The 57,007-nt window shown below is 64.9% G+C and carries 49 protein-coding genes, 1 tRNA gene and 2 pseudogenes (1 of these 52 cut by a window edge); 25 read left to right on the top strand and 27 right to left on the bottom strand.

All coding sequences use genetic code 11. From position 1 onward, the window contains the following. Positions 1-15: 15 nt before the first annotated feature. The gene (locus ALII_RS0100525) at positions 16-1,170 is read right to left on the bottom strand and encodes a cysteine desulfurase family protein (protein WP_024585390.1); all 1,155 of its coding nucleotides are present in this window, start codon (positions 1,168-1,170) and stop codon (positions 16-18) included. Positions 1,171-1,394: 224 nt separating this feature from the next. On the opposite strand from ALII_RS0100525, the gene ALII_RS0100520 reads away from it, so the two are divergent. Further along, positions 1,395-2,069, top strand: coding sequence for an alpha/beta hydrolase (locus ALII_RS0100520; RefSeq protein WP_024585389.1), 675 nt, complete (start codon positions 1,395-1,397; stop codon positions 2,067-2,069). Positions 2,070-2,152: 83 nt separating this feature from the next. After that, positions 2,153-2,326 (top strand): annotated as a pseudogene (locus tag ALII_RS23015) (YegP family protein); the annotation flags it as partial. 100 nt (positions 2,327-2,426) lie between these two features. Here the strand turns inward: ALII_RS23015 and ALII_RS0100510 are convergent. Further along, on the bottom strand, positions 2,427-3,533 hold the full coding sequence (locus ALII_RS0100510) for an anhydro-N-acetylmuramic acid kinase (RefSeq protein ID WP_024585387.1): 1,107 nt from the start codon (positions 3,531-3,533) through the stop codon (positions 2,427-2,429). A 104-nt stretch (positions 3,534-3,637) separates the two neighbouring features. Here ALII_RS0100510 and tyrS point away from each other — a divergent pair, with 104 nt between their 5' ends. Continuing rightward, entirely contained in the window at positions 3,638-4,891 is a 1,254-nt protein-coding gene (gene tyrS / locus ALII_RS0100505) for a tyrosine--tRNA ligase (protein ID WP_024585386.1), read from the top strand. Positions 4,892-4,896: 5 nt separating this feature from the next. Here the strand turns inward: tyrS and ALII_RS0100500 are convergent, their stop codons facing one another. After that, positions 4,897-8,253 (bottom strand): DUF3971 domain-containing protein, encoded by a 3,357-nt coding sequence (locus tag ALII_RS0100500; protein WP_024585385.1) that lies wholly within the window; start codon positions 8,251-8,253, stop codon positions 4,897-4,899. Between the two features lie 98 nt (positions 8,254-8,351). Here ALII_RS0100500 and ALII_RS0100495 point away from each other — a divergent pair, with 98 nt between their 5' ends. Continuing rightward, positions 8,352-8,819, top strand: coding sequence for a peroxiredoxin (locus ALII_RS0100495; RefSeq protein WP_024585384.1), 468 nt, complete (start codon positions 8,352-8,354; stop codon positions 8,817-8,819). Between the two features lie 283 nt (positions 8,820-9,102). Next, on the top strand, positions 9,103-10,419 hold the full coding sequence (locus ALII_RS0100485; RefSeq protein ID WP_024585383.1) for a M23 family metallopeptidase: 1,317 nt from the start codon (positions 9,103-9,105) through the stop codon (positions 10,417-10,419). 181 nt (positions 10,420-10,600) lie between these two features. Here ALII_RS0100485 and prfB read toward each other — a convergent pair. The 3 genes from prfB to ALII_RS0100465 form a co-directional block, all read right to left on the bottom strand. Beyond that, positions 10,601-11,732 (bottom strand): peptide chain release factor 2 gene (prfB, locus tag ALII_RS0100480; protein WP_152529492.1). Its coding sequence is split into 2 segments (ribosomal slippage): positions 10,601-11,665 and positions 11,667-11,732, totalling 1,131 coding nucleotides; the frame shifts between segments, so codons are not numbered across the junction. Positions 11,733-11,832: 100 nt separating this feature from the next. Further along, positions 11,833-14,283, bottom strand: a complete 2,451-nt coding sequence (locus tag ALII_RS0100470; protein WP_024585381.1) for a penicillin-binding protein 1A — start codon at positions 14,281-14,283, stop codon at positions 11,833-11,835. 182 nt (positions 14,284-14,465) lie between these two features. After that, the gene (locus ALII_RS0100465) at positions 14,466-15,680 is read right to left on the bottom strand and encodes an N-acetylmuramoyl-L-alanine amidase (protein WP_029660053.1); all 1,215 of its coding nucleotides are present in this window, start codon (positions 15,678-15,680) and stop codon (positions 14,466-14,468) included. A 589-nt stretch (positions 15,681-16,269) separates the two neighbouring features. On the opposite strand from ALII_RS0100465, the gene ALII_RS0100460 reads away from it, so the two are divergent. Then, a complete protein-coding gene (locus tag ALII_RS0100460) occupies positions 16,270-19,083 on the top strand; it encodes a ribonuclease E/G (protein ID WP_024585379.1) in 2,814 nt (937 codons plus the stop codon). 39 nt (positions 19,084-19,122) lie between these two features. Here ALII_RS0100460 and ALII_RS0100455 read toward each other — a convergent pair whose 3' ends face one another. Next, positions 19,123-20,223: an aminotransferase class I/II-fold pyridoxal phosphate-dependent enzyme gene (locus ALII_RS0100455; RefSeq protein WP_051375743.1), complete on the bottom strand. Its 1,101-nt coding sequence runs from the start codon at positions 20,221-20,223 to the stop codon at positions 19,123-19,125. Between the two features lie 194 nt (positions 20,224-20,417). Between ALII_RS0100455 and ALII_RS0100450 the strand changes: the two genes are divergently transcribed. From ALII_RS0100450 to aat, 6 genes are all read left to right on the top strand, one after another. Continuing rightward, the gene (locus tag ALII_RS0100450) at positions 20,418-21,791 is read left to right on the top strand and encodes a M48 family metalloprotease (RefSeq protein WP_029660051.1); all 1,374 of its coding nucleotides are present in this window, start codon (positions 20,418-20,420) and stop codon (positions 21,789-21,791) included. 22 nt (positions 21,792-21,813) lie between these two features. After that, a complete protein-coding gene (locus ALII_RS0100445) occupies positions 21,814-22,614 on the top strand; it encodes a DsbA family protein (protein WP_024585376.1) in 801 nt (266 codons plus the stop codon). A 124-nt stretch (positions 22,615-22,738) separates the two neighbouring features. Then, positions 22,739-23,173, top strand: a complete 435-nt coding sequence (aroQ, locus tag ALII_RS0100440) for a type II 3-dehydroquinate dehydratase (protein ID WP_024585375.1) — start codon at positions 22,739-22,741, stop codon at positions 23,171-23,173. 31 nt (positions 23,174-23,204) lie between these two features. After that, on the top strand, positions 23,205-23,678 hold the full coding sequence (gene accB, locus ALII_RS0100435) for an acetyl-CoA carboxylase biotin carboxyl carrier protein (RefSeq protein ID WP_024585374.1): 474 nt from the start codon (positions 23,205-23,207) through the stop codon (positions 23,676-23,678). 8 nt (positions 23,679-23,686) lie between these two features. Beyond that, on the top strand, positions 23,687-25,030 hold the full coding sequence (gene accC / locus ALII_RS0100430; RefSeq protein ID WP_024585373.1) for an acetyl-CoA carboxylase biotin carboxylase subunit: 1,344 nt from the start codon (positions 23,687-23,689) through the stop codon (positions 25,028-25,030). Positions 25,031-25,042: 12 nt separating this feature from the next. After that, complete coding sequence (gene aat, locus ALII_RS0100425) at positions 25,043-25,657, top strand: leucyl/phenylalanyl-tRNA--protein transferase (protein WP_024585372.1); 615 nt, start codon at positions 25,043-25,045, stop codon at positions 25,655-25,657. Positions 25,658-25,800: 143 nt separating this feature from the next. Here the strand turns inward: aat and ALII_RS0100420 are convergent, their stop codons facing one another. The 6 genes from ALII_RS0100420 to ALII_RS0100395 all read right to left on the bottom strand — a co-directional run bounded on the left by ALII_RS0100420 (position 25,801) and on the right by ALII_RS0100395 (position 30,223). Next, a complete protein-coding gene (locus ALII_RS0100420) occupies positions 25,801-26,337 on the bottom strand; it encodes a DUF2155 domain-containing protein (protein ID WP_024585371.1) in 537 nt (178 codons plus the stop codon). Positions 26,338-26,415: 78 nt separating this feature from the next. After that, positions 26,416-26,814 (bottom strand): NADH:ubiquinone oxidoreductase subunit NDUFA12, encoded by a 399-nt coding sequence (locus ALII_RS0100415; protein WP_024585370.1) that lies wholly within the window; start codon positions 26,812-26,814, stop codon positions 26,416-26,418. A 75-nt stretch (positions 26,815-26,889) separates the two neighbouring features. Beyond that, a complete protein-coding gene (locus ALII_RS0100410; protein ID WP_024585369.1) occupies positions 26,890-27,390 on the bottom strand; it encodes a GNAT family N-acetyltransferase in 501 nt (166 codons plus the stop codon). Next, complete coding sequence (gene gatB / locus ALII_RS0100405; RefSeq protein ID WP_024585368.1) at positions 27,390-28,889, bottom strand: Asp-tRNA(Asn)/Glu-tRNA(Gln) amidotransferase subunit GatB; 1,500 nt, start codon at positions 28,887-28,889, stop codon at positions 27,390-27,392. Before gatB ends, ALII_RS0100410 begins: the two co-directional genes overlap by 1 nt. 89 nt (positions 28,890-28,978) lie before the next feature. Further along, the gene (locus ALII_RS0100400; protein WP_024585367.1) at positions 28,979-29,410 is read right to left on the bottom strand and encodes a CBS domain-containing protein; all 432 of its coding nucleotides are present in this window, start codon (positions 29,408-29,410) and stop codon (positions 28,979-28,981) included. Positions 29,411-29,500: 90 nt separating this feature from the next. Beyond that, positions 29,501-30,223, bottom strand: coding sequence for a rhomboid family intramembrane serine protease (locus ALII_RS0100395; protein ID WP_024585366.1), 723 nt, complete (start codon positions 30,221-30,223; stop codon positions 29,501-29,503). Between the two features lie 353 nt (positions 30,224-30,576). Here ALII_RS0100395 and ALII_RS0100390 point away from each other — a divergent pair, with 353 nt between their 5' ends. The 3 genes from ALII_RS0100390 to ALII_RS0100380 all read left to right on the top strand — a co-directional run bounded on the left by ALII_RS0100390 (position 30,577) and on the right by ALII_RS0100380 (position 32,775). Continuing rightward, a complete protein-coding gene (locus ALII_RS0100390; protein ID WP_024585365.1) occupies positions 30,577-31,200 on the top strand; it encodes a PAS domain-containing protein in 624 nt (207 codons plus the stop codon). 131 nt (positions 31,201-31,331) lie between these two features. Continuing rightward, positions 31,332-31,943, top strand: a complete 612-nt coding sequence (locus ALII_RS0100385; protein WP_024585364.1) for a PilZ domain-containing protein — start codon at positions 31,332-31,334, stop codon at positions 31,941-31,943. A gap of 220 nt (positions 31,944-32,163) precedes the next feature. Beyond that, the gene (locus ALII_RS0100380) at positions 32,164-32,775 is read left to right on the top strand and encodes a transglutaminase-like cysteine peptidase (protein WP_024585363.1); all 612 of its coding nucleotides are present in this window, start codon (positions 32,164-32,166) and stop codon (positions 32,773-32,775) included. 87 nt (positions 32,776-32,862) lie between these two features. Here ALII_RS0100380 and ALII_RS0100375 read toward each other — a convergent pair whose 3' ends face one another. Beyond that, positions 32,863-33,387, bottom strand: coding sequence for a gamma carbonic anhydrase family protein (locus ALII_RS0100375; protein ID WP_024585362.1), 525 nt, complete (start codon positions 33,385-33,387; stop codon positions 32,863-32,865). Positions 33,388-33,484: 97 nt separating this feature from the next. Between ALII_RS0100375 and ALII_RS0100370 the strand changes: the two genes are divergently transcribed. Further along, positions 33,485-34,216 (top strand): hypothetical protein, encoded by a 732-nt coding sequence (locus ALII_RS0100370; protein ID WP_024585361.1) that lies wholly within the window; start codon positions 33,485-33,487, stop codon positions 34,214-34,216. Here ALII_RS0100370 and ALII_RS0100365 read toward each other — a convergent pair whose 3' ends face one another. After that, entirely contained in the window at positions 34,217-34,426 is a 210-nt protein-coding gene (locus ALII_RS0100365; protein ID WP_024585360.1) for a DUF3126 family protein, read from the bottom strand. A 98-nt stretch (positions 34,427-34,524) separates the two neighbouring features. Then, positions 34,525-35,355: a serine O-acetyltransferase gene (cysE, locus tag ALII_RS0100360; RefSeq protein ID WP_024585359.1), complete on the bottom strand. Its 831-nt coding sequence runs from the start codon at positions 35,353-35,355 to the stop codon at positions 34,525-34,527. Between the two features lie 100 nt (positions 35,356-35,455). On the opposite strand from cysE, the gene ALII_RS0100355 reads away from it, so the two are divergent. Together ALII_RS0100355 and ALII_RS0100350 are read left to right on the top strand one after the other, a co-directional pair. After that, a complete protein-coding gene (locus ALII_RS0100355; protein ID WP_244437236.1) occupies positions 35,456-36,256 on the top strand; it encodes an enoyl-CoA hydratase-related protein in 801 nt (266 codons plus the stop codon). 72 nt (positions 36,257-36,328) lie between these two features. Further along, positions 36,329-38,422 (top strand): bifunctional diguanylate cyclase/phosphodiesterase, encoded by a 2,094-nt coding sequence (locus ALII_RS0100350; RefSeq protein ID WP_244437235.1) that lies wholly within the window; start codon positions 36,329-36,331, stop codon positions 38,420-38,422. Between the two features lie 29 nt (positions 38,423-38,451). Here the strand turns inward: ALII_RS0100350 and ALII_RS0100345 are convergent, their stop codons facing one another. Next, complete coding sequence (locus ALII_RS0100345; RefSeq protein ID WP_024585357.1) at positions 38,452-39,267, bottom strand: IclR family transcriptional regulator; 816 nt, start codon at positions 39,265-39,267, stop codon at positions 38,452-38,454. A 121-nt stretch (positions 39,268-39,388) separates the two neighbouring features. Between ALII_RS0100345 and ALII_RS0100340 the strand changes: the two genes are divergently transcribed. The 7 genes from ALII_RS0100340 to ALII_RS0100310 all read left to right on the top strand — a co-directional run bounded on the left by ALII_RS0100340 (position 39,389) and on the right by ALII_RS0100310 (position 48,648). Continuing rightward, complete coding sequence (locus tag ALII_RS0100340) at positions 39,389-40,915, top strand: M81 family metallopeptidase (protein ID WP_024585356.1); 1,527 nt, start codon at positions 39,389-39,391, stop codon at positions 40,913-40,915. A 74-nt stretch (positions 40,916-40,989) separates the two neighbouring features. Further along, positions 40,990-42,615, top strand: coding sequence for an ABC transporter substrate-binding protein (locus ALII_RS0100335; protein WP_024585355.1), 1,626 nt, complete (start codon positions 40,990-40,992; stop codon positions 42,613-42,615). 78 nt (positions 42,616-42,693) lie between these two features. After that, positions 42,694-43,635: an ABC transporter permease gene (locus ALII_RS0100330; RefSeq protein ID WP_024585354.1), complete on the top strand. Its 942-nt coding sequence runs from the start codon at positions 42,694-42,696 to the stop codon at positions 43,633-43,635. Between the two features lie 29 nt (positions 43,636-43,664). After that, positions 43,665-44,519, top strand: coding sequence for an ABC transporter permease (locus tag ALII_RS0100325; protein ID WP_244437254.1), 855 nt, complete (start codon positions 43,665-43,667; stop codon positions 44,517-44,519). A gap of 3 nt (positions 44,520-44,522) precedes the next feature. Beyond that, positions 44,523-46,196 (top strand): ABC transporter ATP-binding protein, encoded by a 1,674-nt coding sequence (locus tag ALII_RS0100320; protein WP_024585352.1) that lies wholly within the window; start codon positions 44,523-44,525, stop codon positions 46,194-46,196. A gap of 28 nt (positions 46,197-46,224) precedes the next feature. Next, positions 46,225-47,385 carry a M20 aminoacylase family protein gene (locus tag ALII_RS0100315; RefSeq protein ID WP_024585351.1) on the top strand — a complete coding sequence of 387 codons (1,161 nt, stop codon included), beginning with the start codon at positions 46,225-46,227 and terminating at the stop codon, positions 47,383-47,385. 132 nt (positions 47,386-47,517) lie between these two features. Continuing rightward, positions 47,518-48,648 carry a M20/M25/M40 family metallo-hydrolase gene (locus tag ALII_RS0100310; RefSeq protein ID WP_024585350.1) on the top strand — a complete coding sequence of 377 codons (1,131 nt, stop codon included), beginning with the start codon at positions 47,518-47,520 and terminating at the stop codon, positions 48,646-48,648. Between the two features lie 33 nt (positions 48,649-48,681). On the opposite strand, the gene ALII_RS0100305 is transcribed toward ALII_RS0100310, so the two are convergent. The 10 genes and pseudogenes from ALII_RS0100305 to fdnG all read right to left on the bottom strand — a co-directional run. Beyond that, positions 48,682-49,068, bottom strand: coding sequence for a hypothetical protein (locus ALII_RS0100305; protein ID WP_024585349.1), 387 nt, complete (start codon positions 49,066-49,068; stop codon positions 48,682-48,684). Further along, complete coding sequence (locus ALII_RS0100300; RefSeq protein WP_024585348.1) at positions 49,055-49,525, bottom strand: hypothetical protein; 471 nt, start codon at positions 49,523-49,525, stop codon at positions 49,055-49,057. The genes ALII_RS0100305 and ALII_RS0100300 overlap by 14 nt, the downstream gene beginning before the upstream one ends. Before the next feature lie 17 nt (positions 49,526-49,542). Next, positions 49,543-49,638, bottom strand: a tRNA-Sec gene (locus ALII_RS22200). Positions 49,639-49,749: 111 nt separating this feature from the next. After that, a pseudogene (gene selB, locus ALII_RS0100295) lies at positions 49,750-51,576 on the bottom strand (selenocysteine-specific translation elongation factor); the annotation flags it as partial. Next, entirely contained in the window at positions 51,573-52,346 is a 774-nt protein-coding gene (locus ALII_RS0100290; protein ID WP_024585346.1) for a tetratricopeptide repeat protein, read from the bottom strand. The pseudogene selB and the gene ALII_RS0100290, both read right to left, overlap by 4 nt. Beyond that, entirely contained in the window at positions 52,333-53,733 is a 1,401-nt protein-coding gene (gene selA, locus ALII_RS0100285) for an L-seryl-tRNA(Sec) selenium transferase (protein ID WP_024585345.1), read from the bottom strand. The genes ALII_RS0100290 and selA overlap by 14 nt, the downstream gene beginning before the upstream one ends. 7 nt (positions 53,734-53,740) lie before the next feature. Then, a complete protein-coding gene (fdhE, locus tag ALII_RS0100280) occupies positions 53,741-54,658 on the bottom strand; it encodes a formate dehydrogenase accessory protein FdhE (protein ID WP_024585344.1) in 918 nt (305 codons plus the stop codon). 86 nt (positions 54,659-54,744) lie between these two features. Next, complete coding sequence (locus ALII_RS0100275; RefSeq protein WP_024585343.1) at positions 54,745-55,452, bottom strand: formate dehydrogenase subunit gamma; 708 nt, start codon at positions 55,450-55,452, stop codon at positions 54,745-54,747. A 35-nt stretch (positions 55,453-55,487) separates the two neighbouring features. Next, positions 55,488-56,465, bottom strand: coding sequence for a formate dehydrogenase subunit beta (fdxH, locus tag ALII_RS0100270; RefSeq protein WP_024585342.1), 978 nt, complete (start codon positions 56,463-56,465; stop codon positions 55,488-55,490). 13 nt (positions 56,466-56,478) lie between these two features. Next, positions 56,479-57,007: the 3' end of a formate dehydrogenase-N subunit alpha gene (gene fdnG, locus ALII_RS0100265; RefSeq protein WP_152529491.1), read on the bottom strand. The gene runs 2,552 nt beyond the window's last position; the window shows 529 of its 3,081 coding nt (coding positions 2,553-3,081); its start codon lies off the right edge, out of view; its stop codon occupies positions 56,479-56,481.

The following is a 57,007-nucleotide window of genomic DNA, read 5'->3' as shown; positions in this document are numbered from 1 at the left end:
TAAATTCCGTGGCCGTCAGGCGGCCGCTTGCCTGCGGCTCATAAACCGATCGAGCGCCTCTGCGAAAGCGGCAATCTCGTCTTCACCCGTCGAATGTCCGATCGACACGCGAATGCCGCTGACGTCCTCGCCGAGGCCCATGGCCTTGAGCACGCGGCTGGCGCCGACCTTGCCCGACGAGCATGCCGAACCCGACGACACGGCGATGCCGGCAAGATCGAAGGCGATCTGCGCGGTTTCGGCCTTTACGCCCGGAATGCCGAAGAACACCGTATTGGGCAGGCGTTCCGCCTTCTCGCCGAAGATAACCGCCTCGGGTACGCGTGCGCGGATCGCCGCTTCAATGTGTCCGCGCTTTTCGCGCAGCACATCCGCCTCGGCAAACACGGCAAGCGCGTTGCGCGCCGCGGCGCCGAAACCGGCGAGCGCCGCATAATTCTCCGTTCCTGCGCGATGCCCGCGCTCCTGCCCGCCACCGGTAGCGATCGGCGCCGGCATCAGGACGTCGCTGTTGCCGACCAGCGCGCCTGCGCCCTTCGGCCCACCGATCTTGTGCGCAGCTAGGATCAGGAAATCGGCGCAAAGCGCTGCGATATCGAGGGAAACGCGTCCTCCTGCCTGCACCGCGTCGAGCACGAGCACGCCACCGGCCTCATGCACGATTGCGGCGATCTCCGCCGCGGGCTGGATCACGCCCGTCTCGTTATTCGCCAGATGCACCGCGACGAGCGGCAGCCCTTCCGAGCGGTCATGTGCCTCCAGCGCTTTCTTCAGCGCATCGAGCTCGAGCACGCCGTCACCGTCCACCGGCAGTTCGCAGACGTCATCCTTGGCAAAACGACCGCCGCCGACGACGATCGAGTGATCGGTGGTCGACGTGTAGAGCCTCGAATAGGTGAGCGGCGAACGGCCCATCCGCCAATCGGGCGTCAGCGCCAGCGCCACGGCCTCGCTCGCGCCCGAGGTGAATACGACGTGGTCCGGCTTCGCGTTGCACAACGCGGCGACGTCGCGCCTTGCCTCTTCCACCAGCCGCTTGGCCTGCCTGCCTTCGGCATGGACGGACGACGGATTGGCTGTCAGGTCCAGTGCAGCGACCATCGCCGCCCGCGCTTCGGGCAGAAGCGGCGCGCTGGCATTCCAGTCCAGATAGAAGCGGCGTCCGGTCATTGCGGCGGTGTCAAATCCAATTCGAGGCCCTGGCGGCGAACGGCGTTATTTCCTTGAATTCGCAAGGCGAGCCGTCCTATCTACCCGCTTTGCGAAAAGCGGCGAAGCCCGCCACTTTTGAATTGTTCTAAACTAGTTTCTATGGAGACGCCCGCCCCGCGTCAAGTCCGAACGGCCTGACATCGGGTCCAGTGGCATCGCCGGCGGTTCAACTGGAGTATCCCATGCCCGAGGTCATCTTCGCCGGTCCGGCCGGACGCCTTGAAGGTCGTTATCAGCCTTCCAAGGAAAAGAACGCGCCCATCGCGATCGTCCTGCATCCCCATCCGCAGTTCGGCGGCACGATGAACAACAAGATCGTGTACGACCTCTTCTACATGTTCCAGAAGCGCGATTTCACCGTCCTGCGCTTCAATTTCCGCAGCATCGGCCGCAGCCAGGGCGAATTCGACCATGGCGCGGGCGAACTGTCCGATGCCGCCGCGGCGCTCGACTGGGTGCAGTCGCTGCATCCCGATTCCAAGAGTTGCTGGGTTGCCGGCTATTCGTTCGGCGCCTGGATCGGCATGCAGCTCCTGATGCGCCGTCCGGAAATCGAGGGCTTCATCTCGATCGCGCCGCAGCCGAACATCTACGATTTCTCGTTCCTCGCGCCCTGCCCCTCCTCTGGCCTCATCATCCATGGCGATGCCGACCGCGTTGCCCCGCCTAAGGACGTACAGACGCTGGTCGACAAGCTGCACACCCAAAAGGGCATCACGATCACGCAGAAGACCCTGCCCGGCGCGAACCACTTCTTCGCCAGCCACGGAGAGACGCTGATCGAGGAATGTTCGGACTATCTGGACCGTCGCCTTGCCGGTGAGCTGGCCGACCCCAAACCGAAACGCCTCCGCTGACCTGACGCTACGTCAACGACCCTCGACTCCTGTACGGACTCATGGCAGCTTTCGGTTGTCGTCAGGCATTCGAGGGGATCGCCATGCACAAGTTCGAAATCTACAAGGACAAGAAGGGCGAAACGCGCTTTCGCTTTCGCGCCGGCAATGGCGAATTGATGTTCTCTTCGGAGGGCTACAAATCGAAGGCTTCGGCGGTCAAGGCCGTCGAGTCGATCAAAAAGAATGCACCCGAGGCGGCCGTCGATGACATGACTGCCGCCGCCAAACCGGAAGCAGCCAAACCGGCAAAGGCGGCTGCCAAACCGGCCGCCAAGAAGGCGGCGCCGAAAAAGGTCATGGCCAAGGCCTGAAGCTTCAACCCGGCCGCGCGATCACTCCACCCGTCACCGGCGCGCGGCACCCGGTCGTCGTCGGCCATGTCAGCGGCATGCCGCGCATGGAACGGACCGCGAGATAGGCCCAGGCTTCCGCTTCCATTGCATCACCGTCGAGACCGACATCCTCGGCGAGCAGAACTCTCGCGCCATGCACCTCCGCGCCTTTGCTGAGGTCGGCCGCGATATGCGGGTTCTTGCGCCCGCCGCCGCAGACGATCCAGCTTTTCGGCGCCGCCGGCATGTGCTCGGCGGCTTTCAAGATGGCCTCGGCCGACACGGCTGCCAGCGTTCGCGCGCCGTCGGCAAGCTCGAGTCCTGCGGCAAGTTCCAGCGTGAAGTCGTTGCGATCGAGCGATTTCGGTCCCGAGCGCGCGAAGAACGGATTGTCGAGATATCGCTCCACGACGCCGGCGACCACGCCGCCCTCGCTGGCGATCATGCCGTTCTGGTCGAATGGCACGCCGCCTTCGCGCGACACCCACTGATCGATCAGCGCATTGCCCGGTCCGCTGTCGAAAGCGACCGGCGGACCGTCTGCGGCAACGAAGGTGATATTTGAAATGCCGCCGATATTGACGAAGCAGACCGGCAGGTCGACCGCGGGAAGTTTGGCTCCGAGAGCCCCATGATAGGCCGGCACGAGCGGAGCCCCCTGCCCGCCCGCGACCATGTCGGCCGCGCGCATGTCGAACACGACCGGCGTATTCGTCTCGCGCGCCAGTAACGCGCCGTCGCCGATCTGCACCGTCAGCGCTCGTTCGGGGCGGTGGAGCACGGTCTGGCCGTGAAAGCCGATCAGGTCGACCGCACCGTGTGCATCGACGAAAGCCGCAACCGCGCGCGCATGGCGAAGCGTCAGTTCGCGTTCGAGTTCAGCAAGATCGCCGGGACGCTCCGCGCGACTGGAAATTTCCTTCGCAACCTCCAGCGCCGCTTCGATCCGCCGGCGAAACGCGGCATCGTAGGCAACGAACATTGATGGCCCGCGCGTCACCGCGCTTTCGCCGTCGGTCGTGACGACCGCTAGATCGATTCCGTCCATCGACGTGCCGCTCATCAGCCCGAGCGCGCGCATTGCAGTCATGTCGGCGTCCATTCTTGTGATTCCGCATCGCAAAATGCTAAAGCGGCGCGGGTCCGATTGCCATTGGTGACCGGCCGTTTCGTTGCAACCAGAAAGAAAAGACCATGTCCGCCTTCAAGTCCGATTTCCTGCGCACCTTGTCCGAGCGCGGCTTCATCCACCAGATTTCGGATGAAACCGGCCTCGACGATCTGTTCGCCAAGGAAACCGTGACGGCGTATATCGGCTTTGATCCGACGGCGCCGAGCCTCCACGCCGGCGGCCTGATCCAGATCATGATGCTCTACTGGCTGCAGAAAACCGGCCACCGCCCGATCACCCTAATGGGCGGCGGAACCGGCATGGTCGGCGACCCGTCCTTCAAGGACGAGGCGCGCAAGCTGATGACGCTGGAGACGATCGCGAAGAACAGCGCATCGATCAAGCGCGTCTTCTCGAAATACCTGACCTTCGGCGACGGCCCGAAAGACGCCATCATGGCGGACAATGGCGACTGGCTGCGCAAGCTCAACTATCTCGAATTCCTGCGCGATGTCGGCGCGCATTTCTCGGTCAACCGCATGCTCTCCTTCGACAGCGTGAAGCTGCGGCTGGACCGGCAGCAGTCGCTGTCCTTCCTCGAGTTCAACTACATGGTTCTGCAGGCCTACGATTTCGTCGAGTTGAACAAGCGCTATGGCTGCCGGCTGCAGATCGGCGGCTCGGACCAGTGGGGCAACATCGTCAACGGCATCGATCTCGGCCACCGCATGGGCACGCCGCAGCTTTACGCGCTGACGACGCCGCTCTTGACCACCTCTTCGGGCGCCAAAATGGGCAAGTCGCTCAACGGCGCGATCTGGCTCAATCCGGAGATGCTCTCGGCCTATGATTTCTGGCAGTATTGGCGCAACACCGAGGACGCCGACGTCGAGCGCTTCCTGAAGCTCTACACGACGCTGCCGATGGACGAGATCGCGCGGCTGGGCGCGCTTGGCGGCACGGAGATCAATGAGGCCAAGAAGGTGCTTGCGACCGAGATCACGGCCATGCTGCACGGTCGCGAAGCGGCGGAAGCCGCCGCAGAGACCGCGCGCAAGACCTTCGAGGAAGGCGCGCTCGCCGAAAGCCTGCCGACGATCGAGCTGCCGTCCGCCGAACTCGAAGCCGGCATCGGTGTCCTCCAGCTCTTTGTGAAGGCCGGCCTTGCCGGCTCCAACGGCGAAGCGCGTCGCCACGTCCAGGGCGGAGCGGTTCGCCTCAACGACTCGCCCGTCAGCGATGACCGTCAGGTGATCGGGACCGGCGACGTGACGGCGGACGGCATTATCAAGCTCTCGCTCGGCAAGAAGAAGCACATCCTCGTCCGGCCGGTCTGATCGGACTATTCGGAGAACTCGAATACCGAGCGAAAAATACCCGGCGCGATCGCGGAGAGCGGATTGATCTGCAACTGCGGCGCGTCGGTCGGCCCGGCCAGCTTGAAGGTAATGCCGATAAGCCCGCGGTCACGGCCATTGCCGAGAATCTGGCCGATCAGCGGGATTTCGGCGAAGAGCCGGTTGATCCCATAGGCCGGCATGAAGGTGCCCGTCATCGACATGTTGCCGCTGCCGTCATAGACGGTGCCCTGGAAGGTCGAGCCGATATCGGGCCCGCGAATGACGCCGTTCTCCAGCGCCAGATAACCCTTGCCCTGGCTGATGCCCGAAAAGGCGCGGTCGAAGAAGACGCGCTGGACGTCGAGCCTGCCTTTCACGACATCGTTGAGCGAACGCCCCCGCGTGTCCGACGGCGTCGAGACGAGCGAGGCGAGACGCGGCTCGTCCACCAGCCAGAAATCGCGCGCGCCAACGCGGCCGACCAGCGACCCGCCCTCCGCGCCGCGCAGTTCGACATTGAGCCGCCCACCCTCCATCCGACCGTAGAGATCGAGAAAACGCAGCACCGCACCGGCATCACCGGTTTCGGCGCGCAAATAACGCCCGCCCTGCCCGATGCCGTGATTGACCTCCAGCTTGGCGCCCGATCCGGTGGTTGCGGTGGCGGAAAGGTTTTCGATGGTGGCGCCCGTCCCCGCATAGGCAATCACGACGCCGCGAAGCGTCTCGTTGCCGAAACCGGTGACGTTGGCCACGTTGAGATCGAGGCGGATCGGCACCGGGTCGCCACCGCCGCCGCTCGCAGCCTCGCTGGTCGCTCGCAACGCCTTGATCAGCGAGCGCGCATCGAGCGTTTCCCCTTTGACCGTGATCCCATAGCCGCGTCCGCGCCGGGCGATGTCGACGCTGAACGCATCGCCGCGATTGAGCCGCACCTGCGGGAAGCTCGCCTTGGTCAGACCCGCTTCGTCGAGCGACACCTCCCCGCCCACAGCGAAGCTTTCGCCCTTGATGCCGAAGCCGTGCAGGAAGGTCTGGCCGCCGTTCCGCTCCATCTGGAAGGCAGTCGTCGCCGCGATGCCCGCCCCCTTCGACCAACCGATCCACGGCAGGCTCAACACCGAACCGGAAAGGTCCGCGGTAACGGACTGCCGCTCGGCGCTCGAAAGGTCGATGCCGACTTCGGCATTGCCTGACAGCAGCATGGAAAGGGCCGGCAGAAGCTGGTCGCGCGCCGCATCGTCGAGCTTCAGATCGACCTTGCGCGACCGCTCGACGGTCTCGTTGAACGGCTCCGTCATGGCGATCGTCGCCGGAACGCCATTCAGCTTCGCATCCGCATCGATCTGCGCATGGCTCGGGCGCACGCGCACCGTGCCATAGGCCTCGCTCACCGTCTGGCCCTGGAAAGGCTGCGCCAGTGCGACGTCGGCAATGTCGAGCTCGACGTCGAACCCGACCGGGATCTCGCGTCCATCCTCGTTGAGCGGAAACTGCGCCTGCACCCGGCCCGCAACGTGACCGGAAACATCCGCCGGAGCGAAGTCGAGGTGCCGGCCGGCATCGATCGGCTTCAGAGAGGCGAATTCCAGCGCCGCGTCGGCATCGGCATCGATGTCGACGACGAGATTTCCGACCAGCGGCTTGCCGCGCGTGATGTCCATGGAAAAGGCGGCATCCTTGCCGGCCACCCATTTGCCACTGGCAAGCTGCGCGCGGATGGATGTCACGGCCACGTCGAGCCTGTCGCCACGGAAGCGCAGATTGCCGACGCTGTCCTGCAGCCGCGGCAGGTCGCCGCCAACTCTGACCGACGCGCCGGAAATCGCGAATGTGCCCGAAACCTCATCGGTGAACGGAATGCCGTTGCCGAACTGGCCAGGCTCCGTATCAAGCCGGATCGTTCCCGTCTGGATCGTTCCGCCCTCGACATTGGCGGCAGCCCAGCGGCGCGCGCCCGGCGCGGCGAAAATCGGCCATACGGCCTTGGCATCGTCCACGCCAACGGTGCGCGCGTCGAGCGCAAGCTTCACGCCGGGGCTCTTGCCGGGCACGAAATCGATGCGTGCGCGTCCGGCGACCCGGCCATCACCGCTGCGCAGGTCGATGTCGTCCAGATCGAGGACTCGGTTCAAGGGGTCGAACGTTCCGGCGATACGCGTTTCGACCTGCGCCTCGTCGTCGCTTTCGGGTATCGCCAGCCGCGCGTTTCCGGAGACGAGTTCGAACCGATAGCGCGCCGCTTCCCCATCCGCGCGCGGCTTGGGCCCCACCGCGCCGTTGAAGGACCAGTTCGTGTCCTGCGATACGAGACTCAGGCTGTCGATCTCGATCTTGTCGGCCCCGGTGACGGAATAGGCCTTGAGCGCCCCGGACATGGTCACGGTGTCGCGGCCGATATCGATGGCCGCATTGTCGAAGCTCGCGTCGATGTCGAGCCGGTCCGCCGTCGACGAGAGGCTCTGCGCGCCGGACAGGCTGACCGTCAAACCGCCGACCCGATGCGCCAGGCCGATCCGATCTGTGCCCTCGGCAACCGGCGCGAAGCCGAGGTCGAGGTCGAGCATCGCGATCCGTGTCCGCTCGTCGTCGCGGAGCACCCGGCCTTCGAAGATGATGGTGCGGTCGGCGATCTCCGCCGTCCCCGACATTTCGAGCGCGCCCTCGGCAGTCCGCTCGAGTTGCGCGTCCGCGATGCGAACCGAGGTGCCTCTTGCACTGTCGAGCACGATGGTGACGTTGCGCAGTTTGAGGTCGCGTGCCGCGTTGCTCTCGACGAGGTCGAAGACGCGATGGATCGCCGCGAAGATTGCAGGCGTGACGAGGTCGGGATCGAGAAGCCCATCGGAATTGCGCAATCCCGCCAGCGGTCCCGGCCCGCCCCGGTCGGGCAACTGGTCGGCTACGAGCCGCGCGTCGCTCAGCCTGGCATTGGCGAGTTGCAGGCGGCCTTCGAGCAGCGGCAGAAAGCGGATGCCGAAACGCAAAAGGCCGACATCGACGAAACTGTCGCCGGTCTCCGCGCCGGAAAGGCCCGCGCCCGCGATCTCCAGCGCCAGGAACCGGTCCGCGTCGATCCGCAACCGCACCGACCCGATCGTCGCGACGACGTCGCCGCCGGCAAGGTCGGTCAGCACCGCCTGAGCTTCCTGGCGCAGCCGATCGCCGCCGAAACCGGCCATGACCGCACCGGCGACAAGTGTGACGAGGAGAAGAAAAATGCCCAGCCCGAGCGCCGCGCCCCTCAGGAGGCGGGCAGGAAACGAACGACGGCGACCGGGCCGACGACGCGGCTTTGCACCGCGCAGGAGTGCACGAGCATTCGCAGGCGTCTCTGGCCGATCGGGCTGGTCGGTCAAGCGGCGTTCCGTCGATAATGCGGTGTCGTGGACGAATCGAGTTCGAAGACTATAACCACCGCTTTCCGCTCCCGTAACCGCAAAATGGAGGTCAAATCATGTCTGAACCCGCCACCGGCGACATGGCGCCGGATTTCACTCTGCCCGGCGATGGTGGATCGACGATTTCGCTGTCCGCGCTCAAGGGCAGACCGGTGGTCCTCTTCTTCTATCCGAAGGACGACACCAGCGGCTGCACGGCCGAAGCCGTCGATTTCACGCGCCTCAAGAGCGAGTTCGATGCGGTCGGAGCCGCACTGATCGGAATGTCTCCCGACAGCGCCCGCAAGCACGACAAGTTCAAGGCGAAGCACGAACTTTCCGTCGCTCTGGCGGCCGACGAAGACAAGACGACCCTCGAAGCCTATGGCGTCTGGGCCGAAAAGAGCATGTATGGCCGCAAATATATGGGCGTCGACCGTTCGACCTTCCTCATCGACCGCGAGGGGCGGATCGCCCGCGTCTGGCGCAAGGTCAAGGTTCCCGGCCATGCACAGGAGGTTCTGGAAGCGACGAAAGCTCTTTGATCTGCAGGAACATTTTCGCCTTTGCTGAATTATCGCCACAACACCTCGCGACGAATGGAGACGGCAATGTTCAAGGGTTTGCTTCTGTGGCTGATCGGTATCCCGATCCCGATCATCATCCTCCTGCTTCTGATCTTCTGATCGACCAGTTTGACTGATCCGACTGCGATCCGGCTCCGCTTCAGCGGGGCCGTTTTCGTTTCGGGGCGGGCGTGAACCAGCCATTAACCCTAATGAGGCGTAATGCTCCGATATCCAGCCCTGCAGTCTTGGAGACCGGACAGTGCCGAAATCTTCTGGCAATCGCCGCGAGCCGCATACGATCATCATCGCCCGCGGCGATCGCATCCGCCACTTCACGGTGCGGCCCTGGATCGTCGGCCTTCTCGGCTCGACGCTCGGCGTCATGGCGATCAGCTATCTCCTGGCGACATCCTATCTGGTACTGCGCGACGATCTGGTCGGCGCCACCGCCGCCCGCCAGGCGCGCATGCAGCAGGCCTATGAAGACCGCATTTCGATCCTGCGCACGCAAGTCGACCGCATCACCAGCCGGCAGCTTCTGGACCAGCAGCTCGTACAGGGCAAGGTCGCCGAACTCCTCGCACGCCAGAGCCAGATCACGCAGCGCCACGGCCAGATCAGCCCGATCATCGAGCGCGCGATGGGTTCGGCGGACGCCCTCCCCGAGACGGCTCCGGTCCCGCAGGCGCGTCCCGTTCTGCGGGCAACCCTGACGCCCGGCAAGACGGCGTCGATCTTCGCGAAACTGACCGGCGAGCCGGACAGCGCCGAGGCGCCCGAAAAACTCGGCAACGCCTTCTGGTCGTCCTCCGACGAGCCGGAACAGGCCGCCCCCTCGATCGCGCCGATCGTCGTCGAGGAAGAGGGCGGCAAGGAAAAGGCGGACCTCTTCGATTCCCTCGGCGCCTCGCTCGCCGCCATCGAGACCGAACAGCTCAGAAGCATCGAGACGCTGACCTCCGAAACCTTCGAGACCGCGGACACGATCCGCGAAGCGCTCGTTCAGGCCGGTCTGCCGGTCGATGCCGATTTCGGCGCCGACGATCAGGACATCGGCGGACCGCTGGTCGCCGTCGACGAGGATGCACTTTTCGAGGAGCGCGTGCGCGGATTGGAAGAGGCACTCGGTCAGCTCGAAACGCTGAAGGCGTCGGCGCGCGAATACCCGATCTTCAATCCGGCGCCCGGACAGGCGGTGTCGAGCTCCTTCGGCGTGCGTCGCGATCCGTTCCTGCGCCGTCCGGCCATGCATGCCGGCATCGATTTCCGCGCCAAGTCGGGCACGCCGGTCCAGTCGACCGGCGCCGGCAAGGTCATTCGCGCCGGCTGGGCCGGCGGCTATGGCCGGCTGATCGAGATCGATCACGGCAATGGCTGGTCGACGCGCTACGCGCATCTGAGCCGCATCGACGTCAAGGTCGGCGAAAAGCTCGCCACGGGCGATGCCATCGGCGCCGTCGGCAGCACCGGCCGCTCGACCGGCCCGCACCTTCACTACGAAATCCGCCGCCACGGCAAGGCGACCGACCCGCTTCGCTTCCTCAAGGCCGGCAACGAGATCGCCGACCTGCTTTGATACGAAAAAGGCCGGGAATTTCCCGGCCTTTTTGTTTCATGGATGTGGTGAGATTCGGGTCTGAGCGCGCCGAAAATGACGGATTTCGAGAACCGGAGCGGAGTGGACATTTGGTCCATGAGCACCGGAAGCGCAGGAAGCCGTCATTTGCAGGCCGCTCAGGCCCGAATATCGACGCAGCCTAGTCGATGTCAGCGATCGCTTCGCCGGCCGATCCTTCGATCTTGTGCGAAAGCGCCGCCTCCATGAAGTCGTCGAGGTCGCCGTCCAGAACGTCCTGCGGCGACGTGCTTTCGACTCCGGTCCGCAGGTCCTTCACGAGCTGATAGGGCTGCAGGACGTAGGAGCGGATCTGGTGGCCCCAGCCGATCTCCGTCTTCGAGGCCTCGGTGGCGTTGGCCGCCTCCTCGCGCTTCTTCAGTTCCGCTTCGTAGAGACGCGCGCGCAGCATGTCCCACGCCTTCGCGCGGTTCTTGTGCTGCGAACGCTCCTGCTGACACGCAACGACGATGCCGGTCGCGATATGGGTGATGCGCACGGCCGAATCCGTCGTGTTGACGTGCTGGCCGCCCGCGCCCGATGCGCGATAGGTGTCGATGCGGACATCCGATTCCGAAACGTCGATCTCGATCGAATCGTCGATCACCGGATAGACCCAGACGCTGGCGAAGGAGGTGTGCCGGCGCGCGTTGGAATCATAGGGCGAGATGCGCACGAGACGGTGCACGCCCGATTCGGTCTTCAGCCAGCCATAGGCCTTTTCGCCCTTGATCAGGATCGTCGCGGATTTGATGCCCGCTTCTTCGCCATTGTGAAGTTCGAGCACTTCGACCTTCATGCCACGACGCTCGGCCCAACGCGTGTACATGCGCAGGAGCATCGACGCCCAGTCCTGGCTCTCGGTGCCGCCGGCGCCCGAATGCACTTCGAGATAGGTGTCGTTGCCGTCCGCTTCGCCCGACAGGAGCGTGTCGACCTGGCGCGCGGCCACCTCGCCGCGCATCGAGCGGATCGCGGCTTCGGCGTCCTGGATGATGGCCTGGTCGCCCTCTTCCTCGCCAAGCTCGATCAGGCCGATATTGTCGTCGAGCGACTGCGTCAGGCCCTTGATCGCGGTGATGGCGTCCTCGAGCGACTGGCGCTCGCGCATCATCTTCTGCGCCTCCTGCGGATCGTTCCACAGGTCGGGATCTTCGGCACGGTTGTTCAGGTAATCAAGTCGCTTTACGGCCTGATCCCAGTCAAAGATGCCTCCTCAGCAGGGTTATGCCCTGCTTGATTTCGTCGATGAGATTTTCGGTCTCGGCGCGCATGGTGGCTCGCCTTTCATTCACGTGTGGGTTGGAAATCGGCGCGGACCATAGGGATGGCCCGCCGCCCTGTAAAGGCGGCGCGCAGACTCTTCAAAGGTCGTCAGTAGAGGCCGCCGCCCGATCCGGAAATCAGCGCTTCGCTGGCCTGCGGCGAGATTTCGCGCGCACGCTCGGCCGTCGCGCCGTCCATGCCGATGACCCAATAGCTGTCGGCGGGACCGGTGCCGGGCTTGAAGGCTTCCATGATGACGCCGCCCTCACCCTGATTGGCACGCATGCCCGTCTGGCGGTTGATCGCGATCTGCTGCATGCCTTCGGGCACGCGGAATGCCACCGGCGTCTTGTCCTTCAGGACCTCGGCCATGAACTCCTTGTAGATCGGAGCGGCAAGTCCGCCGCCGGTCGCGCCGTTGCCCAGCGTGCGCGGCTGGTCGTAGCCGACATAAAGGCCGACGACGAGGTCCGGCGTGTAACCGACGAACCAGGCATCGCGCGAATCGTTCGTCGTGCCCGTCTTGCCTGCGATCGGATGGCCGAGTTCGGCGAGCGTCGTGGCCGTCCCGCGCTGGACGACGCCTTCCATCATCGAGGTGATCTGGTAGGCGGTCATCGGATCGAGAACCTGGTCGCGCTCGTCGATCAGCTCCGGCTCTGCCTGCTCTTCCCACGAAGCCGCATTGCAGCCATGGCACACGCGCTGGTCGTGCTTGAAGACGGTCTTGCCGTAGCGGTCCTGGATGCGGTCCACCAGCGAAGGCTGGATGTAGCGACCGCCATTGGCCATGACAGCATAGGCCGAAACCATGCGCATGACCGTCGTCTCGCCCGAACCGAGCGACATGGCCAGCACCGGCAGCATCTTGTCGTAGACTCCGAAGCGCTCGGCATATTCGGCGACGATGTCCATGCCCATGTCGTTGGCGAGGCGAACGGTCATCAGGTTGCGCGAACGCTCGATGCCCATGCGAAGCGTCGACGGTCCGGCGAAGTCGCCGCCATAGTTCTTCGGCTCCCAGACGTCGTTGCCGACGCGGATCGTGATCGGCGCATCGTCGACGACGGATGCGGGCGTGTAGCCATTGTCTAGGGCTGCCGCGTAGAGGATCGGCTTGAAGGACGAGCCGGGCTGGCGCATGGCCTGCGTCGCGCGGTTGAATTCGGACTGCGCATAGGAGAAGCCGCCGACCATCGCCAGCACGCGGCCGGTATGCGGGTCCATCGCGACCATGCCGCCCGAAACCTCGGGAACCTGGCGCAGAAGATAGCCGCCGTCGGCCTTCTCCTCGACATAGACGACGTCGCCGGGTTGAAGGACTTCGCCGATCGACGACGCGCGCACGCGCTGTCCGTCGACCGTGTGGCGCAGAGCCCATTCCATATCCGCGACGGCAAGCGTCGCCGTCTCGCGATCCTCGACGAGTTCGCCCGAGGCCTGGCGGCGCGGCTGAAGCCCGACCGAGACGGAACCGTCAGCCGCCTCGAGAACCACCGCCGGGCGCCATTCGGGAACGTCCGCAAGTGCCGAAACTTCGCTGACCGCCACGCCCCAGTCGTCGCCGAGTTCGACCTCGGCGACCGGGCCGCGGAAGCCCCGCAGTGTGTCGTAGCGGATCATGCCGTTCTGCAACGCCTTGCGCGCCTGCAACTGCATGTCCGGGTCGAGCGTCGTGCGAACCGACAGCCCGCCCTCATAAAGCGCGTTCTCGCCGTAGCGGGCGATCATCTCGCGCCGTACTTCCTCGGTGAAATACTCACCGGCTTCCATATAGGTGCCGCCGCGGCGCGGGCTGACGCCAAGCGGCTCCGCCTTCGCCTGCGCAGCTTCCTCTGACTCGACGAACCCGTTCGCCACCATCTGGTCGATGACCCAGTTGCGGCGTTCGATCGCGCGCTCGGTATGGCGATAGGGATGATAATTGGTCGGGCCGCGGGGCAATGCGGCCAGATAGGCCATTTCCGAGATCGTCAGTTCGTTGACGGACTTGTCGAAATAAGTCAGCGCCGCCCCGGCGATGCCGTACGAGCCCAGCCCGAAGAAAATCTCGTTGAGGTAGAGTTCGAGGATGCGATCCTTGGAATAGGCCTGCTCGATCCGGAACGACAGGATCATCTCGCGGATCTTGCGATCATAGGTCTGGCTCGAATCGAGCAGGAAGTTCTTGGCGACCTGCTGCGTGATCGTCGATGCACCGACCGGACGCCTGCCCGAGCCGATGTTCTGGACGTTCGTCGCCACGGCGCGGAACAGGCTCAGAATATCGATGCCCGGATGCTGGTAGAAATTCTTGTCTTCGGCCGAGAGAAACGCGGCCTTCACGCGGTCGGGAATGGCCTGGACCGGGAGGTAGAGCCGCCGCTCGCGCGCGAATTCGGCCATCAGCGCGCCGTCGGACGCGTGGACGCGGGTCGTCACCGGCGGCTCGTAGCGCGCCAGCACTTCGTAATCCGGCAGATCCTTGGAGATCGTGCCGATGTAGAACGCCACGCCGGCGGCAACCACCAGCGCAAGCATCACACCGATGCCGAAGAAATACCCGATGAGACGAATCATGCCCGCTCCAGTCTGTCGTTCGAAGAGGCGGCGCAGCAGGATCGGTGCCTGCCCGTCGGCCGCTTCGCATCGCATCGTACCTGTCGTGCGCTTGTGGGCAAATTGCGGCGCTTTGCAAGTGCTCGTTGCTTTGGAGGATTAATTGACCGCCTGTTGCCGTCAAGCCACGATCGCGCGAGTGCTCACTCGGCGGCGCCGAGCTTGGCGTCGGCGAACAGGCCGATCGCCGCAACGATGCCGGCCGACGCCTGCGCCCGCCATTCGACGTCGCGCAACTGCTCCTCGTCGCGCGCATTCGAAAGATAGCCGAGTTCCACCAGAACCGACGGCACGTCCGGCGCCTTGAGGACTTGGAAGCCCGCGAAGCGGTGCGGGTTCTTGATCATGCCGATCTCATCCGACAACTGCCCGACGAGCGCCTTTGCGAAGCGAAGCGAAAATCCGTCCGTCTCGCGGCGGACGAGGTCGGCCAGGATGTCCGACACCTCGTCGCCCGCATCCTGCGCGGCATAGCCGGCGATCTGGTCGGCAAGGTTCTCGCGGACGGCCTTGGCAGCCGATTCGGCGTCGGAGGGCGAATCGGACACGGTGTAGACGGTCGCCCCGCGCACGTCGCGATGACGGATCGCATCGGCATGGATGGAGATGAAAAGGTCCGCCTCGTGCCGGCGCGCGATCTTCACGCGCTCGTCGAGCCGCAGGAACCGATCGCGGTCACGCGTCAGATGAACCTCGTAGCGGCCGGTATCCTCCAGCGCCTTTTTCAGTTCCAGCCCGAAGGCGAGCGTGATCGTCTTCTCATAAATGCCGCTGACGCCCTTGGCGCCGCTGTCCGCACCGCCATGTCCCGGGTCGACCACCACCGTGAAGCGCCGTTCCACTGGTAGTCCGGCACCTTCCGTGCCCGCAGTCGTGGCGATCTGCTCTGCCAGCGCCGCCTCGAACTGGCGATCCGAACCCGCGACGAGATCGATGACGACCCGATGCCCGGCCGCGTCCTCGTTCTTCATGATCTCGACATTCTCGACGATGAAGGCCCCCTCGCCTGTCAGAACGAGCCGCGACCTGCCATCGCCTGCGGGCCCGAAGGCGATGTCGCTCACCAGGCCGCGTGGTTTCACCGGCTCGTCTTCATGCCGGTACTCGACGTCGGCGAATTCGAGGACCAGCCGATGCGGCGCGCGCACCAGGAACCAGCGCATGTCCGGGCTTGCCGAGACGTCGATGACGATGCGCGCCCGGGATGCGTCGCCGACGACGCGCAGCCCCTCGACGCGAAGCGGATCGGCGGCCTGCGCGTGCAGAGCCGAGAGCATCACGAACAAGGCGGTCACGACCGCCAGCAAAAGGCTGCCGGATCGGTGTGTTTCGGCTCTGGAGTGCTCTTGCGGCATCATTTCGCCCGTCCTGCTTCGACGCGGTCGCTTGGCGACAGGGATGCCTTGAGTGGTAGCCCGACGTGGTTAACCAATCCTTTTTCCCGCCGCCCGAACTGCATTAGCGTGGGCGGAAATAAGTTTCGGAAATCAGGGTTGCCTTGGAAGCCGTCAAATCATAAAAGCATGGCAGGACATTTGCGATGTCCGCAGAAGGTTGCGCAGACGCGCAAGCGGCGGAGTTATTCCTTCCTCTCCTGATGCGGTGCATCTGTCCGAACAGAATTCTTCGGCATGTCGGCTCAACCCCGTGCCGTTTGGAAAACGGCTGGGATGATCCCGTGCCGGCTCGTTACCCGAGCAAATCGCAGCTGGTCCGGCGACCGCCGGGCCTTGGTTCAGAAAGGATCCGCAGGCTGTAGCATGGCTTCCGACACAATCAGGCTCTCGACCGCATTTGACCGCGCCTTAACGGCAGCGGGCGGCCAGCCTCTCGTGTCGCGCCAGCGGCCCCGGCTCCCCCTTTTATCCGGCATGCCATTCCCGCCTCCGCGGCGCGGCGCTAACACGACCTCCCCTCGGGCGGTGCGTGCCGGGGAGACTTTGCAACATGCCCAACAAAATGCTTATCGATGCCTCCCACCAGGAGGAGACGCGGGTCGTCGTCGTTCGCGGCAACCGCATTGAAGAGTTCGATTTCGAATCCCAGGACAAGAAGCAGCTCAAAGGCAATATTTATCTGGCGCGCGTAACGCGCGTCGAGCCTTCGTTGCAGGCGGCGTTCGTCGAATATGGCGGCAACCGCCACGGCTTCCTCGCCTTCTCCGAAATCCACCCCGACTATTACCAGATCCCGGTCGCCGACCGGCAGGCGCTTTTGCGCGCCGAAGCCGAAGCCGCCGCTCACTCGGATGAGGACGAAGAGGACGAGGACGGCAACGGCCGTAATCGCCGCCGTCGCCGTTCGGGCAAGAGCCGCGATCGTGCCGGGCAGAAGACCTCCGGCGAGGCGCAGGACGGCGACGAGGACACCGCCGCGCAGGACGAGGCGTCCGGCGAAGACGAGGCCGGCCACGCGATGGCCGAAAGCGTCGCTGCCGATGTGGTCTCCGAAGATGCGCCCGCCGCGGAAAGCGATGAGGACGATCACCGCCCGGCCCGCCACGGCGACGACGGCAATGGCGATGACGAACAGATCGAATCGGTGGGCGCCGAAGACGCGATCGAGGAAGCGGCAGCGCGCCGCCGTCCCGTCCGCAAGCACTACAAGATCCAGGAAGTCATCAAGCGCCGGCAGATCCTGCTCGTCCAGGTCGTCAAGGAAGAGCGCGGCAACAAGGGCGCGGCGCTCACCACCTACCTGTCGCTCGCCGGCCGCTATTCGGTGCTGATGCCGAACACCGCCCGTGGCGGCGGCATCTCGCGCAAGATCACCAACGCCGCCGACCGCAAGCGCCTTAAGTCCGTCGTCGAGGATCTGAACGTGCCGGACGGCATGGGCGTCATCCTGCGCACCGCCGGCGAGAGCCGCACCAAGGCCGAGATCAAGCGCGACTACGAATATCTGATGCGCATGTGGGAAAACGTGCGCGGCCTGACGCTGCAGTCGACCGCCCCCGCCCTCGTCTACGAGGAAGGCTCGCTCATCAAGCGCTCGATCCGCGACCTCTACAACAAGGACATCGACCAGATCATGGTCGCGGGCGAGGAAGGTTACCGCGAGGCCAAGGACTTCATGCGCATGCTGATGCCCAGCCATGCCAAGATGGTCCAGCCCTACCGCGATTCCGTGCCGATCTTCGCGCGCAACGGCATCGAGGCGCAGCTCGACAAGATGGTCCAGCCGCAGGTGACGCTGAAGTCCGGCGGCTATGTCATCATCAACCAGACCGAGGCGCTGGTCGCGATCGACGTCAATTCGGGCCGTTCGACCCGTGAGCACTCTATCGAGGACACCGCGCTCCAGACAAACTTGGAAGCGGCCGAGGAAGTCGCGCGGCAATTGCGCCTGCGCGATCTTGCCGGCCTGATCGTCATCGACTTCATCGACATGGAAGAGAACCGGAACAACCGGGCCGTCGAGAAGAGGCTCAAGGATTGCCTCAAGAACGACCGCGCGCGCATCCAGGTCGGCCGCATCTCGCATTTCGGCCTTCTGGAAATGTCGCGCCAGCGCATTCGCGCCTCGGTGCTCGATTCCACCATGCAGCCCTGCCCGCATTGCGGCGGCACCGGCCATGTGCGCTCCGAATCGTCGGTCGCGCTTCTCGTTGTCCGCGCGATCGAGGAATATCTCCTCAAGGATTCGCGCTGCCACATCACGGTGCGCACGCCGGCCTCGACCGCGCTCTACGTGCTCAACCACAAGCGCGCCACGCTCGCCGATCTCGAACGCCGCTTCGACCTGACGATCACGATCGAGGCGGACGAGGAAGTCGGCTCGCAGCATTATGTCATCGCACGCGGCGCCCAGATCGAGCGCCCCGAAGGCTACAAGGCCCCGACCCTGCCGGCCGCAGCACCAACGGTGGACGACGAGGCGGAAGCTGCCAAGGACGAAGCGGCGGCCGCAGCAGCCGCTGCCCTTGCCGACGAGGACGACGAAATCGAGGACGGCGAGATCGTAGCTAAGCCGCAGCCCGCGGCAGCACGCGAAACCGCACATGCCACGTCGGACGAAGACGGCAATCGCGACCGCAAGAAGCGTCGCCGCCGGCGCCGTCGCGGGCGTGACCGCGAGACGAACGGCGAAGCAGGCCATGTCGAAGCGGCAGCAGCCGACCTCGGGGACGAAGAGGCCGCAGACGCGACGGCAGCAGCCGGCGACCCTGCGCAGGACGACGACAGCGAGGCGAACCGCAAGAAGCGACGTCGCGGCAAGCGCGGCGGACGCCGCAATCGCCGCGAGGACGGTGAGGTCGCCGCCGATGCGACGCCGGCCGAGGCAGGCGAAGCCGATGCTTCGGACGATGTCGACAGCGAGGCGATGACGGCAGTCGAAGCCGCCGAGCCTGTTGCCGACGCGGTCGCTCCGGAGGAAACGGAAGCGGCGGAAGAAGCACCGAAGCCGAAAAAGGCCCGCGCCCCGCGCAAGAGCCGCGCCAAGGCCGCGACGGAAGAGACCGTTTCCGAAACGGCCGCGACCGAGACGGCAGCCGCCGCGCTCGACGCCGACGAGAAGCCCGCGCCGAAGAAGCGCGCGCCGCGCCGCAAGAAGGTCGTCGAGGAAGTCGCTGCCGACCAGGACGTCGCCACGGCCGAAATCGCAGCCGAAGCTGCCGAGCCGGTGGCGGCACCCGAGCCGGTCAAGCCAGCCGCGCCGGTTGCCCCCGTCGTCCAGTCGCTGACGCCTCAGAGCGAAGCGGAGACGACCGAAGACAAGCCGCGCCGGCAAGGCTGGTGGCAGCGAAAAGGGTTCTTCTAGGACCGAATCAAAAAGCCGGCGATCTCGCCGGCTTTTTTCTTATCCCAGCCAGCCGGTCAGGCGGCGGATCGCCTCGGCGATGTCGTCATTGCTGCCGGCATATGAAAACCGCATGTAGCGGTTGCCTTCGAACGGATCGAAATCGCGCCCCGGAGTTGCGGCGACCCCCGCCTCGTCCAGCATCTTCGCCGCGAACGCCATGCTGTCGTTGGAATGCCGCGTCATGTCGCAATAGGCGTAGAACGCGCCATCCATCGGCGCCGCGAAGGCGAAGCCGAGTTTCGGCAGCGCGTCGGCGAACATGGCGCGGTTGGCGAGATAGCGCTCGCGCACGGCTTCCAGCTCGCTCGTCGCATCGAAAGCTCGTGCGGCTGCGATCTGCGAGAGGTCCGGCGCCGAGATGTAGAGGCTCTGCTGAATGCGCTCGATGGCGCGCACGAGCCGCTGCGGGGCAATCATCCACCCGATCCGCCAGCCGGTCATGCAGTAATATTTGGAGAACGAATTGATGACGGTCACGTCGTCGTCGAAGGCGAGCGCGGTGACGTCGTCGGCCGTGTAGCAGAGCCGGTGGTAGATCTCGTCCGAGATAGTGCGGATGCCCATTTGCTTGGCGGCTTCGACGAGCGCCTTGAGTTCGTCGACCGGGATCACCGCGCCGGTCGGGTTGGCCGGGCTGGCGAAGAGCAGGCCCTTGAGCACTTCCTCGCGATGCACCCGCTCCAGTGCTTCGGCCGTCAGCCAGGCGGCGCCTTCGAGGTCGATTTCGACGACCTCGATCCCAAGCGCCTTCATGATGTTGCGATAGGCCGGATAGCCCGGAACGGTGATCGCCACCTTGTCGCCCGGATCGAACATGGCAAGGAAGGCGAGGTTGAAGCCGGCCGAGGACCCGGTCGTCACCACCACGCGATCCGCCGGCACGTCGAGCCCATAATGGTCGCGGTAGTGTCCGCAAATGGCCTGCCGCAATTCCGCCCGTCCGAGCGCGTCCGTATAGCCGATCGCACCATCCGCAAGCGCCCGGGCAGCGGCCTCGCGAACGATCCGCGGCGCGGGGTCGGAAGGCTGGCCGACCGCGAGCGACACGACGCTTCGCCCGGCCGCGCGCAACGCATTGGCACGCGCCAGCACGTCCATGGCATGGAACGGCTCGACTTCGGAACGGCGGGAAACGAGGATTGGCGACAAGGCTGGCAACTCCGGCGGACGGTCAGGGGTCGCACAAATGCCCGATTGGTATGGGGATCACAAGTCCACGAGCCTCGCGGGTCCGTGCTTTTCATCGCCGCCCGGCTCGACTAGGGATAGACACGTTCGTCCAGGGAATCGTCATGTTTCTGTCCGCCAGGCGCGTCTTCAAGTCCCTACTGACCGGCCTTGTCGCCGCTCAGCTCGCTTTCGCACCCATGTCTTCGGCGCATGCGCAGCGCAGCGTACCCGTCGTCCGCGACGCCGAAATCGAGGCACTTGTGCGGGACTATGCGCGGCCCATCCTGGAAGCCGCTGGCCTCTCGCGGTCCAATATCGAAATTATTCTGGTCAACGATCCCGCTTTCAACGCCTTCGTCGCCGGCCGGCGCATGTTCATCAACACCGGCGCCCTGCTGCAGTCCGAGACCCCCAACGAGATCATCGGCGTCATCGCGCATGAGGCTGGTCACATCGCCGGCGGCCATCAGCAGCGGTTGCGCGATCAGCTCGCGGCTGCACAGACGATGGCCATCGTCGCGGGTCTGATCGGCATCGGCGCGGCCGTCGGCGGCGCTGCGAGCGGCACCGGTGGTCTCGCGCAGGCAGGCGCCGGCCTTGCGATGGGTGGCGGCGAGGTCGCGCGGCGCGGCCTGTTGAGCTACCAGCGCACCGAAGAGATCACCGCCGACCGCTCCGCCATCACCTATCTTGAAAAGACGGGCCAATCGGCCCGCGGCATGGTGCGCACCTTCGAGCGCATGGCGAGCGGCCTCGCCCTGACGGGCCGCCAGATCGATCCCTACCAGATCAGCCATCCCCTGCCGCGCGAGCGCATCCAGAATGTTCAGGAACTGGCGCAGGCCAGCCAATACTACAACCGCGAAGACCCGCCTGCCCTGCAAAGGCGTCATGACATGATGCGCGCCAAGATCGCCGCGCATACGCAGGGCCAGTCCGCCACCTCGCGGCTTTTCCGCGATACGCAAGGCATGCCTGCGCGCTACGGCGACGCCATCGTGACCTATCTGTCCGGGTCGCCCGCGGCGGCCCTGCAAAAGGTCGACGCGCTGGTCGCGGCCGAGCCGAACAATCCGTATTTTCACGAATTGCGGGGTGAAGTCCTGATCCGCGCCAACCGGCCGCAGGACGCCGTCACCGCATTCGAGCGTGCGGCAAGGCTCGACAGTTCGAACTCCGGCTTCATGCAGTTCGGTCTCGGCCAGGCACTGCTCGCCGCCGGCGGGCCGGATGCGGCAGGCCGCGCCGTCGACGCGTTGACGCAAGGCCTGGCGCGCGCGCCGGAATATGTCACCGCCTATCGCTATCTCGCCCAGGCCTATGGCCAGATGGGCGAAATCGCCGAGGCCGAGCTTGCGACGGCAGAAGGGCACTACTACAGCGGCAATTTCCGCGAGGCGCGCCAGTTCGCCGCGCGCGCCCAGTCGCGACTGATGCCGGGCTCACCGAGCCATGTGCGCGCGCAGGACATCATCAATCAGAGGCCGGCCAACTGACCGGCCGCAAGAAGGAACCGAAATGAACGCTTTGATCCCCGCCGCCGCGCTTGGTGCCGTCGTCGCCCTTGGAATGGGCGCTGCCGGCTATGTCGCCGGCTCGTCGTCGACGGCCCCAGTCCCGGCCACCTCTGCCGCGGCGGCATCGGCAGCGCCGGACCGCGCCGCCGTCGAGGCGATCGTGCGCGACTATCTCGTCACCAATCCGGAAATCATGATCGAGGTTCAGCAGGCGCTCGAAACCCGCCAGGCCGAAACGCAGCGCGTCGCCCAGACGGAAATCATCCGTTCGGCCGAGAACGAGATCTTCAATGCCTCCTATGACGGCATCATCGGCAATCCCGAGGGCGACGTCACCATCGTCGAGTTCTTCGACTACAATTGCGGCTACTGCAAACGGGCGTTGCAGGACATGGAAGCCCTGGTCGAGAGCAACCCGGACCTGCGCTTCGTCCTGAAGGAATTTCCGATCCTCGGGCCGGATTCGCAGCGCGCGCATGTCGTCTCCATGGCGTTCCACAACCTTTGGCCGGAAAATTACGGCGCCTTCCATCGCGACCTCCTCGCCGGTGAGGCCCGCGTGACCGAGGACGAGGCGATCCTCGCCGCCGTCTCGCACGGCGCAGACGAGGCCGCGCTACGCCAGGAGATGCAGAACCCCGACATCATCGCCGCCTTCCAGGCGACCTATGCGCTTGCAGAACAGCTTTCGATCACCGGCACGCCGTCCTATGTGGTGGGCGACGAGGTCGTGTTCGGAGCGATGGGCCAGGAAGTTCTCGCCGAGAAAATCGAGCAGGTTCGGGCCGAAAACCCGTCCTAATCAAGTTTTCGACATGTTTGTCGCCTGTTGAAGGTGTCCTTGCACCCCGCAGCCTTTGCGTTGCGGAACAAGGCGACTATAGAGGGTGCGTCGCGCACCAAGCGCGCCGCGTGGAAACGTCTGAATGCCCAAAAACATCCTGATCCTCAACGGCCCCAATCTCAACATGCTCGGCAAGCGCGAGCCCGGCATCTACGGGTCGAAGACGCTGGCCGATATCGAGAACGATTGCCGGGTCGAGGCTGAGAGACTGGGATACGGGCTCGACTTCCGCCAGTCCAACCTCGAAGGCGATCTGGTGACCTGGATCCAACAGGCACCGGACCTCGCCGCAGGTCTGATCATCAATCCCGCCGGATACGGCCATACCTCGATCGCCATGCACGACGCGCTGCGGCTCCTGTCGATGCCGATCGTCGAGGTTCACCTGTCCAATATCCACGCGCGCGAGGAATTCCGTCACAAGACCATGGTGGCGCCGGTCGCAACCGGCATGATCTGCGGCTTCGGCCCGATCGGCTACACCTTGGCCATCCAGGCACTTGCCGCCCGGCTTTGACCGGAGAAAACCAAGAAAAAGGGCGAAATCAATGTCGACCAAGAAAGCCGGCGTAGACCAGCAACTGATCCGCGAACTGGCGGGAATCTTGAACGAGACAAACCTGTCTGAGATCGAGGTCGAGCAGGAGGACCTGCGCATTCGCGTGTCGCGCCATGCGGCCGCCCCGGTCCATGCCTATGCACCGGTTCCGGCCGCCGCGCCGGCCCATCATCCTGCCCCCGCCGCCACCGAGGATCGCCCCGCCGCACCCGGTGCCGCCGATCCGACCCGCAATGCGGTCCCCTCGCCGATGGTCGGCACCGCATACCTGTCGCCGGCGCCCGGCGCACGTCCCTTCATCGAGGTTGGCCAGGCAATCAAGGAAGGGCAGACGCTCCTCATCATCGAGGCGATGAAGACGATGAACCAGATTCCCGCGCCCCGGTCCGGCAAGATCACCGCGATCCTGTGCGAGGACGCGCAGCCGGTCGAATTCGGAGAGCCGCTGGTCGTGATCGAATAGGAGCGACCATGTTTCAGAAGATCCTCATCGCCAATCGCGGCGAAATCGCGCTCCGCATCCTTCGCGCGGCCAAAGAGCTCGGCATCCAGACGGTCGCCGTCCATTCGACGGCTGACGCCAATGCCATGCATGTGCGCCTCGCCGACGAGAGCGTGTGCATCGGCCCGCCGCCCTCGCGCGATTCCTATCTGAACATCCACCAGATCGTCGCCGCCTGCGAGATCACCGGCGCGGACGCGATCCACCCCGGCTACGGCTTCCTGTCGGAGAACGCCAAGTTCGCCGACATCCTCGCCGCCCACAACATTACCTTCATCGGCCCCTCGGGCGACCATATCCGCGTGATGGGCGACAAGATCGAGGCCAAGCGCACCGCCAAGCGTCTCGGCATCCCGGTCGTTCCCGGCTCCGAAGGTGGCGTCACGGACGAGGGCGAAGCCAAGCGCATCGCCGCCGACATCGGCTATCCCGTCATCATCAAGGCATCTGCCGGCGGCGGTGGTCGCGGCATGAAGGTTGCGCGCGACGAGACCGAGCTTAGCGTGGCGCTCGACACGGCACGCACCGAGGCGGCCGCAGCCTTCGGCGACGATGCGGTCTATATCGAGAAGTATCTCGAAAAGCCGCGCCATATCGAAGTGCAGATTCTGGGCGACGGACGCGGTAATGCGGTGCACTTGGGCGAACGCGATTGTTCTTTGCAGCGCCGTCACCAGAAGGTCTGGGAGGAGGCGACGTCGCCCGCGCTGAACGGCGAAGAGCGCTCCAAGATCGGCGATACCTGCGCCAAGGCTGTGGCCGACCTGGGCTATTCCGGCGCCGGTACGATCGAGTTCTTGTACGAGAATGGCAAGTTCTACTTCATCGAGATGAACACACGCCTGCAGGTCGAGCATCCGGTGACCGAGGCGATCACCGGTATCGATCTCGTTCACGAGCAGATCCGCGTCGCTTCGGGCAGCGGCCTGTCGGTCACGCAGGACGACATCCGCTTCAACGGCCACGCGATCGAGTGCCGCATCAATGCCGAGGACGCGCGCACCTTCGTGCCCTCGCCCGGCACGGTGACGACGTTCCACACGCCGGGCGGCCTCGGCGTGCGCGTCGATTCGGCGGTCTATTCGGGCTACAAGATCCCGCCCTATTACGACAGCCTGATCGGCAAGCTCATCGTCCACGGCCGCAACCGCGTCGAGTGCATGATGCGCCTACGCCGCGCGCTGGACGAGTTCGTCGTCGACGGCATCAACACCACGCTGCCGCTCTTCCGCGACCTCGTCGGCAATCCGGACATCGCCAATGGCGACTACGACATCCACTGGCTCGAAAAGTACCTGGCCCAAAAGCCCTGAGGGCGCCTTAGGATGAGCCGGCCCTTTGCTCCCGGTTTCACGATCCCGACCGATCTCCTGCTGCGTGCCTACGCGGCAGGAGTGTTCCCCATGGCGGAAAATGCCGGCGATCCGGAAATCTTCTGGGTCCGGCCGGAAATGCGCGGCATCCTGCCGCTCGACGATTTCCACATCCCCCGCAGCCTCGCAAAGACCGTTCGCCGCGCGCCGTTCGAAATCCGGTTCGATACCGATTTCGAGGCCGTCATAACCGGCTGCGGCGCGGCACGCCCCGGCCGTCCCAACACCTGGATCAACCTGCCGATCCGCGCCGCCTATGCGCGCCTTTTCGCCATCGGCCATTGCCATACGGTCGAAGCGTGGAAGGATGGCGAGTTGGTGGGCGGCCTTTATGGCGTGACGCTCGGACGCGTGTTCTTCGGCGAGAGCATGTTCAGCGTCGAACGCGATGCCTCGAAGGTCTGCCTCGTCGCCCTCGTCGAACGCCTGCGCGACAAGGGTTTCGACCTCCTCGACACGCAGTTCACCACCGAGCACCTCAAGCGCTTCGGCGCGGTCGACGTGCCGCGACGCAAATACGAGACGATGCTGGAAAAGGCGCTCGATGGAGAGCCGGCGACGTTTTAGGGTGTGTTGAGATTCAGGTCTGGGCGTGCCGAAAATGGCAGATTTCGAGAACCGGAGCGGAATGTACATTTGGTACATGAGCACCGGAAGCGCAGAAAGCTGACATTTGCAGGCCGCTCAGGCCTGAATATCGACACACCCTGTCAGCCTTCGGCCGATTCAGGCGCCGGCACGTCCGACTGCTGCTTGCACGCCTTCAGCCAGACGTCATAGACGGCATGCTCGACGGCGTTGAGACCGGGGCTTTCGGCAAACATCCAGCCGGAGAAGATGCGCCGGATCTTGCGGTCGAGCGTGATCTCGTCCACCTCGACGAAACTGTCCGTACGCGGTTCCTGGCCCTCCCCGGAGGAGTAGCAGATCCGCGGCGTCACCTGCAGCGCGCCGAACTGGACGGTCTCGTCCACATAGACGTCGAAGGAGATGATGCGTCCGGTGATCTTGTCGATGCCGGCAAACTCGGCGACCGGATTGGTCACGCGCTGGATCGGCACCTCGGTCGGCGCCTCTTCCATCGGCAGTTCCTCGAAAGAGCCGCCCTCCGCAGGCGCTTCCTCGTAGATGAACTCGTCGTCCGGCGGCAGGTCGAACTGGAGGTCCTGCGCGAACGAATTGCCCGGAGCGGCAAGCCCGGTTGCGAAGACGAGTCCCGCGATTGCGCCTGCCAGTCTCGATGTCATCCTTGAAGCCCTGTTAGCTGAGTCGTGACCCGACTTGGCCTAGCCGTCGATTGTGGCGAGACGATTGTTGCGCCCCGATCAGTTGCCGGGCGTCCAGGCGTCGTAGTCGCCGGTCACGCGCGGCCGCTGCTCGTGCGTGGCGACCGAGCCCTTCGGTCGGTAGGCGAAGCTCGTGCCCGTCAGGTTGGGCAGATGCGGCTTCTGCCACTCGCGCGGCTGGTAGTTGTCGTCCTTCGGCGGCGTGTCGACGCGGTGATGCATCCAGCCATGCCAGCCGGGCGGAATCATGCTGGCTTCCGCATAGTCCTTGTAAATCACCCAGCGGCGCGTACGCCCCTCGGTGTCGACGCCGCCCTCGTAATAGAGATTGCCGAACTCGTCCTCGCCCACCGGCCTGCCGTGCCGCCAGGTATGAAAGCGCGTGCCCAGCGTCTGGCCGTTCCACCAGGTGAAGAACTGCGTGAAGAAGGTTTTCATAGACATTCGCACATCCGCAACTGGGTGCCCAATCTTCCCCGCCTTATGGCGTTCCGGGCAATCGATGACAAGGGCTCAGTCCGCCCACATGATCGGGCGTTCATAGATATCGGCGGGGATGCCCGAATCGGGCCGCCCGCAACTTGGCGTCTGCCCGACCTTGGCGAAACCCTGCGCCAGATAGAAAGTGACCGCCTTCGCATTGGCTTCCTCGACTTCGAGCCGCACCTTGTCCGCGTCGGGAAAGCAGCCCTCGATCTCGTCGAGCAGCAACCCGCCAATGCCGCGGCCCTGGCTGTCCGGGCGGACGTAGAGCTGATGCAGCATCACGGTCTTGCCTTCGTCGATCGCCGTCGCATAGACGACCCCGCCGATCTGCGTGCCGTCATCGGCGACGAGGAACTCCGACAGCGGGGATTCAAGCTGCGCCTCGAGCGCCGCCATCGAATGCCATTCGGCGATGATCTCGTTGACGCGCGCCTCGCCATAAATCGAGTCGTAGGTGGCGTGCCACGTTTCGGCAAGGAGCGCCTGGACCGCCTTCAAGTCGCGCTTCGAGACGGTCCGGACGAACACTATTCGATCCCCAGACGCGCCTTGATGAGGTCGTTGACCGCCTGCGGGTTGGCCTTGCCGCCGGTCGCCTTCATCACCTGGCCGACGAACCAGCCGGCCATTGTCGGCTTGGCGCGCGCCTGCTCGACCTTGTCGGGGTTGGCGGCGATGACGTCGTCCACGGCCTTTTCGATGGCGCCCGTATCGGTCACCTGCTTCATGCCGCGCGTCTCGACGAGCTGGCGCGGATCGCCGCCCTCGGTCCAGACGATCTCGAAGAGGTCCTTGGCGATCTTGCCGGAAATCGTGCCTTCCTTGATCAGTTCGATGATCCCGCCGAGCTGGTCCGGCGAGACAGGCGATTCGGCGATGTCCTTGCCGGCCTTGTTCAAGGCACCGAGGAGGTCGTTGATGACCCAGTTGGCCGCTGCCTTGCCGTCACGCCCCTCGGCGACCTTTTCGTAGTAGTCGGCGATCGCCTTGTCCGAGACGAGGATCGACGCGTCGTAGACGGAAAGGCCGAGGCTCTCGATCAACCGCGCGCGCTTGTCGTCCGGCAGTTCGGGCAGATGTGCGGCGAGCGCATCGACATAAGCCTGATCGAATTCGAGCGGCAAAAGGTCCGGATCGGGGAAATAGCGGTAATCATGCGCCTCTTCCTTGGAGCGCATCGAGCGCGTTTCGCCCTTGGAGGGGTCGAACAGCCGCGTTTCCTGGTCGATCGAGCCGCCATCCTCCAGAATAGCGATCTGGCGTCGCGCTTCGGATTCGATCGCCTGGCCGATGAAGCGGATCGAATTGACGTTCTTGATCTCGCAGCGCGTGCCGAACGGCTCGCCCGGACGGCGCACCGAGACGTTGACGTCGGCGCGCAGCGAACCTTCGTCCATGTTGCCGTCACAGGTGCCTAGATAGCGCATGATGGTGCGCAGCTTGGTCACATAGGCCTTGGCCTCGTCGGCCGAGCGGATGTCCGGCTTGGACACGATCTCCATCAGCGCGACACCGGAACGGTTCAAGTCCACATAGGACATGGTCGGATGCTGGTCGTGCAGCGACTTGCCGGCGTCCTGCTCGAGATGCAGCCGTTCGATGCCGACCTCGATCTCCTCGAACTCGCCCTTTTTGTCCGGCCCGACCGAGACGAAGACGATCCCCTCGCCGACGATTGGCTGCTTGAACTGGGAAATCTGGTAGCCCTGCGGCAGGTCCGGGTAGAAATAGTTCTTCCGGTCGAACACCGAGCGGTGGTTGATCTGCGCCTTGAGGCCGAGCCCGGTGCGGATCGCCTGCTTGACGCATTCCTCGTTGATGACCGGGAGCATGCCCGGCATCGCCGCATCGACGAGGCTGACATTGGAATTCGGCGCCGCACCGAACGTGGTCGACGCGCCTGAAAAGAGCTTCGACTGCGACGAAACCTGCGCGTGGATTTCCATGCCGATGATGATTTCCCAATCGCCGGTCGCCCCGGAAACAAGGCGCTTGGGATCGAGCGTGCGGGTATCAATGAGCGTCATCGTCTGCCTGGCGTTCGCGATGGTCGGAAGTGTTCCGGTTGGCTAGACCAATCGCGCCCGCGAGGCAAGGTTTTCGCAAGCAGGGCGTTTCAGGCGGTTGCGATATACTGGCGGATTTCGTCGGCTTCGCGCTCCACATCCTCGATGCGCTGCTTCACCACGTCGCCGATCGATACGATACCGGCCAGCCTGCCCTCGCGTTCGACGGGCAGATGGCGAAAGCGGCCGCGCGTCATCAGTTCCATCACCTGGTTGACGGTATGGCCCTCCTGGCAGGTCCTGACCTTGGCCGTCATCGCGCTCGACACCGGCTCGTCCAGCGCGACGGCGCCGCGCAGGCCAACCTGGCGAACGATGTCGCGCTCGGAGAGGATGCCGGCGATCTTTTCGCCCGCCTTGGTGACGACGACCGCGCCGATCCGCTTTTCGCCCAGGAGACGCGCGGCCTCGCCGAGCGTCATCTCCGGCTCGACCGTCACCACGTCGCGGCCCTTGGCGTCCAGAATTGCCTTCACCGTCATGCGTACCTCCTCTGCGGCATTCACAACGGTATGGTGCGCCGGGCTCGAACGCATTTCAAGCGCCGCGCCTTCACGGGACGTGTCTTGCCGTCAACGGCGGTCGAAAAGGGCGAGGCCGAAAAATCCCGCTAGAAGACCGCCAATATGCGCTTCCCACGCGATCTGCCCCACACCGGGCGCAATGGAGCCGAGCCCCATGGCCAGGTTCATGACGAACCAGACGAGCAGGAACATGAATGTCATGCGGTGACGCAGAACGACGCTGACCGGCAGGATAGGCCCGGTAAAGGCCGGCTTGCCCGCGAATCGGTCGATCTGGAAGGCGAAGCGCGCCGCCGCGCCCATCATGCCCGAGATGGCGCCCGACGCACCGACGACCGGCGTGGGATCGCCCGAATGCAGCACATAGTGGAGCCCCACCGCCGCAAGCGCCGTGAAAATCCAGAACGCGACGAACCGGACCGCCCCCATGCGGTGGGCGAGCGGCGAGCCGAATGCGGCGAGCCAGACCATGTTGACCGCAAGATGCGCGATCCCGCCATGCAGGAACGCGTAGGTGACCGGCCCCGCATAGGCGTAGGCGTCTATGATGTACTGCCCGGAATAGCGGATGGGGATGAACGCGAAGCGCGCGATGACGCCAATATCCTGCGGTTCGGTAAGCACCAGCATCCGCACGGCATGCACGCCGACGCAGATCGCGATCAGGACGACGACGATCGCCGGCAGATTGAAGATCGGCTCGCGTCGCGGCGGTGGCGTCTCGCGCCATTCGTCGTCCGGGGATGTATCGATCGGGCGTGGCTGGTCCATCATGGCTCTCTTGCGCGTCAGCCCGGACATAGAGGCCGGAACCGGCCGCTGCCAGTGCAGGTCGCAAAAGAAAGCCGTTCGAAGCGATGACTTCGAACGGCCAATCGAGCCCCCTGCTCCCGCAGCGCGACTGGAGTTGCGCTGGGTTTTCTGCTTCCCGTGACCTGGAAACTGTCACGAGGCGCTCGCGCTGGCAACGTCAACCTTTCGTTAACCTTAACGTCCCTCAGAAGCGTTAAGAACTCCTAACAGGGCTGGCACGCCCCCTGCATCCTTGGCCATGTGATGACCACTGCCAGGCCGATTCGTCCCAATCCGGGACGTGCGGCGGAAAAAGACGGGAGCAGGCTTTGATGAAAATGGACGGCACGATCGCGATGTTCCGATATTGGAACATGCTGCGCGCCGGCCGCCCTGCCCCGTTTCGCACGGATATCGACCCGACGGCGATCAAGGGACGTCTTCCCGACACGTTCATTCTCGAATTCGACGATGCGGATGAACCGCGCTTCCGGCTGGCTGGAACGAACGTCTGCTCGTCATTCGGTCGTGAATTGCGCCATGTGCCCTTCGGCGAAATCTGGCAGGCCGACGACCGAGACGCTGTCGACGCCCTCGGCAAGGCGACCTTGAACCAGAGCGCTGTGGTGCTTGCGCAGGCGCACGGCAAGAGCCGCCAGGGTCGCCTGGCAGCCTTCGAATTGCTGCTGCTGCCGCTCGATGCCGGCCCGGGCCGCCCGCGGGCGATGGGTCTTGCAACCGCGCTCGAGCGTCCATTCTGGCTGGGCGCGCATCCCCTGTCGGCGCTGGTGCTCGACGAGGCGCGCCTGATCGATCCGGACGCCATGCCCGCGATCGACATGGGCGAGCGGACGCCGAGCCTCGCCCCGCACGATCTGGAACCGGCCGAACGCGAGCGCACGCGCCGCGTCCGCCACCTTGTCGTTCTCGACGGCGGACGCACGCAGGACCGCTGACACCTGTCGCGTACGCTATTCGCGATCTGCCTTCGAGCAATTCGGATTACAACATGTTAACGACTGCGGCGCTATTTTGACCCGCAGTCAGTTGGACATGTCCGACGGAATTGGCGGGGGCTGAGGCGAAGATGAGTTCAGCGGCGTTGCAAGTCGCTCCGGCACGAAACGAACGTCGCAGTTTCCAGCGCGTCCGTGTGAAGATCTATGGCCGCTTCATGCTCGAGGATCGTTCCGAGCATCCCTGCCAGGTCATCGACATGTCGCCCGGCGACGTGGCGATCCGCGCCGATCGTCCCGGCGAACCCGGTGAGCGGGTGATCGCCTATCTCGACCATATCGGCCGTGTCGAGGGCGTGGTGACGCGCCTGACCGAGGACGGTTTCGCGATGACGGTCATCGCCTCGGAGCGCAAGCGCGAGAAACTCGCAGCGCAGTTGACCTGGCTTGCAAACAAGCACGAGCTCGACCTGCCCGAGGATCGCCGCCACCAGCGCGTGGCACCGCGCAATCCGATCACCGTCCTGCAACTCGGAGATGGCCGGCAGTATCGCTGCCGCATCGTCGACCTGTCGCTCTCGGGCGCCGCGGTCGAGATCGAAGTCCGCCCGGCACTCGGCGTCCAGGTCACGCTCGGCGCGATGCGCGGTCAGGTGGTGCGTCATTTCCAGGACGGCATCGCCATCGAGTTCGCCGCCCTTCAGCGTGAGGAAACGCTGGAAGCCGCCTTCTCCGACCGCTGATCCGACCTCCCCGCAATCATCGAAGGGCTGGCCTCGCGCCGGCCCTTTTTGCATTCCCGGCCTGCCGGATCACATGGTTACTATTGGCTGAAGCAAATTCGAACAATTTGAATAAGTATTGATTCAAATATCGATTGTATTTTACTCGAATATACACTTGACTTTTCGCGTGGAATAAATCGGCACCTGTCATTGTCTCTTCAAACGGGGAGACAAGAAGATGGGGACTTCCAAGTATAACAAGGTTGCGCTCGCAATGGCAGGTCTTTTTGCCATGGTCGCCACCTCCGCCGCCGCGCAGCCTTTCATGCATGTCGGCGGCCTGACCACGCAGCCGGTCGGTCATTATGATTTCTGCCAGCGGATGCCGGCCGAGTGCCAGCCGACGGCCGATGCGAATTCGCCGACGGAACTGACCCGCGAATTGTGGGCCGAGATCGTCAACGTCAACAACGTGGTCAACATCGCCGTGCGTCCGCGCACCGACATGGAGATGTGGGGCATCGAGGAATACTGGTCGTATCCGGTCAATGGCTATGGGGATTGCGAGGATTACGTCCTCGAAAAGCGCAAGCGCCTGATCGAGCAGGGCGTGCCGGCCTCGAACCTTTTGATCACCGTGGTGCGCCAGCCCAATGGCGACGGCCATGCCGTCCTGGTGGTCCACACCTCGATGGGGGACTTCGTCCTCGACAATCTCGAAATGCGCGTCCTGCGCTGGAACGAGACCGAATACAGCTTCCTTAAGCGCCAGTCGTCGCAGCACGCCGGAATGTGGGTCGGCATCAATGACGACCGCGACATCCTGGTCGGCAGCGTCGCCGCCCGCTGAGCATGTGAAAAGCCCGGTCGAGCCCCCACTCCCCGTCCGTTCGGCCTGGCCGGAGCCGGTTCTTCCCCGAGAACCGGCTCCAACTTTTCAGTCGACGCGCTTCATGCCTTTGGTAAAGCGCTTGCCATTGGCGACATAACTTGCGGCAGAGGCGCGCAGCGCGTCCTCATTCGAAAGCGTGCGGATCGCCTTGGCGGGCGAACCGACGATCAGCGAATTGTCGGGAAACTCCTTGCCCTCGGTGACGAGCGCGCCGGCGCCGACCAGTGAATTCCTGCCGATCTTCGCGCCATTCAGAATGATTGCGCCCATGCCGACGAGCGAATTGTCGCCGATGGTGCAGCCATGCAGGATCGCGCGGTGGCCGATGGTGCAACCCTTGCCCACCGTCAGCGGATAGCCCGGATCGGTGTGCATCATCGAATGCTCCTGCACGTTGGAGCCCTCGCCGATCTCGATGCGCTCATTGTCGCCCCGAAGCACCGCGCCGAACCAGACGCCGACATCCCTGCCGAGCCTGACCTTGCCGATCACATGTGCATCGGGCGCGATCCAGTTCGTGTCGCGATCGTCGAATTGCGGCCCGACGCCGTCGAGTTCATAGACCGGCATTCTCTTCCTCCACGCGGTTGCTTTACGCCGCGTTTACCATGTTCGCGCGAGGATGAAACCGCCGAACCGGCAGGCGAAGATTCCCGAACAGAGCGCGATGACCGACTTCACACGTTTCGACAATGCCACGATCGAGGAGGTCGGCAGCGGCTTCATGATGAAGATCTTCTACGTCTTCATCGCGCTGGCGCTGGTCTCGGTCGGCATCAGCTATGCCGGCAAGACCTTTGGCCGCGCCATCGCCCTTGCCGGTCATTCGGACGATGCGACAATCCAGGGCGTCGTGATCGATGGCGAGATGATCGCGGTGCCGGCCAACATGATCCGTTTTGCCAACGACCGCCGTTCCGGCGAGGCGAAGCGTCTCGACCTCTATCTGTCCTGGCCGCGCCTCGAAGGCTATTCGGAAGCCGAGCGCGCGCTGTTCAATCACGCCGACGGCGACCACCGGATCATCTTCGCCAGCTTCGAGCCGCGCTCGATGCCCCTCGACATGTCGAGCCGTTTGACGCCGATCTATCGTTTGCTGATCGAGGAGCCGGGCGAACCGGCCGAAGCGGGGCTCGTCGCCCATCGCTTCATCGAGGCGTCGGGCTATGGCGACGAGATGCTGATCGTCGACCCGACGCGTTTCACTGCGCCTTTCGTCGCCCGCTGTCTGACAGGAGCGGAAGCCGATACCGCGCTGGCGCCTTGCGAGCGCGATATCGATGTGGGTGCCAATCTGTCGCTGCGTTACCGCTTCCCGCGGGCGCTGCTCGAAGACTGGAAGGCACTGGACGCCGGCATGCGTGCGTTCGCCGTAAAGGCGCTGCAACCGGCGACGTGATCAGGCCAGATCGACGTCGAGAATGGCCATCGAGAAATTGTAGGACAGCTCGCCGTCATCCTCGTCCTTGAAGATGATGCCCAGGAACTCGTCACCGACATAGAGCTCGCAGGAATCGTCCTTGCGCGGACGCGCCTTGACCTCGAGCTGCGGGTTCTGGAACGTCCGCTTGAAATAGGCGTCGAGCTTTCGGATTTCTTCCGGTTTCAATGGGATTACTCCGGTCCTGGTTGGGAAAGAGAGGGGCTTCTGGCACGCACTCGACGGGCATGTAAAGCCAAAAGCGCCCCTTTCAACCCGCCGGCGGGTTAACCCTGCGAGGCCTGCGCGCTCAAGAGCTGGTCCATCGCCCGCGAGGGTTCCTCGCACCCGGCCTCCCCCACGATCCGCGCCGGCACGCCGGCAACGGTCTTGTTGTTGGGCACGGATTGGAGCACGACGGAGCCCGCCGCCACCTTGGTGCAATGGCCGATCTCGATATTGCCGAGGATCTTCGCGCCCGCCCCGATGAGCACGCCATGGCGGATCTTGGGATGCCTGTCGCCGCCGGCCTTTCCCGTCCCGCCAAGCGTCACGCCGTGCAGGATGGACACGTCGTCCTCGACCACCGCCGTTTCCCCCATGACGAGCCCGGTCGCGTGATCGATGAAGATACCCTTGCCCATGATGGCTGCGGGATGGATGTCCGTCTGGAAAATCGCCGAAGACCGGCTTTGCAGGTACAGCGCAAAATCCTTGCGTCCCTTCGACCACAGCCAGTGCGCCAGCCGATGCGTCTGGATCGCGTGGAATCCCTTGAAATAGAGCACCGGCATCAGGAAACGGTCGCAGGCCGGGTCGCGGTCGTAATAGGCCTGGATGTCGACGCGCACGACCGAACTCCAGTCCGGATTGTCACGCTGCATCGCCTCGTAGGTCTGCCGGATCAGGTCGGCGCCGAGATCCTGGTGGTGCAGCCTTTCGGACAGGCGATGGATGACCGCGTCCTCGAGGCTGTCCTGGTTGAGGATCGTCGCATAGAGAAAGGCGGACAGCAGAGGATCGGCCGCAACGGCCTCCGCAGCTTCCTGGCGCACCGCGCTCCAGATCGGATCGACCGGCTGCACCTGGCTGCTGCGCGCCTTCATCGAGATGGTCATCGGCTTCCCCTGTCGTCGGGCTTGGCAGTCCGGGAATTCTAGTCCACACACGAACCGGTTTGAACTCAGATTTCCTTAACTTCGCTTCAGGTGGCGTAAATTGTTCGAGATTCAAGACGGTTTGGTAAAGCCTGGCTTTCGTGTCAACCGCAACGGCCATGTCGTGTCGCTCGAAATCGCCCGGCCCGAGAAGAAGAACGCCCTGACCGAAGCCATGTGGCTGGACCTTGCGGAAGTGCTGGAGGCGCTCGGCAGCGATGCCGATAATCGTGTCATCGTCCTTTCGGGCGCCGGCGGAAATTTCTGCGCCGGCGCCGACATCGCTGAGTTCGACACGGCTCGGCGCGGCGCGCGCGCAGCGGTCTATGAGGAAGCCAATTCCCGCGCGTTCCGTGCCGTTCGCGACTGTCCTTTGCCTACCATCGCGGCGGTGGACGGCATCTGCTTCGGCGGCGGCTTCGGCCTTGCCGCGGCGTGCGACCTGCGCATCGCATCGCCCGGCGCGCTGTTCAGCGTTCCGGCGGCCAGGCTCGGCCTTGCCTACCCCGTCGACGCGATGGCCGACATCGTCCATGCCCTCGGGCCGCAACTGTCGCGCTACATGACCTTTTCGGCCGGGCGGCTCGACTCTGCCACGGCCCTCGCGCTCGGCTTTCTCCTCGAAATGTCGGACGAGCCGCCCGCGATCGATCGCGGGCTCGAGATCGCCCGAGCGATCGCCGACAATGCTCCCTTGTCGGTGCGCGCCTCGAAGGCGGCGATCCGCGCGGTCCTGACGGGCGATGCCGGCGACGTCCGCAAGGCCGGCGAACTGGGAGCGGCGACATTCGCCAGCGCGGACTACGAGGAAGGTCGCCTCGCCTTCGCAGAAAAACGCACGCCCTCCTTCACGGGCCGCTAATTCAGCATTCGCTTACCACACGGCTCTGTGATCAATCTCGCCTCACGGGATTCCAACACTCGTTAACCACCCGTGCGTATCGTGAGCCTCGACTGCATCGAGGGTGGTGACGTGCTGGAAATATTCTCGTGTCTCGTTTACGAGCATGACTATCGATACGTGTTGCTGGCGGCCGGCATCTGCGTGGCCGGGTCGGTCATGTCGATGCGGCTGTTCGCGCGAACCCGGCGGACCACCGGCGCACGCCGCGCCAACTGGCTGTTCCTTGCCGGCGTCGTCTCCGGCAGCGCGATCTGGACGACGCATTTCGTCGCCATGATGGGCTATTCGCCCGCCCTGCAACTCGTCTACGATCCCGCCATCACGTTGATCTCGCTCTTCCTGGCGATCGGCTTCTGCACCATCGGCATGGTGGTTGCCGCGAGCACCCGCACCACGGCATTGATCGAGGTCGGCGGCGCCATTTTGGGCATCGGCATTGCTGTCATGCACTATGCCGGCATGAGCGCGATGCGAGTCACGGCCGCGATGAGCTGGGACCCGACCCTCGTCACCGTCTCAGTCCTTCTGGGCGCATTCTTCGGCGCCATCGCCATGAACCGCATCGCCCGTCCGGTCACGCGCTTTTGCCGTTATGGCGGCGCACTGGCGCTGATCCTAGGCATCGTGTCGATGCACTTCACCGGCATGGGCGCTTTGACGCTGGTGCCGGACCTCTCCATCGCCGTGCCCGAAAAGGGCATCTCGGACAGCCTCCTCATCCTCGGCGTTCTGGCCGTCATGTCGCTCGTCATGGGCACCGGCCTGTCGAGCTACCTGATCGACAACCACAACGAGGTCGAGGCCGTCCAGCGGTATCGCCAGCTTGCTCTGCATGATGCCGTGACGGGCCTGCCGAACCGCCATCACCTGACGAGCAAGCTCGGCGAGATCATCGGCGGAGATTATGACGACACGTCGCGCGTCGCCGTCATCTGCATCGACCTCGACCGCTTCAAGGACATCAACGACGTGCATGGCCACGCGGCCGGCGACATGGTCCTGAAGATCATCGCCGAGCGCCTCTCCGCCTGCCTTCAGGATGGCGAATTCCTGGCACGTGTCGGCGGCGACGAATTCGTCGCCGTCAAGACCCGGCTCTACCAGAAGGGCCAGGCGCTCGAATTCGCCACCCGGCTCCACAGCGTCGTCTGCCGGCACATCGAGGACGAAACCCGCGTCCTGACGGTCGGCGCCAGCCTTGGCGTCGCCTATTATCCGGACGACGCACCCGACGCCTCGACGCTCCTGACGCGAGCGGATCTGGCCATGTACCGCGCCAAGCAGTCGGCCTTCACCAGCATCTGTCGCTACGATTCCTCCATGGACGAGGCGAACCGCACCCGTGCCGCCCTGTCGCTTGAATTGCGCCATGCGGTCGAACGCAAGGAGCTTGAACTCTATTACCAGCCCCAGAACGACGTCGCCTCGGGCGATCTGATCGGCTTCGAGGTTCTCGTGCGCTGGAACCATCCGCAGCGCGGCCTCGTCTCGCCCGTGGAGTTCATTCCGCTCGCTGAGGAGACTGGTCTGATCCTTCCCATCGGCGAATGGGTGCTGAGGGAAGCCTGCGCCGAAGCCGCGCGATGGGCCAAGCCCTACAAGATCGCCGTCAACGTCGCCTCGGCGCAGATTTCGCAGTCGGACCTGCCCGGGATGGTCGACGAGATCCTGGCATCCACCGGTCTTTCCGCCTCTCGCCTCGAACTGGAAATCACCGAATCGAGCATCATCGAGGACCACCACCATGCCCTCGCCATCGTGCGCAAGCTGAAAGCCAAGGGCGTGAAGATCGCGATGGACGACTACGGCACCGGCTACTCCTCGCTTTCCACCTTGCAGAACTTTCCCTTCGACAAGATCAAGATCGACCGCTCCTTCATCGCAGACATCGACACCAGCGCGCAGGCGATGGCGATCGTGCGCTCGACGATCATCCTGGCGGAGAGCCTGCAGATTCCGGTTCTCGCCGAGGGCGTGGAAAGCGCGTCGCATCTCCAGTTCCTGCGCGAGCAGGGCTGCCACGAGGCGCAGGGCTATTTCTTCGGCAAGCCGGTCCCCCTCGCCAGCATCCAGTCGCTCGTCACCTCGACCGTGATCCAGATGCCGCTGCTGAAATCCGCCTGATCGGCAACCGGATTCACTCTGGCAGCCGATCAGCGCAACCGGTTGATCGCGTTGGCGGCTTCGACCGCCAGCGGTGCAAACCGGTTGCAGAACGCCTCGGGCGTCCACTCGCTGAGCGAGCCGGCGACATGGATCGCTCCGAGCGGACGTCCGCCCGGCCCCAGAACTGCCACACCCAGAGCCACCTCGCCGACCAGAACTTCCTCGACCGTCAGCGCATAGCCCGTCTGGCGCGCCTCGCGCACCATTTCGCGCACTTCATCCGGCGTGGTGATCGTCTTGTCGGTGAACGGGCGACGATCCGAGCGCGCGATGATGTCGTCCACCTGCGCGTCGGTCAGATGCGCCATGATTGCCCGCCCGCCGGAAGTGCAGAAGGTCGGTACGGAATGACCGACGAGCGTGGCGAAGAACGTCTCGCGCTTGCTCTGCAGCCGGGCGGCATAGACCACGCGCAGATCATCGAACAGGCTCAGGTCGACACGTTCCCGCGCATTCTTGCGCAGGTCGAGCAGCACCGGCGTCGCACGCTCGATCAACTTGTTCAGGCGCAGGTAATCGACCGTGTGGTCGAGCACCCGGATTCCCGGCAAATAGCCCCTGCCCGTCTCGTCGCGCTCGATATAGCCAAGGGCGCGTAAGGTGTGGATCACGCGCTGCGCCGCACTGCGCCCGGTGCCGCTCGCCTCCGCGATCTCGTTCAGGCTAAGCGGCTGTTCCGCCTTGTGAAACACCGACAGGACGTGAAGCGCGCGGGCGATCGACTGGACGAACAGCGGGTCGTCCATCTGCGCCTGGTCCAAGAGCCGCGCACCGTCCTCCCCACTGATGATGCTGCGATTCATACCTACCCCCTCCAATGCCGGTTGACGGCGCGTCATACCACCTCTACCGTTGAATTGCGATATAACTGTATCGCCTGTCGATACCGACTTTCGTCGGACTTTCCAACGGCACAGGATTTCAATGTCGAAGCGCGTGGCGATTGCCGGCTTTCTGCACGAAACCAACACGTTCGCGCCCTCCCCGGCGCGATATGAGAACTTTGAACAAGGCGGCGGCTACCTGCCGATGAGTCGCGGCGCGGAAATCCTGCAGCGCTGCGGCGGCGTCAATCTCGGCATCAGCGGCTTCGTCGACTATGCCGAAAAGGCCGGCTGGGAACTCGTGCCTCTGCTCTGGACCGGTGCCATCCCCTCGGCCCATGTCGAACGCGACGCCTATGAGCGCATCGCCGGCGAGATCGCTGACCTGTTGCGCGCCGCGGGCAAGATCGACGGCCTCCTTCTAGACCTTCACGGCGCGATGGTCGCCGAGCATCTGGATGATGGCGAGGGCGAACTCCTGAAGCGCCTGCGCGCGATCGTCGGCCCGCACATCCCGATCTCCGCCAGCCTCGACCTCCACGGCAACGTCACGCGCGACATGGTCGACGCGGCCGACGTTCTGGTCGCCTTCCGCACCTACCCGCATGTCGACATGGCCGAAACTGGCGTTCGGGCAGCCGAGCAGCTCGACCGCCTGATGACGCGCGGCAAGCCGTTCGCCAAGGCGTTCCGGCAATTGCCGTTCCTGATCCCGATCCCGTGGCAGTGCACGATGATCGAACCGGCGAAGTCGCTCTATGCCGAGATCGACCGCGTCGAAGGCGGCGCGGTGTCAAGCGCCTCGATCCTGACCGGCTTTCCCGCCGCCGATTTCGAGGATTGCCGGCCCTCGGTCCTCGCTTATGCCGAGACAAAGGACGAGGCCGACGCTGCCGCCGATGCGCTCGAACGAGCGTTTCTCGACCGCGAAAGCCGTTTCGCCGGCAAGGCCTATGCACCGCTCGAAGCCGTCACCGAAGCGCAGCGGATCGCGGCCTCTGCCAGCAAACCCGTCATCATCGCGGACACGCAAGACAACCCCGGCGCGGGTGGTGATTCGAACACGACCGGCATGTTGCGGGCGCTTCTTGAGAAAGGCGTTGAACGCGCGGCCATCGGCGTCATCGTCGACCCAGCCTCCGCCGCACGCGCCCATGAAGCCGGCGAAGGCGCCGAGATCGAACTGGCGCTCGGCGGCCAGTCGAACGTTCCGGGCGACGCGCCCCTTCAGGCAACCTGCCGCGTCGAAAGGCTTTCCGACGGCCGCTTCAAGGCCACCGGACCCTATTATGGCGGCGCCGACATGAATCTCGGCCCCGCCGCCTGCCTCTCCATCGACGGCGTGCGGATCGTGGTTTCGACCTTCAAGGCGCAGATGGCCGACCGGGAGATGTATCGCTTCGTCGGCATCGATCCGGAAGACCAGGCGATCCTCGTCAACAAGAGCTCGGTCCATTTCCGTGCCGATTTCGAGCCCATCGCCGAAGCCATCCTGGTCGCCACCGCGCCCGGACCGATGGCGCTCGACGCGGCCGACCTGCCGTTCACCCGGCTGAAGCCGGGCATCAGGCTCTCGCCGAACGGCCCGGCCTTCCAGCGTACGGGAGCGGCTCGACGCGCAGGCTGAACAAGCAATTCCACAAAGCCGGCGGCAAGATCGGCATCCTGAACAATGGCGAAATCAATCGAAGAGGGTTACCGATGACATTCATTCCAAATGGCTTTTCCGGTTCGGTTCTGACCAAGAGCCGGTCCGTCATGCTCGCAGCGGCGCTTGCCGCCTCGACGGCGATCGTTCCGGCCGCCACCGCGCTCGCGCAGGACGGCGAGACCATCACCGCCGTCATGCATTCGGGTCTGCGCGTTCTTGACCCGATCATCACCACCGCGCACATCACCCGCAATCACGGCTACATGATCTATGACGTGCTGATCGCGGTGAACGAGAATTTCGAGGTCCAGCCGCAGATGGCCGATTTCGAGGTTTCCGATGACGGCCTGACCTACACCTTCACGCTGCGCGACGGCCTGCTGTTCCACGATGGCGAGCCCGTGACCGCCGCCGATGCGGTCGCATCGCTCCAGCGCTGGGGCGAGCGCGATTCCGGCGGCCAGTTGATCTTCGACGTCACGGCCAGCCTCGAGGCGACTGACGACAAGACGATCACCTGGACGTTGAGCGAGCCGTTCACGCCGCTTCTCGACATCGTCGCCAAGCAGTCGGCCGTGCCGCCCTTCATCATGCCCGCGCGCGTCGCCGAAACGCCGTCGAGCGAAGCGATCACCGAATATGTCGGCTCCGGCCCCTTCAGCTTCGTCGAAGAGGAGTTCGAGCCGGGCGTGTCGGTCACCTACGAGAAGTTCGCCGACTACGTGCCGCGCGAGGAACCGGCGAACTGGATGGCGGGCGGCAAGGTCGTCAATGTCGACCGCGTCGTCTGGACCTCGATGCCCGACGCCCAGACCGCGATCAACGCCCTCGTCTCCGGCGAGATCGATTATCTCGAACAGGCGCAGATCGACCTTCTGCCGATCCTCCAAGCCAGCCCCGACCTGACCGTCGAGGTGCGCGATCCGCTCGGCTTCCAGACCATGGGCCGGATGAACTTCAAGCACCCGCCCTTCGACGACGAGAAGATCCGCCAGGCCGCCATGATGGCGATCAGCCAGGAAAACGTGCTGGCGACGCTGGTCGGCAATCCGGAATACTATTCGCTTTGCGGCGCAATCTTCGGCTGCGGCACGCCGCTGGCCGACGAAACCGGCTCCGACACGCTGAAGAGCGGCGGCGACGCGGAAGCCGCTCGCGCGCTTCTGGAGGAAGCCGGCTACGACAATACGCCGGTCGTCCTGATGCAGCCGACCGACGTCGTGACGCTCACCGCACAGCCGGTCGTCGTCGCGCAGGCCCTGCGTGACGCCGGCTTCAACGTCGACATGCAGGCGATGGACTGGCAGACGCTGGTCACGCGCCGCGCAAGCCAGTCGGCGCCGGCCGATGGCGGCTGGAACATCTTCTTCACCAACTGGTCGGTGCCGGAGATTTCCTCGCCGCTCATCAACCCGATGGTCAACGGACGCGGTGACGAAGCCTGGTTCGGCTGGCCGGAAGATCCGGCACTGGAAGAGCTGCGCGCCGAGTTCATCGCAGCCGACGGCGTCGAAGCGCAGACCGAAGTCGCACAGCGCATTCAGGCGCACGTGCTCGAAACGGTGAACTACGTGCCGCTCGGCCAGTATCTGACCGTCCAGGCGCGCAGCAACAAGATGGTCAACATGATCCAGCAGCCGGTCCCGGTGTTCTGGCAGGTCGACAAGACCGAATAGCGGCCGCAACCGCTTCAGGCTCCCGGCGCACGCCGCCGGGAGCCTTCGCTTTCCAGCTTCCGAAGGATCATTGAGCCCATGCTCGGCTATGTCATCCGGCGCATCCTTGCCGTCATTCCGGTGATGGCGATCGTCGCGATCTTCGTCTTCCTGCTTTTGCGCCTGACGCCGGGCGACCCCGCCGCCATCATCGCCGGCGACTCCGCGACGCCCGCCCAACTCGAGCGTATTCGCGAGTCCCTCGGCCTCGCCGAACCGCTTCACATCCAGTTCGTCACCTGGATCGGGCAGCTCGCGCAGGGCGACCTCGGCACCTCGATCATCTCGAACCAGCCGGTTACGCGCCTCATCGGCCAGCGCATCTGGCCGACGCTGCAGATCGGCACGCTGACGATCCTTCTCTCGGTCCTGATCGCCGTCCCGCTGGGCGTCCTTGCTGCATGGCGGCACCGGACCTGGATCGACTACGCCGTCATGTCCTTCTCGGTTCTGGGCTTTTCCATCCCCGTCTTCGTCATCGGCTATCTCTTCATCAAGCTCTTCGCGATCGATCTGCGCTGGCTGCCGGTCCAGGGCTACACCTCGCCTTCGGAAAGCGTGCAGGGCTTCCTGTCCCGCGCCGTCCTGCCCTGCCTCACGCTCGCCACCATCTATGTCGCGCTGATCGCCCGCATGACCCGCGCGAGCCTGCTCGAAGTGCTCGGGGAGGATTATGTCCGCACCGCGCGCGCCAAGGGCGTGAAGGAGCACATCGTTCTCTTCCGCCATGCGCTGCGCAACGCCGCCGTTCCGATCATGACCATCATCGGCACCGGCTTCGCACTCCTGATCTCCGGCGTCGTGGTGACGGAGAGCGTCTTCAACATCCCCGGCATCGGCCGCCTCACCGTCGACGCGATCCTGGCACGCGACTATCCCGTCATCCAGGCGATGATCCTTCTGACGAGCGCGATCTATGTCTTCGTCAACCTGCTGATCGATCTCTCCTACACGCTCTTCGACCCGAGGATTCGCTACTGATGGCCGCTCAACCGCAACCGACCTCCGCCATGCAGGTCGTGCTCGGCGCGATCCAGCTTCCGCGCAACTGGCGCCTCGGCCTCGGCCCGATCCTCGCGGCCATCGTGCTCGCCCTGATCGTGATCGCCACCGCGTCGGCCTATCTCTACGTGCCGCACAATCCGATGAGCATGGACGCGCTGCAGCGCCTGAAGGGCCCGAGCGAAACCTACTGGCTCGGCACCGACCCCTATGGCCGCGATCTCTTCTCCCGGGTCATGGTCGGCGGCCAGGTCTCGCTCCTGATCGGCATCGGCGCGGCCATCGTTTCGGTCATCATCGGCCTGCTGATCGGCCTCGTCTCAGGCTTCTTCCGCCTCGCCGACGCCATTATCATGCGCGTCATGGACGCTCTGATGGCGATCCCGTCGATCCTGCTCGCCATCGCACTCGTCGCGCTCAACGGGCCGAGCATCTGGTCGGTCATCTTCGCGATCACATTGCCCGAAATCCCGCGCGTCGTGCGGCTGGTGCGCTCCGTCGTGCTGTCGGCGCGCGAAGAGCCCTATGTTGAAGCCGCCATAGCGCTCGGCTCGTCCATGCCGAAGATATTGTGGAAGCACCTGATGCCGAACACGCTCGCCCCGCTCATCGTGCAGGGCACCTATATCTGCGCCTCGGCAATCCTGACCGAAGCGATCCTTTCCTTCCTCGGCGCCGGCGTTTCGACCGAGATCCCCACCTGGGGCAACATCATGGCCGAGGGCCGCCTGTTCTTCCAGATCAAGCCGGAACTCATCTTCTGGCCGGGACTGATGCTGTCGCTGTGCATCCTGTCCATCAACCTTCTCGGCGATACCGCGCGCGACCTTCTCGATCCGCGCCTCAAGAAGCGGGAGGCGTAACCCATGCTGTTCCGCAATCGCCATTTCGACGACAAACCGGTCGCGCTCGAAATCCTCGGCCTGTCCGTCGCCACGGCCGGGAACGATCCCGTTCCCATCCTGAACACGATCGACGTCACCATCCATCAGGGCGAAACCGTCTGCCTCGTCGGCGAGAGCGGCTCGGGCAAGTCGGTCACCTCGCTCGCCGTCATGGGACTTCTGCCCAAGGGCGCGCTCGAAGTCACCACTGGGCGCATCGAACTCGACGGCAAGAACCTGCTTGACCTCGACGCATCGCAGATGCGCGAATTGCGCGCCCAGCGCATTTCGATGATCTTCCAGGAGCCGATGACCGCGCTCAACCCCGTCATGAAGGTCGGCGACCAGATCGAGGAAGTGCTCGACAGCCACACCAAGCTGCCGACCCGCGAGAAGAAGCGCCGCGTCATCGACATCATGCAGCAGGTTCACCTGCCGGACGTCGAGCGCATCTACGGCTCCTACCCGCACCAGCTTTCCGGCGGCCAGCGCCAGCGCATCATGATCGCCATGGCGCTGATCCTCGAGCCAAAGCTCCTGATCGCCGACGAGCCGACCACCGCGCTCGACGTGACGACACAGAACCAGGTCCTGAAACTGATCGCCGAACTCCAGGAGAGCCACGGCACCGCAGTCCTCTTCATTACCCACGACATGGGCGTCGTCGCCGAGATCGCCGATACGGTCTACGTCATGCGCAATGGCGACATCGTCGAAAGCGCTGCGGTCGAAACGCTCCTGCGCTCGCCGCAAAAGGACTACACGCGCCGGCTGCTCGAAGCGGTGCCGAGCCTCGTCCCGCGCGACGCGCGACCCGAAAGCTGGGCCGATCCGGTGCTGTCGGTCGACGGACTAACCAAGATCTACGATACCCGCGGCTTCTTCAAGAAGGGCCGCGAGACCAAGGCCGCGCAGGACGTCAAATTCCGCATCAAGCCCGGCCGCACGCTCGGCATCGTCGGCGAAAGCGGATCGGGCAAGTCCACCGTCGCGCGCTGCGTCATGCGGCTCATCGACCCGACCGAGGGCCGCATCAAGGTCGGTCAGACCGACATCGCAAAGCTCGGCCGCGGCGAGTTGCAGCCGCATCGAAAGCACATCCAGATCGTCTTCCAGGACCCGTTCCGCTCGCTCAACCCGCGCTGGACGGTCGGCGAGAGCCTGATCGAGGGGCCGCTGAATTTCGGCCAGTCCAAGGCCGAGGCGATGAAGCACGCCGCCGAACTGATGGAACTGGTCGGCCTGCCCGCCGATGCGCTCGGCCGTTATCCGCATCAGTTCTCCGGCGGCCAGCGCCAGCGCATCGCCATCGCCCGCGCCATCGCCATGCGGCCGGACATCCTCGTCGCCGACGAGGCGGTCTCCGCGCTCGATGTGTCGGTGCAGGCGCAGGTGCTGAAGCTCCTCGACGAATTGCAGGAAAAGCTCGGCATCGCGATCCTCTTCATCACCCACGATCTGCGCGTCGCGGCCCAGATCTGCGACGAGGTCGTCGTCATGCAGCATGGCCGCATCGTCGAGCACGACACGGCCGAAAACGTCCTGTCCCAGCCCAGCCACGACTATACCCGCGCGCTGATCGAGGCCGCGCCCGGCCGCCACTGGGACTTCGCCAATTTCAGGGAGCTTTCCCTGCACCAGACCGAGACGGCCTGACCCGCCCCAGCCCACCAAGGAGACCGACATGCCGACATTGCCACGCATTGCCGAATACGCCGACGAACTGACCGCCATTCGGCGCGACTTCCACGCCAATCCCGAGATCGGCTTCGAGGAGACGCGCACCGCCGGGATCGTCGCCGAAAAGCTGAAATCCTGGGGCATCGAGGTCCATACAGGGCTCGGCAAGACCGGCGTCGTCGGCGTGCTTCAGGGCAAGGGCGGCAGCGAGCGGGCGGTCGGCCTTCGCGCGGACATGGACGCGCTGCCGATGGACGAAGAGACCAATCTCCCCTGGCGCTCGACCGCGCCGGGCAAGTTCCATGGCTGCGGCCATGACGGCCACACGACCATGCTGCTCGGCGCCGCGCGCTACCTAGCCGAAACGCGCGACTTTTCCGGCAAGGCCGTCTTCATCTTCCAGCCCGCCGAGGAAGGCCTCGGCGGCGCGCGCGCCATGCTCGCCGATGGCCTCTTCGACAAGTTTCCGTGTGACGAGATCTACGGCATGCACAACAACCCGCTGGCCGCGCCGAACAAGGTCGGCGTCAAGCCTGGACCGGCCATGGCCGGCTCCACCTTCTTCGATATCTACGTCAAGGGCGTCGGCAGCCATGGCGCGATGCCGCACCATTCCAAGGACCCGATCGTCGCGGTCACCTCGCTCGTGCAGTCGCTGCAGTCGATCGTCAGCCGCAACGTGCCCGCCGTGAAGCCGGCCGTCCTGTCGGTCACGCAAATCCATTCCGGCTCGGCCTACAATGTCGTGCCCGACAAGGCCGTCATCTGCGGCACGATCCGCTATTTCGACGATGAGGTGAAGGAGCTGATCCACGCCCGCATCCGCGACATGTGCGAGGGCTATTCCAAGATGTTCGGCATCGAGGTCGAGCCCGACCTGCGTGAAATCTTCACCGTCCTCATGAACGACGACAAGCTGTCCGACGCCTATCTCGACGCCGCCTCCGATATCGTCGGCGTCGACAACATCACCAATGAGAACGAACTGGTAATGGGCTCGGAAGACTTCGCCGACATGCTCAAGGCCGTCCCCGGCGCCTATTGCACGATCGGCCATGGCGGCGATGTCCCCGTCCACAATCCCGGCTTCATCTTCGACGACGCAATCCTGCCCGTCGGTGCCAGCGTCATGGCCCGCATCATCGAAAAGCGCCTGCCGCTCTAGTCAGCAGACCCCCGCCGTTCCCCCCGTGGAAGGAAAAGCGCGACGCCGACGCCGTCCCTCCCCCTTGTGGGGAGGGATAAAGGGTGGGGGTCCCCTTCAAAAAAAGCCACCCTACAGCCCCAAGGTGACCCCATGAACCTCAACGCCCTGCCCTTCGACGCCGACACGATGCTGAAAGGCCTCAAGCCCTGGATCGAGTGCGAAAGCCCGACCTTCGATGCCGCCGCCGTCGACCGGATGATGGACCTTGCCAGCTACGACCTCGCCGCTGCCGGCGCAGAGATCGAGCGCATTCCCGGTCGCATGGGCTTCGGCGGCTCGGTGCGCGCGCGCTTTCCGCACAAGGATTTCGGCAAGCCCGGCATCTTCATTTCCGGCCATCTCGACACCGTCCACCCGGTCGGCACGCTCGAAAAGCTTCCCTTCCGCCGCGAAGGCAACAAAGCCTACGGCCCTGGCATCCAGGACATGAAGGGCGGCAATTTCGTCGCCGTCGAGGCGATCCGCCAACTGGCGCTCGCCGCCATCGACTGCCCGCTGCCGGTCACGGTCCTCTTCACGCCCGACGAAGAAGTCGGCACGCCGTCGACGCGCGAGCTGATCGAGATGGAAGCGCGCAAGAACAAATACGTTCTCGTGCCCGAACCCGCGCGTCCCGACGGCGGCGCGGTGACCGGCCGCTACGCCATCGCGCGCTTCAACCTGAAGACCGAGGGCCGCCCCAGCCATGCCGGCTGGGCACTCGGCGAAGGCCGCTCGGCCATCGCGCTGATGGCAAAGAAGCTGCTCCAGGTCGAAAAGATGACCACCGACGACTGCACCTTCTCCGTCGGCGTCATCCGTGCCGGCCAGTGGGTCAACTGCGTCTCGTCCGAATGCCACGCCGAGGCGCTCTCCATGGCCAAGCGCCAGGACGATCTCGATCGCGGCGTCGAGGCGATGCTCGCCATGGCGACCGAAGAGAACGACGTCCGCTTCGAGGTCACCCGCGGTGTCACCCGTCCCGTCTGGGAACCGGACGCCGGCACGCTGGCGCTCTACGAGATCGGCCGCCAGGTCGCCGCCGACATCGGCTTCGACCTGACCCACGCCAGTGCCGGCGGCGGCTCGGACGGCAACTTCACCGGCGCGCTCGGCATCCCGACGCTCGATTCCATCGGCGTTCGCGGCGCGGGTCTTCACACGCTCAACGAACACATCGAGATCGACAGTCTGGTCGAGCGCGCTCGCCTGATGGCCGGCCTCCTGATGCGACTGAAATAGGCGTCGCGAAAAAGGCCGCCATTCGCCAGGGCGTCAGTGCTTGAGTTCGTCCACCTTCAGACGGCGTCCCTTGCGATCGAAGAAGTGCCCTTCGTTCAGAACGCGCCGGTCTTCGCGCAACCGGTCCTCCAGATCGCGCAATTCGCTCCGCGCGATGTCGTTCGGAACCGGCCCGTTGAAGAACGCGCTGACCGGAAAGAAGGCGGCGCCGTTCCAGGCGGCGCCTGAACCGGAAAGCAATTCGCGCAGTTCCACCCAGCGCGTTTCGTCGCCGATGACGTTCATGTAGGTCGAGCGCAGAAGGTCGATGCGCGTTTCCGCGATGTCGACGAGAACGACCATCACCGTGAAGTCGCCGCGCCGTTCGTACTCGCCCGCGAGCCAGGCGTCGAAGCGGCTGTGACGCTCAGAAGTCGACAAGCTGCGTCTCCGGCATGTAGTGCTCGAACAGGACCCAGAAAGGCTTTCCACGCGCTTCAGCGTACCACGCCTCGAATTCGGCCAGCGCCGCCCCGACATCCGGCGCCGGCGTGTCCGGTGCCACGGACGCCTCGTCCTCGCGGGTCGCATGGAACGCGGCAAGAGCGAGCGCGCCGTAGCGTTCCAGAACCTCGTCGCGCGCCTCGCTCTCCTCCCGCCAGCCGAGCCGGTTGCGCAATGCCGCGACTGCCGCCGCGACTGCGACCGGGCCGTCGTCGGCCTGCGCCACCGTGTCGAACAGCGAGCGCATGATGTTCATCCGGCGATGCGCGAAAGCGCGGGCTTCGGCAAGCGCCGCGACACGCGCGTTCATCGTGCGCCGGAACTCGGCCTCCTCGTCTTCGCAGGCCTTGGCCGCATGTCCGAGTTCATCGAGAAGCGTCTGCCTGGCCGTCATGAAATCTTCCGGGAAGCTGGCGGAGGAGAGTGGGAGTCGAACCCACCAGGGACCGTCTCACGGCCCCACCCGGATTTGAAGTCCGGACGCCCCACCGGGGACGATTCTCTTCCTTTGTCACTTGCATCGGGCGCGGGACCGAACAGGTCGAGCCGATGCGGATTCAGGCGGCGCAGGTCACCGCGCCGCAGCGTGAGACCGTGCCGGTCGAAAAACTCCAGAATCTCAATAGACACCTTGCGCCCGTTTTCCAACCGATCGCGCAGGTCGGCGGCGACAAACTCGCCCTTGGGCTTGCCGGCGGCGACATCCTGAAGGATTGCGACGATCTGCGAAACGACACTTCGCGCAAAGAAGCTGTCATGGGCGATTTCGTGCACGCGTCCCATTCGGCTCGCGCGCTTCAGGAGTTGGCGCATGTCGGCCTCGGAAACCGCGAATATATTGGCGAGATCGCGCGTCCGCGGCGGCCGGAAGCGCTGTTCGCCGATGAGCAGCGGCTCGATCCGCGCCCAAAGCGCCTCGTCCGCCTCCGACAGCCGCGCGACGTGGCTCGCCCGGCGCACCCATGCGCCGTCGAGCGAAATCTCGCCTCTGCGCTGCAGGCTCTGCAGCACCATCCGAAACATGGGCGCCGGCAGGCGCGCCTCGCCCATCATGCGCAATCGTTCCAGGCCGATGCCCGGATGATCGGGATTTTCCGCATGATAGGCATCGAGATCGGCGAGCAACCGATCCCGTATGCGAAGCCACCGCGCCGGCGTCATCGCCATCGTGCCGACGTCCGGCGGAATGCGGATCAGGTCGCCCGCAAGCCTGGCCACTCCGTCGCCGCCGATCGCCCGATCCCGCGCGAACCCGTCGAGATCAACGTAAAAGGGTGGCGTGTCGAGAAGCGCGCGCAGCGATGCGTCGTGTTCGGCCGGCAGGAGCGCGGCAAGCTGCGCCTGGCGCTCCGGCGAACGCCGCCGTCGTGCAGGCGCGCGCAAATCGAGAAACCGGCCGCCGCCGATCGTGCGCCGGGCGGACGTGTCGCGAACGACGAAGCGGTCACCCACCGCCGCCGAAATCGGGCGGTCCAGCACAAGCTGGACGATCGCCTGACCTCCGGGCGCGATCGGTGCATCCTGCAGGAGCACGATGCGCGCGGGCACCTCGCAGGAGGCATGGTGCAGATGAACGGGGAACCACTGGCCGATCGGTTTCGGCTCGCCAGCGAGAATGCTCAGTTCGGCGTCGATCCGCGCCGTCGGCGCATGCAGGCCCGGATCGACGACCATGTCGCCCCGCGCGACCGCATCGCGGCCGATCCCTTCGCCGGCCAGATTGAGCGCGCAGCGGTCGCCCGCCCGGCCGCGCTCGGCCTTCTCGTTCTGCGCGTGGATCGAGCGCACACGTGCCTGAAGCCCGCGCGGACTGACGACGACCTGATCCCCGACGCCGATCTCGCCGGAAAGGACCGTCCCGGTCACCACCGTACCAGCGCCCTGGATGGTGAAGGCCCGGTCGACCGCCAACCGAAAGCGGCCGTCTGCATTGCGCCGTCCGATGGCGAGCGCGGCCTCGGCCAGCCTTGCCTCGAGCTCGGCGACCCGCAGCCCCGTCGCGCTCGAAACCGCCAGCACGTGCGCGCCCTCGAGCGAACTTCCCGCGAGCAGCGTCTCGATCTCGATCTCGACGGCGAGCAGCCGGTCCTCGCCGGCAAGATCGGCCTTGGTGATCGCGACGATACCGCGCGAGACGCCGAGCAAATCGAGGATCGCCAGATGCTCGCGGGTCTGCGGCATCACGCCGTCATCGGCCGCGACCACCAGCAGCGCGAAATCGATTCCTCCGGCGCCCGCCAGCATGGTGTGGATGAAGCGCTCATGGCCCGGCACGTCGATGAAGCCGATCCGCGCGCCGTTCGCCAGCGTGCGGTAGGCGAAGCCAAGGTCGATCGAGATGCCCCGCGCCTTTTCTTCCTTCAGCCGGTCGGTCTCGACACCCGTCAGCGCACGCACGAGCGACGTCTTGCCGTGGTCGATATGGCCCGCCGTGCCGACGATCATGCCTCGCCCTCGTCGAGCAACGGGCGATCCGCGCGCAACTTGGCCGCCTCGCGCTCCTCGGGCGACAGAACGGCAATTGCGGCGGGGATGAAGTTGTGCGCCAGCTTCGAGCCGCCGTCGCGCGCGCGCAGCAGCCAGACAAGCGCGGCGACCGGGTCGCGGGGCACGCCCGCACCGGTGATGTGCGCCGCGCCGAGCATCGCCTGCCCGTCCGCCTCGCCCAGCATCGCAGCCTTGCGCCACCATTCTGCGGCAACGCCCGCATCGCGCTCGACGCCGAGTGCATTGTGGTGAAGGTTGCCGATCCGCGTCATCGACGCCGCCACGCCCTGCGCGGCAGCGCGCTCGGCATAGGCGAGCGATGCTGCGTAGTCCTCGTGGTCGGCAAGCATCCAGGAATACATGTCCTGCGCCGTCGCGTCGCCCTGATCGGCGGCGAGGCGATAGAGCCGCATCGCCTCCGCCTCGTCCTGTTCGACCCCCTCGCCGCGAAAATGCAACGTCGCCAGATTGCGCTGGCCGACCGGATCGCCCTGCGCTGCGGACAGCTTGAGCCATTTTGCGGCCAGTTCGGGATTTTCCGCAAGTCCGTGACCGCCGGAAAAGCAGGCGGCGATGTTGTTTTGCGCGCGCGCATTGCCGGCCCGCGCCAGTGGCTCCCAGATGGCGAGTGCGGCCTGGAAGTCACCTTCTTTTGCCGAGCGAAGTGCTTCGTCCATCGGATCGCGTTCCGGCTCCGAAACGCGCCGGAAGCGGTCAAGCCAGCCCATCGGCAAGACCCCGGAGATTGGCGATAAAGCGGGGCGCATCTTCCAGGCACCGCAAGTCGAGCAGCAGAGCGCCATCGGCGATCCGCCCGATGACCGGCACCGGCAGCGCGCGCAACGCCGCGGCCAGCCGGTCGAGCGCCGAGCCACTGCCGTCAACAGCGCGAATGGCGAGCGCCGAGGAAGCCAGCGTGTCGAGCGGAAGTGCGCCCGAGCCGATCTGGCTTCCGCAATCGACGATCTCGACCGTGTAGAACGGCCCAACCGCCGCGCGCACATCCGGCAGGATCGCGGTCGCCATCCCGGCGATCTCCGCCTGGCTGCGCGCCAGCAGACGAAGGGTCGGCAGGCGTTCGGCGAGACGATCGGGGTCGCGATAGAGCTTCAGCGTCGCCTCCAGCGCGGCGAGCCGCAGCTTGTCGACGCGCAACGCGCGCTTCATCGGGTTGCGGTTGATCGCGGCAATCAGATGCCTGCGACCGACTATGAAGCCCGCCTGCGGACCGCCCAGCAGCTTGTCACCGGAAAAAGTGACGATGTCGGCGCCCTCGGCGACCGCTTCCCGCACCGTCGGCTCACGCCGCAGGCCCCATCGTGCAAGATCGACCAGCGTGCCGGAGCCGAGATCGTTGACGAGCGGCACCTTAGCCGCCCGCGCAAGCGCTGCGAGCGAAGGCGCATCGACCTCCTTCGTAAATCCTTCAATGCGATAGTTCGATGTGTGAACCTTGAGGATCAACGCGATGTCGCCGGTGTCGAGCGCTGCGCGATAGTCCTTCTCGTGGGTCCGGTTCGTCGTGCCAACCTCGACCAGCCGCGCGCCGGCCCGGGCCATGATGTCGGGCATGCGAAACGCGCCGCCGATCTCGATCAGTTCGCCGCGCGAGACCACGGCCCCGCCGCCATTGCCGGCGAGCGTGTTCAGCACGATGAGCACGGCAGCGGCGTTGTTGTTGACGAGCGTCGCGTCTTCCGCGCCGGTCAGTTCGCAGACGAGATCGCGCAGATGATCGTCGCGCTCGCCGCGCTTGCCGGTCGCAAGGTCGAATTCGAGCGCGGTTGCATCGCGCATCGCTTCCGTCGCCGCCTCGATTGCGGCCTCGGCGAGCAGCGCGCGGCCGAGATTGGTGTGAAGCACCGTGCCGGTGAGGTTGAAGACAGGCCTCAGCGATGATCCGGACGCCGCTTCCAGTTGCCAAAGTGCCAGCGCGGCGATGGCCTGCGCATCGCGCAGCGCACGCCCCTCGCGCGCGGATTGGCGCTCGGCATCGAGAACGAGGCGTATGCGCGCGGTCGCCTCCGTGCGCCCGAACCGATCGATCGCCGCCTGCCCGGCTGGCGATTTCAGCACGGCATCTACCGACGGGATGGCGCGGAAGCTCTCGTTCATCGCAGGACTAGTATCCCAGCAGGAACGGATTGAACGCGCCGCGTCGGAACTGCGTCTCGCGCATCAGGAGATCGACGCCGAGGCTACCCACATCGTCGGCCAGCGGCTCGAGCGAGGCGTCCTGCTGCTGGTTCAGGATCTTCACGTAGCAGCCGCACTCGTCGCATGTTTCGGCCTTGATCGTGCCCGGCCCGTCCGCGATTTCCTGATACTTGATGCCCTTGGTGGACGAGCAGATCGCGCATTTGATGCGCACATGGTGCCAGAGCGTGGAGCAAAGCGCGCAGGCGCAGTAGCGCGTTCCGCCGGCCTGCGGCCAGGCGACGATGACCGAGGCGACCGGAGGGCCGCCGCAGGCGGGACAAGCGCCGTTTCCGACCGATTTCAGCTCACGTTCGGGCAGGAGCGACGCGGCGCGGACGAAGTGAAGCTGCAACGCGGCGGCGACATAGGCATGTTCGGCCATCGCTTCGGCTGGAACGGCATCGGCGAGCAGGTTGGCAACCATCGCCTCGAAGCGCGACGCGTCAGCCTTTCGCACCGAGGACAGTGCGTTCTTTGCCGCCGCGGGCTTGCCGACCGCTTCGATCTTGCCGAACAGCCGCTCGCTCAGCGAGCGAAACTCCTCGTCGGGGCGAAAGGCCGCGCGGTCGAGCGGCGGCATCGAATGTTCGAGTGAGCGTTTGACCGAACCGGGATCGGCGAGCGCGGGCGCGGGAAGCTCCTGCGCGAGTTCCTGCTGCGCGGCGGCGATGCCGGCAAGAAAGCCGAGATAAGGACCGATGCCCTCCGGCTGGGCAAGTTCGCCGAACCGCCGGGCCCGCCGCTCGAACAGCCGCACCGGGTCCGGCACGCGAGCAGCCGGCGGGGTGCGAACCTCGCCGATCGCGGTGATGTCTCCCTTGACGGGAATTCGACGCGCCATGAAATCCTCCACGAGCCGCACGGGCTACGCGGCATTCTAGAATGCTGCCCGGCGTCGTGTCACGCCGGGCATGAGTTCGCGTTCCGTCAGGTCGCGGGACCGCGTCCGTCCGGGCTCTGGTCGTCGCGCTTGCCATAGGTGGCGAGCGCGCGCAGCCATTTGCGGTGATGCCGCCACGCCCAGCCGCCGGACACGTTGCCGCGTGTCATGGCACGAAGCGTGCCCTCGACCCAGAAGGCCGCATAGACGTGGATGATCCACACGCAGATGATGGCCACCGCCGCCATCGAATGGACGAGCATCGCCACGCGAAGCTGCGGAACGGTCAGATACTGCGAGAAATACCGCTCCCAGACGGCCAGCCCCGACACGATCAGGATCGTGATCAGGATCGACATCGCCCAGAAGACGAATTTCTGCCCGGCATTGTACTTGCCGACTTCTGGCAGCTTTTCCTCGTCGCCCTTGAGCACGTCGCCGATATGGGCCGCCCATTGCGCATCTTCCCGGCGCGGCAGGTTCAATCGGAAGAACCGGATGAACAGGCCCGCAAAGGAGACGAACAGCACCACGCCGATCCACGGATGGATCGCGCGCGTCCACTGGCCGCCGCCGAAAAGCGCGGTCAGCCAGTAGAGCGACGGATGGAACAGGGCGAGCCCCGAGAGCGCGAGCAGGATCAGGCTGATCGCCGTGATCCAGTGATTGACCCGCGCCCATTTCGTATAGCGGTCGACGACGACCTCGCGACCGACGTGAAGCCGGTCGCCGCGGTCGATGTCGGCCTTGGTCACCTGCGGAGCCGGACGCCCATGCAGCGTGCTGTCCGTCATGACAGGGTCTCCTTGCTCGGATCGAGCGGCGCCGCGCCCGGAGCCACCGCCGTCAGGCGGCGCGCCTCCTCGTCATCCTCGACGGTGACGCGGTTGCGACCGGAGATCGCCATGTGCAGCACGCCGGCAGCCGCCGCGATGCCCATGACGGCAAAGCCGGCATATTTGGTGACCCCTTTCCACGCTTCGACCAGCGGAGAAATGCGCGGATCGTCCGGCAGGCCGGCATAGATGGACGGCTTGTCGGCGTGATGCAGCACGTACATCACATGCGTCCCGCCCACGCCCGGCGGATCGTAGAGCCCGGCATTGGCATAGCCGCGCGACTTCAGATCCTCGATGCGCTCGGCCGCATGCGCCTTCATTTCCTCCTTGGTGCCGAAGACGATCGCCTTGGTCGGGCATGCCTTGGCGCAGGCCGGCCCCTGGCCGACTGCGATGCGGTCGGAGCAGAGCGTGCACTTGTAGGAGCGGTTGTCGACCTTGGAGATGCGTGGGATGTCGAACGGACAGCCCTTCACGCAATAGCCGCAGCCGATGCAGTTTTCCTTCACGAAGTCGACGACGCCGTTCGAATACTGCACGATCGCGCCGGGCGCGGGACAGGCCTTGAGGCAGCCCGGATCGGCGCAGTGCATGCAGCCATCCTTGCGGATCAGCCATTCGAGATTGTCGGTCTCGGGGTTCACCCATTCGGTGAAGCGCATCAGCGTGAACGTGTTCGGCGTCAGATCGTGCGGATTGTCGTAGACGCCCGCATTGACGCCGACTTCCTCGCGCAGGTCGTTCCACTCGAGACAGGCCGACTGGCAGGCCTTGCAGCCGATGCATTTCGACACGTCGATGAGCTTGGCGACCGCCTCGAGCTGGCGCGCGGGCGCCGGCACCGAGGAGGCGGACCGCCGGATATAATCCTGCGGTCCCATCTGCATGGCGGTATCCGGCGCGACGGGCGGATTGACGTTGATGGTCATGGTCTCTCCTCCCTTATGCCGTTGCCGGGCCGCTGGACGGCTCGATGTTCACGAGAAATGCCTTGAACTCCGGCGTTTCGATATTCGCGTCGCCCACGAACGGGGTCAGCGAATTTGGTCCCATGCCGTTCTTGGCCGCGCCGGTGAAACCCCAGTGGAGCGGGATGCCGACGATGTGGACGGGCTTGCCGTCGCAGATCAAAGGCTGGATGCGCTTGGTGACGACGGCTTTCGCCTGCACCGATCCACGCTTGTTCCAGACCCGGCACCAGCCGCCTTTCTCGATGCCCCGTTCCGCCGCGAGTTCTTCCGATATCTCGACGAAGAACTCGGGCTGGAGAACAGCGTTCACCCAGACGTGCTTCGTCCAGTAGTGGAAGTGCTCGGTGAGGCGGTAGGACGTCGCCGCATAGGGGAACTCCTCCGCATCGCCGAATGTCGCGCGGTCGCTTTCAAACACGCGCGCCACCGGATTGCCCCGGATGGCGGGCGCGACGACGTTGACCACGGGCGATTCGAACGGCTCGTAATGCGCCGGGAAT

The sequence above is a fragment of the Aliihoeflea sp. 2WW genome, from assembly GCF_000497755.1.
In the GTDB taxonomy this organism is placed as follows: domain Bacteria; phylum Pseudomonadota; class Alphaproteobacteria; order Rhizobiales; family Rhizobiaceae; genus Aliihoeflea.
The sequence above is the reverse complement of the archived record's forward strand: the minus strand, read 5'-3'. Positions and strand labels throughout refer to the sequence as shown.

What these genes read in the sequence shown, in the direction of transcription:
- ALII_RS0100525 (WP_024585390.1), bottom strand. Translation starts at nt 1,170, where the DNA reads ATGACCGGACGCCGCTTCTATCTGGACTGGAATGCCAGCGCGCCGCTT.
- ALII_RS0100520 (WP_024585389.1), top strand. Translation starts at nt 1,395, where the DNA reads ATGCCCGAGGTCATCTTCGCCGGTCCGGCCGGACGCCTTGAAGGTCGT.
- ALII_RS0100510 (WP_024585387.1), bottom strand. Translation starts at nt 3,533, where the DNA reads ATGACTGCAATGCGCGCGCTCGGGCTGATGAGCGGCACGTCGATGGAC.
- tyrS (WP_024585386.1), top strand. Translation starts at nt 3,638, where the DNA reads ATGTCCGCCTTCAAGTCCGATTTCCTGCGCACCTTGTCCGAGCGCGGC.
- ALII_RS0100495 (WP_024585384.1), top strand. Translation starts at nt 8,352, where the DNA reads ATGTCTGAACCCGCCACCGGCGACATGGCGCCGGATTTCACTCTGCCC.
- ALII_RS0100470 (WP_024585381.1), bottom strand. Translation starts at nt 14,283, where the DNA reads ATGATTCGTCTCATCGGGTATTTCTTCGGCATCGGTGTGATGCTTGCG.
- ALII_RS0100465 (WP_029660053.1), bottom strand. Translation starts at nt 15,680, where the DNA reads ATGATGCCGCAAGAGCACTCCAGAGCCGAAACACACCGATCCGGCAGC.
- ALII_RS0100460 (WP_024585379.1), top strand. Translation starts at nt 16,270, where the DNA reads ATGCCCAACAAAATGCTTATCGATGCCTCCCACCAGGAGGAGACGCGG.
- ALII_RS0100455 (WP_051375743.1), bottom strand. Translation starts at nt 20,223, where the DNA reads ATGGACGTGCTGGCGCGTGCCAATGCGTTGCGCGCGGCCGGGCGAAGC.
- ALII_RS0100450 (WP_029660051.1), top strand. Translation starts at nt 20,418, where the DNA reads ATGTTTCTGTCCGCCAGGCGCGTCTTCAAGTCCCTACTGACCGGCCTT.
- ALII_RS0100445 (WP_024585376.1), top strand. Translation starts at nt 21,814, where the DNA reads ATGAACGCTTTGATCCCCGCCGCCGCGCTTGGTGCCGTCGTCGCCCTT.
- aroQ (WP_024585375.1), top strand. Translation starts at nt 22,739, where the DNA reads ATGCCCAAAAACATCCTGATCCTCAACGGCCCCAATCTCAACATGCTC.
- accB (WP_024585374.1), top strand. Translation starts at nt 23,205, where the DNA reads ATGTCGACCAAGAAAGCCGGCGTAGACCAGCAACTGATCCGCGAACTG.
- accC (WP_024585373.1), top strand. Translation starts at nt 23,687, where the DNA reads ATGTTTCAGAAGATCCTCATCGCCAATCGCGGCGAAATCGCGCTCCGC.
- aat (WP_024585372.1), top strand. Translation starts at nt 25,043, where the DNA reads ATGAGCCGGCCCTTTGCTCCCGGTTTCACGATCCCGACCGATCTCCTG.
- ALII_RS0100420 (WP_024585371.1), bottom strand. Translation starts at nt 26,337, where the DNA reads ATGACATCGAGACTGGCAGGCGCAATCGCGGGACTCGTCTTCGCAACC.
- ALII_RS0100415 (WP_024585370.1), bottom strand. Translation starts at nt 26,814, where the DNA reads ATGAAAACCTTCTTCACGCAGTTCTTCACCTGGTGGAACGGCCAGACG.
- gatB (WP_024585368.1), bottom strand. Translation starts at nt 28,889, where the DNA reads ATGACGCTCATTGATACCCGCACGCTCGATCCCAAGCGCCTTGTTTCC.
- ALII_RS0100400 (WP_024585367.1), bottom strand. Translation starts at nt 29,410, where the DNA reads ATGACGGTGAAGGCAATTCTGGACGCCAAGGGCCGCGACGTGGTGACG.
- ALII_RS0100395 (WP_024585366.1), bottom strand. Translation starts at nt 30,223, where the DNA reads ATGGACCAGCCACGCCCGATCGATACATCCCCGGACGACGAATGGCGC.
- ALII_RS0100390 (WP_024585365.1), top strand. Translation starts at nt 30,577, where the DNA reads ATGAAAATGGACGGCACGATCGCGATGTTCCGATATTGGAACATGCTG.
- ALII_RS0100385 (WP_024585364.1), top strand. Translation starts at nt 31,332, where the DNA reads ATGAGTTCAGCGGCGTTGCAAGTCGCTCCGGCACGAAACGAACGTCGC.
- ALII_RS0100380 (WP_024585363.1), top strand. Translation starts at nt 32,164, where the DNA reads ATGGGGACTTCCAAGTATAACAAGGTTGCGCTCGCAATGGCAGGTCTT.
- ALII_RS0100375 (WP_024585362.1), bottom strand. Translation starts at nt 33,387, where the DNA reads ATGCCGGTCTATGAACTCGACGGCGTCGGGCCGCAATTCGACGATCGC.
- ALII_RS0100370 (WP_024585361.1), top strand. Translation starts at nt 33,485, where the DNA reads ATGACCGACTTCACACGTTTCGACAATGCCACGATCGAGGAGGTCGGC.
- cysE (WP_024585359.1), bottom strand. Translation starts at nt 35,355, where the DNA reads ATGACCATCTCGATGAAGGCGCGCAGCAGCCAGGTGCAGCCGGTCGAT.
- ALII_RS0100345 (WP_024585357.1), bottom strand. Translation starts at nt 39,267, where the DNA reads ATGAATCGCAGCATCATCAGTGGGGAGGACGGTGCGCGGCTCTTGGAC.
- ALII_RS0100340 (WP_024585356.1), top strand. Translation starts at nt 39,389, where the DNA reads ATGTCGAAGCGCGTGGCGATTGCCGGCTTTCTGCACGAAACCAACACG.
- ALII_RS0100335 (WP_024585355.1), top strand. Translation starts at nt 40,990, where the DNA reads ATGACATTCATTCCAAATGGCTTTTCCGGTTCGGTTCTGACCAAGAGC.
- ALII_RS0100330 (WP_024585354.1), top strand. Translation starts at nt 42,694, where the DNA reads ATGCTCGGCTATGTCATCCGGCGCATCCTTGCCGTCATTCCGGTGATG.
- ALII_RS0100325 (WP_244437254.1), top strand. Translation starts at nt 43,665, where the DNA reads ATGCAGGTCGTGCTCGGCGCGATCCAGCTTCCGCGCAACTGGCGCCTC.
- ALII_RS0100320 (WP_024585352.1), top strand. Translation starts at nt 44,523, where the DNA reads ATGCTGTTCCGCAATCGCCATTTCGACGACAAACCGGTCGCGCTCGAA.
- ALII_RS0100315 (WP_024585351.1), top strand. Translation starts at nt 46,225, where the DNA reads ATGCCGACATTGCCACGCATTGCCGAATACGCCGACGAACTGACCGCC.
- ALII_RS0100310 (WP_024585350.1), top strand. Translation starts at nt 47,518, where the DNA reads ATGAACCTCAACGCCCTGCCCTTCGACGCCGACACGATGCTGAAAGGC.
- ALII_RS0100300 (WP_024585348.1), bottom strand. Translation starts at nt 49,525, where the DNA reads ATGACGGCCAGGCAGACGCTTCTCGATGAACTCGGACATGCGGCCAAG.
- ALII_RS0100290 (WP_024585346.1), bottom strand. Translation starts at nt 52,346, where the DNA reads ATGGGCTGGCTTGACCGCTTCCGGCGCGTTTCGGAGCCGGAACGCGAT.
- selA (WP_024585345.1), bottom strand. Translation starts at nt 53,733, where the DNA reads ATGAACGAGAGCTTCCGCGCCATCCCGTCGGTAGATGCCGTGCTGAAA.
- fdhE (WP_024585344.1), bottom strand. Translation starts at nt 54,658, where the DNA reads ATGGCGCGTCGAATTCCCGTCAAGGGAGACATCACCGCGATCGGCGAG.
- fdxH (WP_024585342.1), bottom strand. Translation starts at nt 56,465, where the DNA reads ATGACCATCAACGTCAATCCGCCCGTCGCGCCGGATACCGCCATGCAG.